This window comes from Anabaena sp. CCY 9402-a, assembly GCF_963920945.1.
In the GTDB taxonomy this organism is placed as follows: domain Bacteria; phylum Cyanobacteriota; class Cyanobacteriia; order Cyanobacteriales; family Nostocaceae; genus Trichormus; species Trichormus minutissimus.
Map to the genome: position 1 here is coordinate 1 of NZ_CAWUDL010000013.1, position 57,671 is coordinate 57,671.

Annotated in this window: 49 protein-coding genes and 1 pseudogene; 20 read left to right on the forward strand and 30 right to left on the reverse strand. The window is 41.5% G+C overall.

Translation table 11 applies throughout. The features are described 5' to 3' along the window. Positions 1-44 precede the first annotated feature (44 nt). Positions 45-416, reverse strand: a complete 372-nt coding sequence (locus ACM0OR_RS06715) for a DUF2237 family protein (RefSeq protein WP_414575554.1) — start codon at positions 414-416, stop codon at positions 45-47. A 117-nt stretch (positions 417-533) separates the two neighbouring features. Between ACM0OR_RS06715 and ACM0OR_RS06720 the strand changes: the two genes are divergently transcribed. Both ACM0OR_RS06720 and ACM0OR_RS06725 read left to right on the forward strand, forming a co-directional pair. Beyond that, positions 534-773 carry a hypothetical protein gene (locus ACM0OR_RS06720; protein WP_414575555.1) on the forward strand — a complete coding sequence of 80 codons (240 nt, stop codon included), beginning with the start codon at positions 534-536 and terminating at the stop codon, positions 771-773. A gap of 153 nt (positions 774-926) precedes the next feature. Continuing rightward, positions 927-2,123, forward strand: coding sequence for a DUF4336 domain-containing protein (locus ACM0OR_RS06725; protein ID WP_414575556.1), 1,197 nt, complete (start codon positions 927-929; stop codon positions 2,121-2,123). A gap of 163 nt (positions 2,124-2,286) precedes the next feature. Here the strand turns inward: ACM0OR_RS06725 and coaE are convergent, their stop codons facing one another. Together coaE and typA are read right to left on the reverse strand one after the other, a co-directional pair. Further along, complete coding sequence (gene coaE / locus ACM0OR_RS06730; protein WP_414575557.1) at positions 2,287-2,895, reverse strand: dephospho-CoA kinase; 609 nt, start codon at positions 2,893-2,895, stop codon at positions 2,287-2,289. An 87-nt stretch (positions 2,896-2,982) separates the two neighbouring features. Beyond that, positions 2,983-4,773, reverse strand: a complete 1,791-nt coding sequence (gene typA, locus ACM0OR_RS06735; protein WP_414575558.1) for a translational GTPase TypA — start codon at positions 4,771-4,773, stop codon at positions 2,983-2,985. Positions 4,774-5,066: 293 nt separating this feature from the next. Between typA and ACM0OR_RS06740 the strand changes: the two genes are divergently transcribed. Together ACM0OR_RS06740 and ACM0OR_RS06745 are read left to right on the forward strand one after the other, a co-directional pair. Then, complete coding sequence (locus ACM0OR_RS06740; RefSeq protein WP_414575559.1) at positions 5,067-6,362, forward strand: serine/threonine protein kinase; 1,296 nt, start codon at positions 5,067-5,069, stop codon at positions 6,360-6,362. 131 nt (positions 6,363-6,493) lie between these two features. Next, complete coding sequence (locus ACM0OR_RS06745; RefSeq protein ID WP_414575560.1) at positions 6,494-7,024, forward strand: IS5 family transposase; 531 nt, start codon at positions 6,494-6,496, stop codon at positions 7,022-7,024. Here the strand turns inward: ACM0OR_RS06745 and ACM0OR_RS06750 are convergent. Then, the gene (locus ACM0OR_RS06750; RefSeq protein WP_323267033.1) at positions 7,019-9,130 is read right to left on the reverse strand and encodes a GAF domain-containing protein; all 2,112 of its coding nucleotides are present in this window, start codon (positions 9,128-9,130) and stop codon (positions 7,019-7,021) included. The genes ACM0OR_RS06745 and ACM0OR_RS06750 overlap by 6 nt on opposite strands. A gap of 734 nt (positions 9,131-9,864) precedes the next feature. Between ACM0OR_RS06750 and ACM0OR_RS06755 the strand changes: the two are divergent. Together ACM0OR_RS06755 and ACM0OR_RS06760 are read left to right on the forward strand one after the other, a co-directional pair. Beyond that, positions 9,865-10,938 (forward strand): annotated as a pseudogene (locus ACM0OR_RS06755) (transposase); the annotation flags it as partial. A 231-nt stretch (positions 10,939-11,169) separates the two neighbouring features. Further along, the gene (locus ACM0OR_RS06760) at positions 11,170-11,337 is read left to right on the forward strand and encodes a hypothetical protein (protein ID WP_414575561.1); all 168 of its coding nucleotides are present in this window, start codon (positions 11,170-11,172) and stop codon (positions 11,335-11,337) included. A gap of 9 nt (positions 11,338-11,346) precedes the next feature. Here ACM0OR_RS06760 and ACM0OR_RS06765 read toward each other — a convergent pair whose 3' ends face one another. From ACM0OR_RS06765 to ACM0OR_RS06785, 5 genes are all read right to left on the reverse strand, one after another. Beyond that, positions 11,347-11,916, reverse strand: a complete 570-nt coding sequence (locus ACM0OR_RS06765; protein WP_414575562.1) for a Uma2 family endonuclease — start codon at positions 11,914-11,916, stop codon at positions 11,347-11,349. Between the two features lie 14 nt (positions 11,917-11,930). Next, a complete protein-coding gene (locus ACM0OR_RS06770; RefSeq protein WP_414575563.1) occupies positions 11,931-12,491 on the reverse strand; it encodes a Uma2 family endonuclease in 561 nt (186 codons plus the stop codon). A gap of 55 nt (positions 12,492-12,546) precedes the next feature. After that, positions 12,547-13,812, reverse strand: a complete 1,266-nt coding sequence (locus tag ACM0OR_RS06775) for a DUF4255 domain-containing protein (RefSeq protein WP_414575564.1) — start codon at positions 13,810-13,812, stop codon at positions 12,547-12,549. A gap of 239 nt (positions 13,813-14,051) precedes the next feature. Beyond that, on the reverse strand, positions 14,052-14,732 hold the full coding sequence (locus ACM0OR_RS06780) for a response regulator (protein WP_414575565.1): 681 nt from the start codon (positions 14,730-14,732) through the stop codon (positions 14,052-14,054). Between the two features lie 159 nt (positions 14,733-14,891). Further along, a complete protein-coding gene (locus tag ACM0OR_RS06785) occupies positions 14,892-16,034 on the reverse strand; it encodes a sensor histidine kinase (protein ID WP_414575566.1) in 1,143 nt (380 codons plus the stop codon). Positions 16,035-16,352: 318 nt separating this feature from the next. Here ACM0OR_RS06785 and ACM0OR_RS06790 point away from each other — a divergent pair, with 318 nt between their 5' ends. From ACM0OR_RS06790 to ACM0OR_RS06825, 8 genes are all read left to right on the forward strand, one after another. Further along, on the forward strand, positions 16,353-17,003 hold the full coding sequence (locus ACM0OR_RS06790) for a Pvc16 family protein (protein ID WP_414575567.1): 651 nt from the start codon (positions 16,353-16,355) through the stop codon (positions 17,001-17,003). A gap of 59 nt (positions 17,004-17,062) precedes the next feature. Next, on the forward strand, positions 17,063-18,733 hold the full coding sequence (locus ACM0OR_RS06795) for a phage tail sheath C-terminal domain-containing protein (protein WP_190699499.1): 1,671 nt from the start codon (positions 17,063-17,065) through the stop codon (positions 18,731-18,733). Between the two features lie 191 nt (positions 18,734-18,924). Then, complete coding sequence (locus ACM0OR_RS06800) at positions 18,925-19,413, forward strand: phage tail protein (protein WP_414575568.1); 489 nt, start codon at positions 18,925-18,927, stop codon at positions 19,411-19,413. 65 nt (positions 19,414-19,478) lie between these two features. Next, entirely contained in the window at positions 19,479-19,943 is a 465-nt protein-coding gene (locus ACM0OR_RS06805; protein WP_414575570.1) for a phage tail protein, read from the forward strand. A 124-nt stretch (positions 19,944-20,067) separates the two neighbouring features. Next, positions 20,068-20,559: a phage tail protein gene (locus ACM0OR_RS06810; RefSeq protein WP_414575571.1), complete on the forward strand. Its 492-nt coding sequence runs from the start codon at positions 20,068-20,070 to the stop codon at positions 20,557-20,559. Positions 20,560-20,585: 26 nt separating this feature from the next. Further along, the gene (locus tag ACM0OR_RS06815; protein ID WP_414575572.1) at positions 20,586-20,882 is read left to right on the forward strand and encodes a hypothetical protein; all 297 of its coding nucleotides are present in this window, start codon (positions 20,586-20,588) and stop codon (positions 20,880-20,882) included. 87 nt (positions 20,883-20,969) lie between these two features. After that, positions 20,970-21,347, forward strand: a complete 378-nt coding sequence (locus tag ACM0OR_RS06820) for a phage tail assembly protein (RefSeq protein ID WP_414575573.1) — start codon at positions 20,970-20,972, stop codon at positions 21,345-21,347. Positions 21,348-21,364: 17 nt separating this feature from the next. Further along, a complete protein-coding gene (locus ACM0OR_RS06825) occupies positions 21,365-21,496 on the forward strand; it encodes a DUF6760 family protein (protein WP_414575575.1) in 132 nt (43 codons plus the stop codon). Between the two features lie 90 nt (positions 21,497-21,586). Here ACM0OR_RS06825 and ACM0OR_RS06830 read toward each other — a convergent pair whose 3' ends face one another. From ACM0OR_RS06830 to ACM0OR_RS06860, 7 genes are all read right to left on the reverse strand, one after another. After that, on the reverse strand, positions 21,587-22,591 hold the full coding sequence (locus ACM0OR_RS06830) for an aspartate carbamoyltransferase catalytic subunit (protein WP_414575576.1): 1,005 nt from the start codon (positions 22,589-22,591) through the stop codon (positions 21,587-21,589). 146 nt (positions 22,592-22,737) lie between these two features. Then, on the reverse strand, positions 22,738-24,090 hold the full coding sequence (gene mgtE, locus ACM0OR_RS06835) for a magnesium transporter (protein WP_190699476.1): 1,353 nt from the start codon (positions 24,088-24,090) through the stop codon (positions 22,738-22,740). A gap of 386 nt (positions 24,091-24,476) precedes the next feature. After that, entirely contained in the window at positions 24,477-26,948 is a 2,472-nt protein-coding gene (recG, locus tag ACM0OR_RS06840; RefSeq protein ID WP_414575577.1) for an ATP-dependent DNA helicase RecG, read from the reverse strand. 179 nt (positions 26,949-27,127) lie between these two features. Then, positions 27,128-28,021: a hypothetical protein gene (locus ACM0OR_RS06845; RefSeq protein ID WP_414575578.1), complete on the reverse strand. Its 894-nt coding sequence runs from the start codon at positions 28,019-28,021 to the stop codon at positions 27,128-27,130. 282 nt (positions 28,022-28,303) lie between these two features. Next, positions 28,304-29,245 (reverse strand): translation elongation factor Ts, encoded by a 942-nt coding sequence (gene tsf, locus ACM0OR_RS06850; protein WP_414575579.1) that lies wholly within the window; start codon positions 29,243-29,245, stop codon positions 28,304-28,306. Between the two features lie 347 nt (positions 29,246-29,592). Further along, on the reverse strand, positions 29,593-30,384 hold the full coding sequence (gene rpsB / locus ACM0OR_RS06855) for a 30S ribosomal protein S2 (protein ID WP_414575580.1): 792 nt from the start codon (positions 30,382-30,384) through the stop codon (positions 29,593-29,595). Between the two features lie 205 nt (positions 30,385-30,589). Continuing rightward, positions 30,590-31,555, reverse strand: coding sequence for a glycosyltransferase family 2 protein (locus tag ACM0OR_RS06860; RefSeq protein ID WP_414575617.1), 966 nt, complete (start codon positions 31,553-31,555; stop codon positions 30,590-30,592). Between the two features lie 551 nt (positions 31,556-32,106). Here ACM0OR_RS06860 and ACM0OR_RS06865 point away from each other — a divergent pair. Then, entirely contained in the window at positions 32,107-34,275 is a 2,169-nt protein-coding gene (locus ACM0OR_RS06865; RefSeq protein ID WP_414575581.1) for a PhoX family protein, read from the forward strand. A gap of 122 nt (positions 34,276-34,397) precedes the next feature. Here ACM0OR_RS06865 and ACM0OR_RS06870 read toward each other — a convergent pair whose 3' ends face one another. Both ACM0OR_RS06870 and ACM0OR_RS06875 read right to left on the reverse strand, forming a co-directional pair. After that, positions 34,398-34,940, reverse strand: coding sequence for a PEP-CTERM sorting domain-containing protein (locus tag ACM0OR_RS06870; RefSeq protein ID WP_414575583.1), 543 nt, complete (start codon positions 34,938-34,940; stop codon positions 34,398-34,400). 145 nt (positions 34,941-35,085) lie between these two features. Then, positions 35,086-35,682 (reverse strand): MarC family protein, encoded by a 597-nt coding sequence (locus ACM0OR_RS06875; RefSeq protein WP_190699457.1) that lies wholly within the window; start codon positions 35,680-35,682, stop codon positions 35,086-35,088. Between the two features lie 142 nt (positions 35,683-35,824). Between ACM0OR_RS06875 and ACM0OR_RS06880 the strand changes: the two genes are divergently transcribed. Further along, positions 35,825-36,640 (forward strand): carbon-nitrogen hydrolase family protein, encoded by an 816-nt coding sequence (locus ACM0OR_RS06880; protein ID WP_414575584.1) that lies wholly within the window; start codon positions 35,825-35,827, stop codon positions 36,638-36,640. Between the two features lie 75 nt (positions 36,641-36,715). Here the strand turns inward: ACM0OR_RS06880 and ACM0OR_RS06885 are convergent, their stop codons facing one another. The 7 genes from ACM0OR_RS06885 to ACM0OR_RS06915 form a co-directional block, all read right to left on the reverse strand. Beyond that, entirely contained in the window at positions 36,716-37,294 is a 579-nt protein-coding gene (locus ACM0OR_RS06885; protein WP_414575585.1) for an HMA2 domain-containing protein, read from the reverse strand. A 314-nt stretch (positions 37,295-37,608) separates the two neighbouring features. After that, complete coding sequence (locus tag ACM0OR_RS06890; RefSeq protein ID WP_414575586.1) at positions 37,609-37,917, reverse strand: DUF5132 domain-containing protein; 309 nt, start codon at positions 37,915-37,917, stop codon at positions 37,609-37,611. Between the two features lie 75 nt (positions 37,918-37,992). Then, positions 37,993-40,314 (reverse strand): heavy metal translocating P-type ATPase, encoded by a 2,322-nt coding sequence (locus ACM0OR_RS06895; RefSeq protein WP_414575587.1) that lies wholly within the window; start codon positions 40,312-40,314, stop codon positions 37,993-37,995. 136 nt (positions 40,315-40,450) lie between these two features. Further along, the gene (locus ACM0OR_RS06900; RefSeq protein ID WP_414575588.1) at positions 40,451-40,705 is read right to left on the reverse strand and encodes a hypothetical protein; all 255 of its coding nucleotides are present in this window, start codon (positions 40,703-40,705) and stop codon (positions 40,451-40,453) included. Between the two features lie 35 nt (positions 40,706-40,740). Continuing rightward, positions 40,741-41,871 carry an HMA2 domain-containing protein gene (locus ACM0OR_RS06905; protein ID WP_414575589.1) on the reverse strand — a complete coding sequence of 377 codons (1,131 nt, stop codon included), beginning with the start codon at positions 41,869-41,871 and terminating at the stop codon, positions 40,741-40,743. A gap of 106 nt (positions 41,872-41,977) precedes the next feature. Beyond that, on the reverse strand, positions 41,978-42,496 hold the full coding sequence (gene def, locus ACM0OR_RS06910) for a peptide deformylase (protein WP_414575590.1): 519 nt from the start codon (positions 42,494-42,496) through the stop codon (positions 41,978-41,980). Between the two features lie 79 nt (positions 42,497-42,575). Beyond that, complete coding sequence (locus ACM0OR_RS06915) at positions 42,576-43,862, reverse strand: HhoA/HhoB/HtrA family serine endopeptidase (RefSeq protein WP_190699434.1); 1,287 nt, start codon at positions 43,860-43,862, stop codon at positions 42,576-42,578. 316 nt (positions 43,863-44,178) lie between these two features. Here ACM0OR_RS06915 and dnaA point away from each other — a divergent pair, with 316 nt between their 5' ends. Together dnaA and dnaN are read left to right on the forward strand one after the other, a co-directional pair. Continuing rightward, positions 44,179-45,558, forward strand: a complete 1,380-nt coding sequence (gene dnaA / locus ACM0OR_RS06920; protein ID WP_323267050.1) for a chromosomal replication initiator protein DnaA — start codon at positions 44,179-44,181, stop codon at positions 45,556-45,558. Positions 45,559-45,990: 432 nt separating this feature from the next. Beyond that, a complete protein-coding gene (gene dnaN / locus ACM0OR_RS06925) occupies positions 45,991-47,151 on the forward strand; it encodes a DNA polymerase III subunit beta (protein WP_190699428.1) in 1,161 nt (386 codons plus the stop codon). A gap of 80 nt (positions 47,152-47,231) precedes the next feature. Here dnaN and ACM0OR_RS06930 read toward each other — a convergent pair whose 3' ends face one another. The 5 genes from ACM0OR_RS06930 to ACM0OR_RS06950 form a co-directional block, all read right to left on the reverse strand. After that, positions 47,232-50,006, reverse strand: a complete 2,775-nt coding sequence (locus ACM0OR_RS06930; protein ID WP_323267007.1) for a GAF domain-containing protein — start codon at positions 50,004-50,006, stop codon at positions 47,232-47,234. Positions 50,007-50,358: 352 nt separating this feature from the next. Beyond that, complete coding sequence (locus ACM0OR_RS06935; protein ID WP_323267006.1) at positions 50,359-51,546, reverse strand: TRC40/GET3/ArsA family transport-energizing ATPase; 1,188 nt, start codon at positions 51,544-51,546, stop codon at positions 50,359-50,361. 108 nt (positions 51,547-51,654) lie between these two features. Beyond that, on the reverse strand, positions 51,655-51,930 hold the full coding sequence (locus tag ACM0OR_RS06940) for a hypothetical protein (RefSeq protein ID WP_190699420.1): 276 nt from the start codon (positions 51,928-51,930) through the stop codon (positions 51,655-51,657). Between the two features lie 82 nt (positions 51,931-52,012). Continuing rightward, entirely contained in the window at positions 52,013-52,399 is a 387-nt protein-coding gene (locus ACM0OR_RS06945) for a DUF2358 domain-containing protein (protein ID WP_414575591.1), read from the reverse strand. A 4-nt stretch (positions 52,400-52,403) separates the two neighbouring features. Then, positions 52,404-52,982: a hypothetical protein gene (locus ACM0OR_RS06950; protein WP_414575592.1), complete on the reverse strand. Its 579-nt coding sequence runs from the start codon at positions 52,980-52,982 to the stop codon at positions 52,404-52,406. Positions 52,983-53,267: 285 nt separating this feature from the next. Here ACM0OR_RS06950 and ACM0OR_RS06955 point away from each other — a divergent pair, with 285 nt between their 5' ends. Next, on the forward strand, positions 53,268-54,671 hold the full coding sequence (locus ACM0OR_RS06955; RefSeq protein ID WP_414575593.1) for a WD40 repeat domain-containing protein: 1,404 nt from the start codon (positions 53,268-53,270) through the stop codon (positions 54,669-54,671). 427 nt (positions 54,672-55,098) lie between these two features. Further along, on the forward strand, positions 55,099-57,588 hold the full coding sequence (ppsA, locus tag ACM0OR_RS06960; RefSeq protein WP_414575594.1) for a phosphoenolpyruvate synthase: 2,490 nt from the start codon (positions 55,099-55,101) through the stop codon (positions 57,586-57,588). Positions 57,589-57,671 lie beyond the last annotated feature (83 nt).

Here is a 57,671-nt window from a genome sequence, read left to right on the forward strand (position 1 = left end):
CACGCGCTTTCTATTATTGCAGGCACGCCACCAATAATATTTTACTAGAGTGAAGTTAAGCCGTGTTTCTTTAAATCCTCAAAATTACACACTTCCAAAGCCCTAGCATGGGTGGCTACAAGTACCACAGGAGGAGCAACACCAGCTTCTAACGCTTCTTGCCAACGTGATGCACATAAACACCAGCGATCGCCAGGCTTTAAGCCGGGAAAATTATACTCAGGAACAGGTGTGCTGAGATCGTTACCTCGTAATTTGGTAAACTCTAAAAACGCTGGTGTGACTTGAGCGCAAACAACGTGCATCCCTGTATCATAAGCACCTGTAGAACAAAATCCATCACGGTAAAACCCAGTCATGGGAGAGGTACAGCAAACCTCTAAGTCTGTATTAAGTACATTTTTAGCTTCTGCCATTTGTAATTACCTAACCTGAGTTCGGGATAAGGAAAAGGACAGGTAGTAAGCTGAAAATAGCGTTAAATCCAGCAACCTGTCCTATGTTTAGTTTAGATGTTTTGTTTTGCCACGTAGATGATTTCTGTCAAGCATTTGAAGCACAATGGTACAAACGATGATGCCCTGTTCCCAGCGTCACCCCCCAGAAACCGAGTCATAACTGAGTATATTGGGCAGAGTTTTCACCTGCATCAGATCGAGAGTTCAACCAACTTTATTGCTAGCGTTGGTTGGTGTGATTATTTACGGATTGGCTACCGTGATTCGTCACACAACGAATCGCACGTTTCCTTACTCTCGGCAGAAGAAACATAGAAATCAAAGTTAGTCAGGAGTATAAAAATTCCCACGACATCAAATATTTGCTACACTCAAATATTCGGAGTTCCAATAAAAATAGTTGGAGTTTTGGGAATGGGGGGGAGTTGCTGAGTGGGTGATGATGAACTTGCAAATATCGTAGAACAAATGAATCCGAAAGACTTTACCTGGCCTTTTTGGTTTACTTTGCCACTCTATCCATACAGTACGCGGCGAACACTCCGGCAAGAAATTATTAAAGACACAATCTGGACTTTTGACCAGATACAGGGGATTTTCTACGTTATTGTTCCCATTCGGATGACTGTTGTCAAGCTAGATGAAGGGGGACTTTTGGTATATGCACCCGTCGCCCCAACTCCCGAATGTATTCGGCTGGTAAGTGAACTAGTGGCAGAACACGGAGATGTAAAATATATCATTCTGCCGACTATTTCCGGTTTAGAACATAAAGTTTTCGTTGGCCCTTTTGCCAGATGCTTTCCTACTGCACAGGTATTTGTTGCTCCGAATCAGTGGAGTTTTCCCCTTAATTTGCCCCTCAGTTGGCTGGGTTTACCTCATAAACGCACTCATATATTACCAACAGACAGTAGCCAAGCTCCATTTACTGACCAGTTCGACTATGCGATATTAGATACAATTGATCTTGGCCCTGGTAAATTTGCAGAAGTAGCATTTTTACATAAGCGATCGCATACTTTACTAGTCACAGATTCAGTCATTTCTGTACCCGCAAATCCCCCAGCGATTATCCAGTTAGATCCATACGCCTTACTATTTCACGCCAAAGATCAATCTACAGATGTCGTTGCCGATAATCAAGCCAATCGCCGCAAGGGATGGCAGCGTATCACTCTATTTGCCTTATATTTCCGACCTAGTGCGTTAGAAGTACCCCCTTGGATGGGGGTATTAAAAGATGCCTTTAAATCCCCAGAAAAGTCATATAAAGCTTATTTTGGATTATTTCCCTTTACATGGCGGTATGATTGGCAGCGTTCTTTTGATGCTCTCCAAGGAAATGGACGTTTATTTGTCGCACCCATATTACAGACATTGATTCTTAACCGCGCACCCAGAGAGACTATTAACTGGGCTGATAAAGTCGCCAGTTGGGACTTTCAGTGGATTATTCCCTGTCATTTTGATGCCCCAATCAAAGCCGAACCGCAGCAGTTTCGCCAAGCCTTTTCATTTTTGGAAAAACAGCCTGCTGTAAGTGCAGGATTATTTAGTAGTAGCAATTATCCTTTACCAGAGGAAGACTTTAAACTGCTGAATCAAATTGATGCAGGTTTATCTAAAAGTGGCATTGTTCCTCAACCACAAGAGAAAGTGTAGAGAGTGCTGAGTAGTGAGTGCTGAGTGCTGAGTGCTGAGTTCTGAGTTCTGAGTTCTGAGTTCTGAGTGCTGTTAGCGGTAGCGCGGCGTTTAGCCGGTGCTGAGTTCTGAGTAAATCCAAAATTTCTCTACGAATTACGTAAAGCCTGCGGCATAGCTGCGCTTAGAGCGTAGCGGGGCGCAGCCCATTACGAATCACCGCCGTATCTACTTGTTTGAGTAACTTTGCTAAGGTGCTGGAATTATCTAATACAACATCAGCACGGGCAGCTTTTTCAGCTAGAGATAATTGACTATTGATGCGGGCTTTTGCCTGTTCTGGAGTTAATTGATTGCGTTCAATTAATCTTTGTAATTGCTGTGATTCTGAACAAATTACCACCCAGATTTCTGTCACCAAATTAGTCATCTGAGCTTCAAATAATAAAGGGATGACTAATACTATTGTTGATGTAGAAGATTCAGCAACTGCTTTGAGGAAGCGATCGCGCACATAAGGGTGAATGATACTATCTAGCCACTGGCGTTCTGCGGGATGAGAAAAAATAATTTCCCCTAACTGGGAACGGTTGAGGCTACCATCGGGGAGTAAAATTTTTTTACCATAACGCTGTGCGATCGCATCTAAAATAGGTGAACCTAGAGATACTGCATCCCTAGCATAAATATCTGCATCCAAAATCGGTAAACTATATACATTCGCCAAATAATTAGCGACAGTAGTTTTGCCTGTAGCAATACCCCCAGTTAAGCCAATAAGTCGGTTAGTCATTAGTTATTGGATATTGAACCCTCACTGAGTCAGGTAAAAAACAAAAAGCCCACAAATGTGGGCTTTTAAATTAATTAATTACTTTACTTACCGTTTCGCCAACTTCTTCGACATCTTCCTTAGACGAATCGATTGGGGTGTAACTTCTACCAACTCATCGGGGCCGATGTACTCCAATGCACGCTCTAGACTCATGTCTATTGGTGCTTGCAACTGCACTAATTCATCACCACCAGCAGCGCGGTGATTGGTTAACTGCTTGGTTTTGCAGATATTTAGTTCTAAGTCTTGAGGACGATTGTGTTCACCAACAATCATGCCTCTGTAAACTTTAGTACCGGGAGTAATAAAGAATGCTCCTCTATCTTCGGCGTTTTTCATGGCGTAGAAGGTAGAAACGCCTTCTTCAAAGGAGATTAACACACCTTTGTTACGAGCTTCAATATCACCACTAAGTTGACGGTAATCTAAGAAACTGTGGTTCATGATACCTTCACCGCGAGTCATCCGCATGAATTCACCACGGAAACCAATCAAACCACGGGCGGGAATGACAAACTCTAGCTGAGTGCGATCGCCACTTCCTGGTTGCATATCTTGCATTTCGCCTTTGCGTTGTCCTAGGCGTTCGATACAGCTACCAACAGCATCAGCAGGAATGTCTAATACCAAGAGTTCATAAGGTTCGCAAGGTTGACCGTTGATTTCTCGGTAAATTACTTGTGGTTGAGATACTTGAAACTCGAAACCTTCCCGGCGCATGGTTTCGATTAAGATACCCAGGTGCAGTTCTCCACGACCGGAAACTAGGAATTTATCAGGAGAGTCGGTTTCTTCTACTCGGAGGGCGACGTTGGTTTCTAGTTCGCGGAATAGGCGATCGCGTACTTGTCTGGATGTCACCAATTTACCTTCTTGACCAGCAAAGGGTGAATCATTTACCCAGAAGGTCATTTGTAAGGTAGGCTCATCCACTTTAATTAGTGGTAAGGCTTGGGGTTCGTTGGGGTCAGTAATTGTTTCGCCAATGTAAGCATCAGCAAAACCAGCCACCGCCACAATATAACCTGCGGTAGCTTCTTCCATCTCTACCCGCTTCAGCCCTTCAAATCCCATCAACTTGGTAATTTTGCCTTTGACAATGCTGCCATCTTCTGTAACTAGAGCAGCTTGCTGTCCAGCGCGGATTGTACCGTTGTGAATTCTGCCAATGACAATTCGTCCCAGATATTCAGAATAATCTAAGGTTGTGACTTGCAATTGTAGGGGCTTGTTGATGTCGCCTACTGGGGGTGGAACGTGTTGCAGAATCGCATTAAACAGGGGTTGCATATCTACCGATTCTGCTTCTAAGCTTTCCTTGGCATAACCGCCCATACCGGAAGCGAACAGATAGGTAAAATCACACTGGTCTTCGTCTGCACCTAATTCTAAGAACAGATCCAAAACTTTATCGACAGCAACGTGGGGGTCAGCTTGGCCACGGTCAATTTTGTTAACAACAACGATGGGACGCAGCCCTTTTTCCAAGGCTTTTTTCAACACAAACCGTGTTTGGGGCATGGGGCCTTCATTGGCATCAACAATTAGAAGACAGCCATCAACCATGCCGAGTACACGCTCAACTTCACCACCGAAGTCAGCGTGTCCTGGAGTATCAACAATATTGATTAGTGTTTCTTTGTAGCGAACAGCTGTATTTTTAGACAGAATAGTAATACCCCGCTCTCGCTCTAAAGCGTTGGAGTCCATAACGCAATCCGGAACGTCTTCGCCTTCGCGGAAAATGCCGGATTGTTTGAGGAGTGCATCAACCAGGGTGGTTTTGCCGTGATCTACGTGGGCGATAATGGCGACGTTGCGAATTGGGAGCGTCATAGAAACTTTTATTTAGTGAAGTCTAGAGGAAATTTTGAGATTTACATTTTGGTCTAGGCTGTTTTAACAGAATTGGGGATGATCAGCAAATTCTGTAAAGAAGCTTTAATAATTCTAGCGTAATTGTCACAATTCTACAGGTCTTTGTAAATGTGGCTGAGGTTGATAAAATCAGGCAGCCTGTGGAATTCAGTAGGTTTCTACTTTACATAAACATAGATGATCAACTTGTCTCAGGAAATTTATTTAACAAATGTGCAAAAATTAACACCAAGTTTATTAGCTGGTGAACAATGGCTTGGGCTTCAGGGCAGCATTTGCAAGGTGGTAAGTATACTATTGAACACGAATTAGGCAAAGGTGGCTTTGGTATAACTTATCGAGCCAAAGATAATTATGGACGTTTGGTTGTGATCAAAACTTTGAATGATCAAGTGCAACGCCGTCCCGACTTTGCCAAGTTTCAGCAAGATTTTTTAAATGAGGCAATCAAACTAGCGAAATGTAACCATCCCCACATTGTCGGAATTGATGAGGTAATTCAAGAGGGTGACTTGTGGTGCATGGTGATGGAATACATCGATGGAGAAAATTTAGCGAGTCGGGTAGAAAATCAAGGCGTTTTGTCAGAAGCGGAAGCATTGCGTTACATTCAGCAGATTGGTGAAGCGTTGATAGTGGTTCATAATAATGGACTACTGCATCGGGATATCAAGCCACAAAATATAATGCTGCGTTCTGGTAAAACAGAAGCTGTGTTAATTGATTTTGGTATTGCCCGTGAGTTTAGCCCGAATTTGACGCAGACTCACACACAAATGTTATCTGATGGTTTTGCGCCAATTGAGCAATATGACAAAAGAACAAAACGGGGTGCTTACACAGATGTTTATGCCTTGGCAGCAACATTATATTCTTTATTAACTGGTGAAATCCCCACAATAGCACCGCTCAGAGCTATTGGTAATGTGTTAACTCAACCGAAAAATATTAATCCAAGTATTAGCGATAAAGTGAATCAAGCAATTATAAAGGGCATGGAGATAAAACCAGAGAGTCGCCCTCAGTCAACCAAAGAATGGTTATCACTTCTGAATATTCAATACACCAATTTAAGCTCTATTGCCAATACTATAGTCGTTTCTCCCAAAATAGATAACATTATCAGTCAATTTAATGTTCATGTTGACTATGACAGTGCTAATGCAGGATTGCTTATTTATCATCGAGAAAGCGGCACAGATTTTTTACTGCATTACCACATAACTATTTCTGATACCTATGCTTTTAATTTTGGTGGTAATGGTTTTGCTGTTTTTCTTATTCCTAAAGATGCTCAGAAAGCCAAACATATAAAATTATTAGATAGAGAGGAAATTTTAGCTAGATGCTTAATTGCTTACGAACTTTTTAAAGAATGGCATTATGGTATTTTAGGATGGAATTGTGAACACTTTGCTAGGCTAGTGACAACAGGTGAGGCTATTAGTTATCAGGTAAGAGAGTCGCTTTTAGGATTTTTAAATAACAATGGTTATCATCCACTGGCAAAAGAAATGATGGATAACGCTTGTCAACGTAAAGTATGAGCTTGTAAAAAACAGTACGATCGCCGCAGCTTTAAAATTAAATTATGGAAGCACAACCGCGAGAAGTTCAGGTATATAGAACCCATTTGGGATCTAGTATACTGTTCAAATAACAGTATTTTTTATTACTCATGTATTTAAGCAGTTTAACAGATGAAGAGTGGTTAATTATTGAACCATTATTACCTAAAAAGAAGCTGACTCGTCCACCTACATGGAGTAAAAGACAAATTTTAGACGGCATCTTTTACCAGCTGAAAAATGGCTGTAATTGGGCTGATTTACCGAAGGATTTACCCCCCTATTCCACAGTATTTTGGCATTACAAGCAGTGGCGAAGTGATGGATTTATCGAGGATATCATGGAGACTTTACATCAAAGTATCCGAGAAAAAGAAGGAAGAAAGCCTGTTTGGACTACCTTGATCATGATCGATTCCCAAGCAGTCAAAAATACTTGTAACGCTAGTATTGAAACCAAGGGGTTTTGTTTTTATAAGTCCACAAACGGTATAAAAAGGCATCTAGCTGTAGATATTCTCGGCTTTCCCTTTTTTACTCACTGTACCCAGGCGAATATTTCTGATGACCAAGGGCTGATTGAAATGTTGACAATTCATATTGACTATAGATCCCAAATGGGTTCTATAGTGAAATTATGAAATCTCAATCGCAGAGTTCAAAAGGCTATTAATAACACATAATAATTGGCTGATAGTGTAAGGTTTGTGCAAAAAAACATTGACATCGACCTTAGCAGATGCGGCAACCTGGCTGCTCATTGAGATGCCGCTGATAGCAACAATCTTGACTTGTGGATTCATCTGCTGCATGATACTGATGGCGGTTAACCCATCCATACCGGGCATCATTATATCCATTAATACCATGCTGATTTGATTCTTGTGTTCGGCATATAATGAGATCGCCTCAATGCCATTACTAGCAGTCAAAATTCTATAGTTGGAGTCTTCTAAGGAAGTTTTAGTAATCTCCAGAATGGCAGCTTCATCATCTACAACTAAAATCAATTCTCCATTGCCGTCGGGTAAAGGAGAAGTTTCTGCTTGTTGGTTTATGCTTTCCTTGAAAGCGGGCAAGTACACCTGAAATTGAGTGCCTTCGCTTACAACGCTCTCCACGCTAATAAACCCACCGTATTTTTTCACAATGCCAATCACAGTAGAAAGACCTAGGCCTGTACCTTTGCCCAATTCTTTAGTTGTAAAAAAGGGTTCAAAAATGCGCTCTAAAATGTGTGGAGGAATACCAAATCCTGTATCTTTTATAGTAATGACCAGATAAAGTCCTACCCTAGCATCCAACTTCATCCTGGCAAAGTTTTCATCAGCGAAGAAGTTGTTTGCAGAAATCTCCAGCGTGCCACCTTTGGGCATGGCATCACGAGCGTTGACGCATAGGTTCATTAATACTTGATGAATTTGAGTATAATCTGCTTTGATAGTCCAGAGGTTTTGCTTGGGTAGATTCTTCCTAATTTGGATAGATTTCGGAAATGTGCTGTGGACGATTTGCTCAATTTCCAACAGTAAAGGTTCTATTTCTAAAGAAACGCCCTGTTTTTGAGAACCATGTGAAAATGTCATAATTTGCTTGACCAAATCAGCCGCACGTTTAGAGTTATCTTGTATAACTAAGAGCATTTGCTTATGCCGCGCATCGAAATGAGTCAGTTTAGGCGTTAACATTTGAGCCGAAAGCATAATTGGTGTTAAGATGTTGTTCATGTCGTGGGCAATGCCACTAGCTAGCGTGCCGAGACTTTCTAAACGCTGGGTACGGAGAAATTGGGCTTGAAGTTGTTTTTTCTCAGTAATGTCAGTGTCAACACTAAGGATAGATTTTGGTTGGGACGCTTCATCATACATTAGTGTCCAGCGGCTTTCGACAATAATGGACTGACCAAATTTTGTTACTTTATCTAACTCACCTTGCCATGAGCCACAGTTAAGGGCATCTTGACGAGCCGCTTCTAGTTGCGGTGAAGTTTCTTTGTACAAAAGCTCTTCGGCGTTGTGTCCCAAAATCTCATCAGCTTGCCAACCGTAGAGACGCTCGGCACCTTGATTCCAGAATAAAATTTTGCTTTTTAAATCTCGGACTAAAATTGCGTCAGTAGTGATATCAAGTAGAGCAGCTTGTTCTTTAATTTTTTGTTCCGCTTGCTTGCGTTCAGCAAGTTCGGATTGTACCTGCTCATGCAGTTGAGATTGTTGGATGGCAATGCCTACTTGTGTTGCCAATTGCTCAAGCAATTCAATTTCCCACCTCTGCCACTGTCGAGGTGCCGTACACTGGTTGGCAACTAATAATCCCCACAAATTTTCTCCTTGCAAGATAGGGACTGCCAAGTTTGCCCTGACCTGAAATTGAGCAAGCAAATTGCAGTGGCATTCAGTAAGACCTGCTATATAAATATCTTCTACAGCTTGAATGCGTCCTTGTCTGTACTCCTCACCTTTGGTTTCCATAAAGTAAGTGTCTTGGACTTTAGCATTCAGAACGGATTTCCAATTTTCATCAACAGATTCCACCACCACAACGCCACTGTAGTCTGGGCCAAAGCGATACATAAATACTCGGTCTGCTCGGAGAAACTGCCGTACTTCAGTTACAGTAATGTTCAAAACCTCATCCAGACTCAAACTCTGGCGGATGCGTGTTGCTATTGCCATCAACAGTCGTAGCCACTCAACCTTCTGTTGCAGTGCTGACTCTGCCTGCTGACAACCGCTGCTAAGGCACATTTCATTAGACTTATCACTGTTCATTTCTAATATGCCTGACTATTATAATTAGGCTGTTAATATCTAGCGTTTGCTGGTTATTGCTAAAGATTATTGCCCTGAGCTATTAAAAACATATACACTTCAAAGCTCTCTGTTAAGAGATTGTTTCCCTAAAACCAGAATTTTTCTAAAAAGGTTTTGAACTAAATCACAACCAAAACAATTGCAACATAAATGTTAATTAGTTACAAATCCAGAAAACTACATATATGCCAAAGACGAAGTGGAACAAGGAGATATATCTACATAAGGTACAGTTATTTACTTTATTTCGACCATTAGGGGGTTCAGCCGGGATCTATGTATTAGTCGCATTTTTCTTAACATATATTAGCCCTCCGGTGGGGATTATTTGTGCAGTATATCCTCCCTAAAGACATACTGGATTAACGTGAGTCTCCAAGGAAGGCGCACCTGCGGGAAGGGTGAAAGAAACAAAGGTAACTCATTTCTTGCACCAACCGTAGTCACACGCACAAGCCAGAGAAACCATTGTTTAAGTGTAACAGCAGGTGAATATACTCGAATAAGTAGGTTTTGTTTCAAAAAGAACTTAACCGATGTAATTAATACAGAGGATGCGAGATAGCTGAATGCAGAGGCTGTTTGACCTGAGCATAGAGATGATTGCATATTTGTCTCAAAACATGAGAGAAAGGGCGTGAAATGTATTTTGATAAAAAGCAAGAAAAATGCTTGCCCACGCCCAAAATTTAGTTTACACCCTCAAAGAATTGATGCCGACGCAGTATCAGAAAGATAATTTAGAAGCGATGCTGACTTTATTTTTAGAGGCACAAGGACACCCATTACCCGAACACAGCCAGACAAAATCTCCAAGCGCAATCAGCCGATTTTTAAACATAAACCCTTGGTCAACAAAGAAAATGATTAGGGTAATTCGTCACCACGCATTAGAAGCAGTTTTAAAGATATTATCGTCATCAACTCCAGGGCGAAAACCTTTTTTACAAGTCATTATTGACTTAACAACTTTAGAAAAGCGCGGTAAATTTTCAGCATTTGGTGACTTAATTAGAGTTTATAATGGCAAGCGTGGTCTACATATAGTTGTTGTTTATTTAGTTGTAGGTAGATGGCGTATCCCTTCTCCTTACGGAGACGCTACGCGAAGGAATTTTCGAGTTTGGAGAGGTAAGGGGACACCTTCACCGGCACAACTTGGGCTGAAATTAGTTAAACGTTTACCTCAATCTTTAACTCAACACTTCCAGACAATTATTTTAGCTGATACAGCCTTTGGGAGTATAGAATTTCTTGAAGGTGTGCGTCGTCTAAAATATCATGTTGTTACAGGTGTATCTATTAGTCGTAAATTAGCCGATGGCAGACTTCTAAGACGTTTACATCAACAGGGGCAACAAATTTATTTGTTTGGTTTAAAGTTTCCTGTTACTGTTTCTTGGTATTACTTAAAGCGCGATAACGGCAAATTAGAAAAACGTTTTGTTTTGTCTATCCGTCCAATTAAAGCTTCTACTCTCAAATGGTGGGGTAAGCGTCGATGGCAAATTGAGGGTTGGTTTAAAACCGCAAAGCATCGTTTTGGTTTGCATCGCTTTGGGCAAGGAACTTTACTGGGTATGTATCGCTGGCTGATTCTTTCTCTGTCCGCTTATCTCATCGCTCATTGGACTTATCTACATACTCACTCAACATCACCACCTGATTGGGGTCAGGCTGCACAAACTGCCCTTGAGTCTATTTTTCCTCATATAGTTGTGTATCTACTTTTACTTGACATTTAACGGCTAACTCCCCTTGCACTTAGTCATGGTTTTGACATCCAGTTTTCCAGGTGCAAGAAGTGAGGCCGGTTAAAGCCAGATGGGTCATTGAAAGAAGTAATGCTTGGATGGAACGCTGTAAAAGCTTGGTCAAAAATTTTGAAAGAACTTTGGCGAATGCGACGACTAAAATTCATCTCTGTTTTGTCAGACTTATGCTCAAACGGTTAGCTACTTCATAGATCCCAAATGGGTTCTATAAAGCCTGATAGCAAGATTCCTTTTGATGAATGCTTTGATTCACTGCGGATCGCAAAGCAAAATATAGACTTGAGATTAAAATTAACCGTTACTGTTGTTGATAAGACAGATAGTAGCGTTACTGATACTGCTAATAACTCTGAATTAACCGTATAGTCAGTTTAATTATTTCACTTTCAACCAACTAAAAATATCTGCTGCTTTTATTTGCCATTCTCCTAATATATCAAGAACAGTTAAAATATCAGTATCATATTTCACTACTGGCAACTGATTTGGTTGAAATACCAACACCGATTTATCATTTGGGTCAATAAACCAACCTAATTTTGTACCATGATTAATACAGAAAATAATTTTATTAATTACCCGATTAGGAGCTTGGTCTGGTGATAAAATTTCAATAGTCCAATCTGGGTAACTTTCAAACCTATTGGCAATCTCTCCATCTTCATCAGTTGGAAGGCGTGACCACTCAAATACGGCAATGTCTGGAACTAAGGAACGTCCAGCAAATGTACAGCGTAACTCGGTTAATGCTAAAGCTATCTTTTGAGATGTACCAAGTTGATTAATTTTAGATGATAACTCAGTTTGAATCCTGCTATGTTTTCCTTGAGGCATTGGTTTTTGATAAATGCGTCCATTGATATATTCACTAGCTGGTTTAGTTTCTGGTAATTTGAGAAACTCATCCAAGGAAAGGTGAGAGGATATTTGAGTTGATAGTGTCATCAGCAATAATTCCTTTACAATAGTTTTGCTAAAGGCAATGTAAATCCAGGTACAATATCTTCACCGCTTAAAATTGCTGTAGCTGGATACTGGGTAATCGAACCATCACGACGATAAACTAAAGCTTGCTGATTTTGACGGTCAATTAACCATCCCAATTGCACACCATTGGTGATGTATTCTGCCATTTTGGTTTTGAGTTTTGTCAAGCTGTCATTTTTTGAACGAATTTCAATTACAAAGTCGGGTGCTAGATTGATAAATCCGTCTTCTTGCTGATCCCATCTTTCTGGTAAGCGTCCTTTAGCTACGAAAGCAGCATCAGGCGATCGCACCGCAGTATTTGCTAATCTAAAACCTGTACTCGGCCCAAAAACTTCGCCTAAATCCTGACTTTCTACCCAAACCAGTAAATACGTTACTGCTTTAGCTTCTCGATTGCCAGAAATTCCGCCAGTTGGTGGCATAGTTTCTATAGTTCCATCAGCATTACGTTCAAAACTGAGTTCTGGATTTTGCGAACTCATCAGCATTAGTTCTTCATCGGTGACAGTGTACAAAGATTGGCTGTTCATGATGCTATGGCTGAGTGAACACTTTTATTTTAGGCTGAGTAGAGATATTGAATGCTCAGGAAATGACTACAACAGGGGCGATATACTGCTCAAAAGAGGGACTATTAGAATCTGTATCGACTGTTAAGAGACTTTCTGCACCATCTACTACTAAACGCGCTAGATAAGTTCCTGGCGCACAGTCGTTGACTGCAAAGGTGAGTGTGTGGGAACTATTACGCCGATTTTTGGTTTGCTCGTAGGAGTATCCTGTAAATTGTGTGAGTGAGAGTTCCGTGAGGATTAAAGTTACTTGCTGGGCTTTACCAATTGTGAAATTAACTTGTACAGTGATATCAGCCGATCGCAAATCACTTCCCCTACCTTCTAAATTAGATACTGTGATTTCTTCGATGGTTGGACGCAACAATATTGGGACTAAATTTGAGCTAACTCGTTGCTGGGGATGAATAACTTGTACACTCTGCATCCCGGCGCGTAAGGATTCTATGGGTATGGAGGAGAGATTTAGAGTAATTTGTTTGTCTGTAACTGTTTGAGGTGTTACCGTCACATCACCGATGCGGACTTGAGTAATATCTGCGCTTAATTTATTGCCTTTTATGATTAAGGTGCTGGTAGCCAGAATCAAGGGGGTTGCAGCTAGCTGTGTTTGCCAGACTTGAGATAGTTCCTCTTGGACTTTGATTTGAGCGATCGCTGGTTGGTATGGTGTAACATGACGCTGGAGATTGCGTACTGGTAGGGGTTTTTTGGGTATCTCACCCGCATCAATTAAGACAACACTTGTTTTATACGCAATTGATAAACAATATGGTGTCTGGAAAAATACCGACCAAATTTTTGATATTTCTTCAACATTCAAATCAACGGGAGTGATAGAGATTGTCTCTACTTGTTCAGCTAAATCAGAATCTGCCAAAAATGTCAAGGTTGAATCTGCTACCGTCTCCCGAATTACCTCTTGGGTAATATTAGATTTGCTATTAAAGGTGCGAATAATGCTACCCATCAGGCGTTGCGGTTCTAACTCGACATCGTTACCGTAGCAAGTTAGTAAGTAGTAGAGATCCAAACCAGTTTGCGATCGCTTGGTATACTTTTCTTCTGAATGACGTTGTCTTAAATCTGCACTCCGCCAAGCCGGATTAAGCAAAATATCATACAGGTAAATATTTACACCAGCTTCCGGCGAACCACTATTCAGGCGATCGGGTCTAACAGTTGTCACCCTAGCACCATCTACATCTATTTGTATACTGGCTTGCAAGCTTCTTTGCAGAGTTGCCGTCACAGTCGCAATGGCTAAATAATTACTCATTGGTGATTAGTTATTAGTCATTAGTCATTAGTCCATAGTCATGAGTCATTAGTCTATAGTCCATAGTCTATAGTTTTGAATTTCTCCTCATCTAATCACCTAAAAGCCTCAGAACCAATTACGTAGCTAGCTTATAGCCGAAGGCGAGTATTACGTAACCGATCACTGCATAGAGGTGTTACGAACTACGAACTACGAATTACGAATTACGAATTACGAATTACGAATTACGAATTATTTTAGGGGCAAACCAAACCCAACTTTAAAGCTTTAACAATTGCTTGAGTACGACTAGTAACACTTAATTTGTCAAATATGGCAGTTAAGTGAGCTTTGACAGTGGCAACTGTAATATAAAGATGAGAAGCAATTTGTTCGTTAGATGCTCCTTGAACTAACCAATTGAGTACCTCCCGTTCTCTTTCAGTTAGATGAACGCCAGCACTGGCAACCAAAGATTGTCCAGTATAGTAATGAAACAAGCGAAAAAAGGCGGTTGCTACTTCTGGGGGTAAATATACTTTGTTCTCAACAACCGTATTAATGGCTTCGCATAATTGGGTGGCTAATTTGTCTTTAAAAACATAACCCCAAGCACCGGCTTGCATGGCTTTAAACACCCATTCATCTTGTTGGTGTGCTGATAATATGAGAACTTTGCCGTTATAAGATATTTCTGCTAACCGGATTAAAGCAGTAATACCATCTTCTGGAGGTAATTCTAAATCTAGTAAAATTAAAGCCGGGTGTTGTTCAGTAGTTAATTTCACGGCTTGTTCTACAGAAGCCGCTTCACCTACTACATTAAAGCCTAAATAACTGCTGTTGTTATAAAAGTTTAATAAGGTACGTATTCCTTGCCGAAAATGTGGTTCATCATCGACAAGCAGAATGGAAATAGGTTCTTTTTTGGCGTTCATGGTAGCTGACCTGGGGACAAATCAATTCAAAATTCAAACTTCAAACTTCAAACTTCAAACTTCAAACTTCAAACTTCAAACTTCAAAATTCAAAATTCAAAATTAAAGAAATTTTGGGGACTAGAAAAAAGCTTGGCTGACTTTTTCTTGCCCAATGCCTTATCTCGGTAAAGTAAAGGAGAATTGTGCGCCGCCTTCGGGGAGATTTTCTGCCCATAAGTTGCCTTTGTGGTCGAGAATAATCTTTTGGGCGATCGCTAATCCTAATCCTGTACCGCCGACTCGCCGAGAATAATAGGGTTTAAATATTTGCTTCAAGTCTGTTTCCGAAATTCCCGAACCGCGATCGCAAATTTCGATTAATACTTCATTTCTATAAACCCGCCAATCACAGGTAACTGTTCCACCTGGGGGGCTAAAATGAATGGCATTGCCCAATAAGTTATCAAATACCTGTTTCATCTGCCAGCTATCAACTTTCACTTTGAGAGCTTTATCAGGATAGGATATTTTAATATTTTTTTCTTTTAAGCTAGGTTCTAAAGATTTGATACATTCAGCAATAATTGTTTGTAAATTGTGTAATTGAATATGTAGCTTTGCTTTCTGCCCGTAATATAGTAAGTCTGTTAATTTACCACTCAACTCATCGACTGTTTGGCGAATGACTAAGGCTTGTGCTTGTAAAGCATGATCTGGCAAGGCTAAACGGAGGTTTTCAGCATAAAGATTAATTAATGCTAAAGGATTCCGCAGTTGATGTTCGATTTTGCCGCACGCCTGAGATAAAGTATTAATTTGGTCAAGGTGATGCGATCGCTCTTTAGACATCGCTAAATATTGACTCAAAATCTGAGCGTTGCCTAGAAACCCTTGTTGCTGTTGAGTTGTGAGTAATTCATCTGTACAAATTAAGATGTACTCTGAGGCGATCGCCTTCTCCTCTCCTACACAGCAAACATAGACTTGATACTCGTTGACTAAATTTAGTTGAGTTACTTTAAGAAAAGATAAATCATTTAATAACCATTTTTCTTGTTGCAGATATGTAATAATTTGAGATTGGCTAGATGTCAAACTACTATTATTTATGGCAGCAGAATGTGCCACAAATTCCCGTTTGCCTGTATCTAAATTTTGATATAACGTCCATACAGCCCTAGTCGGCAGTAAAGTTGCTAACTGTTGCACAATCAGTTGGCAAATCTTGCTAACATCGACTACCGATAAATTATTGGGTAGATTTTGCATGGACGAAGGTAGAGGTGTCGGAGCAGTGAATTTTTGAGTTGCAACCTTCATCGTTTACTCTCCGGTTGAATCGCCAGAAACATCGCAGACTTAACCACATTGCAGATATTATCTGCCTGTAGTAGAAATAGTGCGTCTTACTGTATAACTACGGACAGATTTTAGCTTACTCCACAGGTATGGAATTTTTTAAATTTACAACAATTATTTAGAATCTCGACCAAAGTCTAATAACTTCAAACGGACTGGATCTCTAAGCTATAAACATTTAGTCCCAAAACTATAAATCAACCAACCAGCCTCATTTAAAGGTTTATTTTGTGCTGCAAGCACTGAAGTTCCCCTAGTGTAGATAGCAAAGTCACAACTTTGTGGTCTGCATCAGGGACTCTGGTAAGTACATCCCAACAACCACACATTCATTTTGGTGACATCAAATACACTCATCAAAGTGATTTGGGGCGTTTGGGGGCATTCTCCGAAACCCTGCTGTTGTGTCCTATGATTCCAGCTGCTACCCAGACTCTAGCAGAAATTTTAGGTGGTGGAATTTCTCTGCTTAGTACAGAGCAAATTGATTTTAGCCACCCTGGTATAAGCCAAAATCTCAACCCCAGACTGAATTTGTATTGTTACAACATTCAGGAAAACGTTTACATAGAGCAACATACCAGACAGGGAATAAAACCTCTACCGCCGCCTCGGTGGTTTGATGTGTCTTTTTTAGTGAGTGCTTGGGACTTTACCAGTTTAGGGGAACAACGCCTGCTGTCAGAGGCCTTAATACTACTGTTGCATCACGATTGTTTGCAAGAGGAGTTGCTAGCTCCGGCGTTACGCGGTCACGGTGAACTGTCGATGACCGTTTGTGCCATTAATCCCATTGATGCTGCGGCTTTGTGGAGTGCTTTAGGTGTGCCATTACGTCCAGCTTTGTATGTGACGTTGACAATTCCCTTGAATCTGCAAAGCGATCCTTTAACTCATAGTGATGAGGAAATTTTGCTCAAACATTACTGAGCAAATGGATAGAGAGGACTAAGAACCGTTATTCAGCAACTACAGGAAAATGACTAATTATGCCTAGATTAGATTACTTTGCTCCTGGGGTCTACGTCGAAGAAGTAGATCGAGGTAGTCGTCCCATTGAGGGCGTGAGTACAAATATTGCTGGATTTATTGGCTTTACCGAAGATATACGCGGTGATGCCGAATTATTTAAACCGATGTTGGTGACATCGTGGAATGAGTATCTAGAATACTACGCTAAACAAGGTTCTGACGGTTATACAGATTTTGATGCTTATTTGCCTTTTGCAGTTAATGGTTGGTTTTTAAACGGTGGCGGACGTTGTTGGATAGCCAGCATTGGGACGAAATTACCGGGTTCACAAGCACCATCGGCGGATGAAACAGCCCTAAAAATTCGTACCACAGGGAATCGTCCTTCTTTGCAGTTGGCGATCAAAGCCGCAGAAGGTGAGGATGCTAACGCAGAGGGGGGAAGATTAAATGTAGTCATTACCGAAAGTGAACCACTTCCGCCAGCGGACCCAGCCGCCGAAGCACCCCTGAACACCGGTGAATTTTTTAAAGTCACCATCAGCCGCAATGGGGAAGTTCTAGAAGAGTATGACAACCTCTCGATGAACCCCCAAGTGCAAGCAGAGGCCGGTGTTTATGCGGTTACAGCTCTAGAAGGGTCAGAATTTGTCAGTGCGATAGACCTAGAAACACCAGGACAGCCCTTATCTCGCCGTCCAGCTAACGGTTTCTATGAAGTCAGTCCCCCCCCTGTTGTCTCCACACCAGATCGCTTCCCCCGTGACGTACAGGGTGTAAGAGACGATCGCACCGGGATGCAAGGTATCTTTGAAATCGACGAAGTCACCATGATTGCTTGTCCTGACTTGATGCGCGTCTATCAAGATGGCATCTTGGATCTGGATCAGGTGCATGGGATTATGGAAACAATGGTCAGCTTGTGCGAAAACACAGCTCCCAACCGGATGGTAGTGTTAGACCCACCCCCCTGCAAAGGTGGTGGTGAGCCTGTACCCCCGACCCAAGTGAAGCCGCAACATATTGCTCAGTGGTTGAGCGCATTTAACAGGCGATCGCAATTTGCCGCTCTCTACTATCCTTGGATTAAAGTCCCCAACCCTCGCAACGGCGGTAGACCAATTCTCGTTCCCCCAGCTGGTCATATGTTGGGCGTTTGGTGTCGCACCGATGAAACACGTGGCGTTTATAAAGCACCAGCCAACGACACACCCAGAGGTGTTATCGGTTTAGCCTACGAGACTAACCTGCGCGAACAAGAATTACTCAACCCCTTGGGTATTAACTGTATCCGCACCTTCCCCAACCGAGGTATTCGGATTTGGGGTGCGCGTACTTTGGTAGAACCAGATAACGTGCAGTGGCGTTATATTAGCGTTCGCCGCTTGATGAGCTACATTGAAAAGTCCGTAGAATTGGGTACTCAGTGGGTAGTATTTGAACCCAACGACCAAGATTTATGGGCGCGTGTCAGCCGTACCGTTAGCAACTTCTTAGAAAGACTCTGGCGGGAAGGTGCTTTATTTGGTGCGACGGCTGCGGAAGCTTTTTACGTCAAATGTGACGCTAGCATCAACACCCACGAAACTATGATGTTGGGTCGTTTGTACATTGAAGTTGGTGTATGTCCTGTACGTCCGGCGGAGTTTGTTATCTTCCGCTTTAGTCAGTGGTCTCCTAATCAGTAATATCAATTCAAAATTCAAAATTGAAGAAATCTAGATTTTAAAAGGTTTCTAAGTTTGAATATGTTACTGAATTTTGAATAATTGATCAGTTGTAGGGTGTGTTATGCCCCAGGCTAATGCACCCCACCGACCAAATGCTAGTAAAAACCATACAAAAACAAATCCTGTTGTTAATTTAAGGAGTTGCAAATATGCCCAGCGAACTAAAACCAATTGCCGCCAGTAACTTTTACTTTGAAATAGATGGCATGACCGATATGGCTTTTAGCAAAATTGGTGGTGTCAAATTTGAAGCTAAAGTCAAAGGTCAAGATAAACCTTTAATGTCTACTAAAGGTGGGTTTTCTATTCGACAAATTAACTCTGCTGGTTTTGAAGGACTATTTACAATCGAGGTGACAACCCTCATGAGTGGTGATAGTGATAGCACTAGCAAGAAAATGTATGATTGGTTTAAAAAGTGTATGCCTAAAACCGAAAAGGGTGAAGGTAAATGGGCAGAAGGTAAAAAAACAGGCTCTATCGTTGCCTATGATACTGATGGAAAAGAAGTAATGCGTTGGGAGTTAAAAGAAGCTTGGCCTTCTGAATATAAAATCGGTGATTTAGACGTAAATGGTAATGACTATATTGAAGAAACTTATACATTAACTTGCGAAAACCTTAACAGAATGATATAGATTTGACTCTGAAATCTAGCTGATTCATACAAACAATTCTGAAACTATTTTGGGAGATTTAATTTATGGCAGAGTTTATTTCTAACGCCAAGTTTTACTGGGAAGCCGATGGACTTACTGAGATTTTAATTCAAAAAATTAGTGGGATGCAAATGAAAATGGTAGTTGCAGGTGGAGACGCACCTATCGGTGTTACCAAAGATGGCAAAACTCAAACACAAGCTACCATTGGTGGCGTAGAATGTTCTGAGATTACTATCGAATGTGTCGCAACTGCTGAATCTAAACAATTGCTTGATTGGTATAACAAATGTCACGCCGAAGCTCTTTCAGGAGGTAAATCTGAAGGACGTAAAAATCGTAAATTGGGAAAAATCTCTATTTATGATGGTGAACAAGAAAAAGTTCAGTACGAATTTACAGATGTCTTTCCTACTAGTTACGCAACAAGTGATTTTTCCGCCGGTGCTGGTGAGTTACTCACAGAAACAGTTACGGTAGGCTTCACCTATTTTGTACGCAAAAAGTAAAAAAAGTTTGTAGTGTACCCCTCCGGGGAAGCAAGCTACGCGGAGCGTCTCGCAGAGAGGACTTTAGTCCTCTCTTGTAAGAGGACTAAAGTCCTCACTACGAACAAATGAGAGGTAATTAATCATGGCGGATTTTCCAGAAATCCTGACTAATAGCCGTTTTTATTTAGAATTAAAACTTGCTGGTAGCCAAGAACCTATCGATGGCTACTTTATGGAATGTCAAGGATTTAAAACTACACAAGAAGTCATAGAAATATCCGAAGTTACACCTCAAACTTGGGGTAAAGCCGGAAATGCTAATGGTCGTATTGTCCGCACTAAAATTCCTGGTAATATAACTTATTCCAACATAATTTTACGCCGTGGTTTAACTATTTCTATGACTATATGGAATTGGTTAGCTGCTATCCAAGAAGGGAATTGGAGTGAACAAAGGCGGGATGGTTCTCTAGTAATTTATAACCAAGCGGCTGAAGAAAAGTTTAGATTGGAGTTTAAAAATGCCTGGCCTAGTAGTTATATAATTTCTGATGTTAAAGCTGATGGTAGTGAACATGAAATTGAGGAGATAGAAGTAGTAGTTGAAGAATTGAAACGAGTTAAAGTCAGTTAATTTTATGTTTTTGAGTTTAATATTGAATGTTACAAACTGAATTTGAATTTACTTTACCTAAAGGTTATCTTGATGAGGATGGGAATTTACACCGCAAAGGAGTAATGCGTTTATCTAGAGCCATTGATGAAATTGTACCGTTACGTGACCCCCGTGTTAAATTAAATCCGGCTTATGCTACGGTGATTATTTTATCTCGTGTGATTACTCGTTTAGGTGCTTTAGATGAAGTTACACCTGCGGTAGTTGAAACCTTTTTTGCCTGCGATTTAAGTTATTTACAGCAATTTTATCGCCAGATTAATGAATTAGAAGAGCAATAATCTTAAGAATGAGGAATAGAACTTTTCAAACTTTTTTTTGAATACTATTGTATAGAGTTTCTATTAATATTTAATGAATTAACATTTATGACTAATGACAATATTATTCACACAGAATTTGAGTTTATTCTACCCAGAGGTTTAGTAGATGCAGAGGGTAATTTACATCGTCATGGTGTGATGCGTCTGGCTATAGCTAAAGATGAAATTATAGTGCAAAAAAACCGCGCTGCTCAAGATAATTCTGGGTATGGAGTGATTGTGATGTTATCAAGAGTCATCACAAAATTGGGTAATTTAACAGAAATAACTCCTGATTTATTGGAAAATCTTTTTTCTAAAGATTTGGCGTATTTACGAGAGTTTTATAATCGCATTAATCAGCAAGGTGATGCTTACATTCCCGTGCAGTGTCCCCAATGTCAGAATCAGTTTCAAGTGGAGTTAGCTTTAGCGGGGGAATAGTTGGCTACCCCTCAGAAATGTTAGATGAGGAGGTAGCCTGTATTGCTTTTCATTTCCACTGGAGTTTATCAGATATTCTCACTTTAGAACATCGCGATCGCCGTCGTTGGGTCGGAGAAATCGGTAAAATCAAAGCGGACGAGTCCTGAGTCCTGAGTCCTGAGTCCTAAGTCCTGAGTCCTGAGTCCTGAGTCCTAAGTCCTGAGTCCTGAGTAAATAATTCTTTAATTTTGAATTGATTAGGTCTTCCCGCTACCCAACAAATACAACAACGCCATCCGCACAGCAACACCGCTTGTCACCTGCGACTGAATCAAACTAAATTCCGGGTCATCCATTAAATCAGAACTGATTTCCACACCTCGATTTACTGGCCCCGGATGCAAAACTTTGACATGAGGCTGACACAGTTGTAACTTAGCGCGGGTAATCCCAAATAACTGATGATATTCTCGTAAACTCGGCAGTAAATGGGCGGTCATACGTTCTTTTTGCAAACGCAATGTCATGACAAAATCAGCATTGTCTAAAGCCGGTTCTAACTGCCAATGAATGAATAGTTTACCTGGAGGTACTTCTATTCCTTCTGCATAGATATACTCACCAAAGAACTTAGGTAATAGAGTCGGTGGTGCAGCTAGATGTACTTCCGCACCACTGGCGATTAAACTCCAAATATTGGAACGGGCGACACGAGAATGTAAAATATCTCCTACGATCGCAATCTTTTTATCCTTTAATAGTTCCAGTCGGGGATTAGCTGGATCAATCAGACTACAAATTGTAAATAAATCTAGCAATGCTTGGGAAGGATGCTCATGTTGTCCATCGCCAGCATTGAGGACACTAACTTTCACACCTAAACGATCCATTTCATCCGCGATCGCATTTGGTACTCCGGCCTCTTTATGGCGGATCACCATAATATCAGTTCCCATCGCTAGATAGGTTTTCGCTGTGTCGAGAATTGTCTCGCCTTTAGTCATGGAAGAAGTAGCAGCCGAAAAGTTCAGTGTATCTGCACTCAGGCGTTTAGCAGCGATTTCAAAACTGCTACGAGTGCGGGTAGATGGTTCAAAAAATAAATTCGCCACCACTTGTCCCTGCAAAGTCGGTACTTTCTTCGTTCGCCGTGATAATACCTCCCGAAAACTAGCAGCCGTTTGTAAAACGATATCGTATTCAGCAGGGGTGAAGTCGGCTAAAGACAGGACGTGATGACGATTCCAAGTAGATGTAGGCATGGACTGGGGATTGGGGACAAATCAAGTCAAAAGTCAAAATTAAATAACTCTTGGGGACTGGGGACTGAGGACTGAGGACTGGGGATGGGTAGAAAAGCTAGAAACAACTTTACCCCTACACCCCTAAACCCCTACACCCCTCCTTTCTAAGTTGGTAAATTAAAAACTTTCAAAGCTACAGAAATCATACTGAGGAAAGTTAAAAACCCAATTGTATCAAGCATGGTGGTGACTAAGGGGCCGCTCATGAGGGCAGGGTCTAGCTTTAGGCGTTTTAAAGCCATTGGCAGCAGAGTCCCAAGGGTTACAGCTACCATTGTATTAGTTGCCATGACCACTCCGGCAATTAAAGCGACCCATCTCTCTTGGGGTTTAGCCCAAATTAGCGAAAGGGCAAACATCGTTATAGCTAAAACTACTGCTGTACCTAAACCTGCGAGAATTTCCTTACGGAGAATTTTCATAGTATCTTTGGGTGTGACTTCCCCCACCCCCAAACCTCGGATAGTAACTGTGAGTGATTGAATGCCCACAGTACCACCTGTATTAGAAAATATAGGCATAATTACCGCTAATACTGGCACAGCCGCAATTACCGATTGAAATGGCGCGATCGCACTTGCAGCTCCAATATACAAAGCCATAATCCCCAACAACCAAGGCAAACGCTTACGCATAGTCACTTGGGGAGAAGACAAAGTATCTTCATCACCGCTAGCACCTGCCAATCTTTGGAAGTCTTCTGTCGCTTCTTCTTCTAAAACATCGACTACATCATCAATCGTAATAATACCGACTAATCGCTCCTCCTTGTCAACCACAGGGATAGCGATTAAGTCATAGCGTTTCATGATTTGGGCGACTTCTTCTTGGGGTGTATCAGTTCTTACCTTAATGACGCGATCGCTAGCAATATCTCGAATCAAAACTTCCGGGAAGGTAAACAACAACTGTCGCAGTGACACAACCCGCCCCAGCTTACGGTTATCATCTGTGACATAAGCATAGTAGATGGTTTCTTTGTCTTCATCTTGACGGCGAATCTTACTGAGGGCTTCTCCTACAGTCAATCCTTCCCGCAACCGCACATATTCTGTAGTCATGATCCGCCCGGCCGTACCTTCGGGATAACCGAGAATAGTTGCAGTTGCTTGCCGTTGTTCTGGACTCAGCTCTCGCAATAGCCGTTTAATGACTACAGCAGGCAATTCATCAAATAATTCTGCCCGTTCATCAGGACTCATTGCTTCTACAAGTTGCACCACTTGAGTATCATGTAGAGAATTGATGAGTTCTTCCTGAACCTCTGTTGGTAAATATTCAAATACATCAATTGCTTGATCTTTGTTGAGCAAACGAAAAGCGATCGCACGCTTTTTTTCGGGCAATTGTGCAATATATTCTCCCACATCCACAGGTGGCGACTGATTTAAATCCCACTTCAGCTGGTTTAAGTCAGCAATATCGATGAGCGAATTGCGAATATCCTGTGTGAGCATGATACTACCTCCTATAGTCTCCCCCGCGTTGGGAGACTAACTCGCCAACTCAGAGGAGGATGATACTGCCATCTAGTGGACTTTTGTCCATAAAATTCCAAAAATTGAACTCGATATTGAATTAAAGCACCGCTAAACAACAATCCTAACTCGGAATTTGTTTAACCGCATAGGTTTTGATGGAAAATGTACAATATTTTGACTTTTCCATATAAGTTCACTATATCGCCATGATTTTTAATTAGCTGTAAATTCTACTATTATCAGCATCTATCTCCAGCTTATTTGAGCATAACTGACTACAGAAGTTAGCAAATTCTCGGCGTAACTTTGCGCTTACCTCCGCGCCCCTCTGCGTTTAAACTTCCACCTCAATTCACACCCAATCAAGTTAAAATAGCACCACCCATCAAACGTTCATAGCGATATTTCAACTCTGCCTTCATTAAAGTCCAACGCTCTAAACTAGCATCTATTTCTATTACTTTCTCCGCCGCTTGCCTTGCTAACAATAAAACTTCCTCATCTTCTACTAAACTAGCCAAAGTAAAATCCGCCACGCCTGATTGGCGAGTCCCTAAAACCTCTCCCGGCCCTCGAAACCGCATATCCATTTCCGAAATGAAAAAGCCATCTTGGGACTGTTCCAAAACTTTTAATCGTTGTTGAGCATCAGGACTTTTGGAACTACTCATCAATAAACAGTAGGATTTAGCTGCACCCCGGCCAACCCGTCCTCGCAATTGGTGCAGTTGTGACAAACCAAATCGCTCCGCATTTTCAATGAGCATCACTGTTGCATTAGGTACATCTACACCAACTTCCACAACAGTAGTAGAAACTAAAATCTGCGTTTGATTATCACGGAACTTAGTAATGGCTTCGTCCTTCTCAACCGAACTCATGCGCCCATGCAACAACCCCACCTGAAACTCTGGAAAAATACTTTCTTTCAGCTTTTGGTGTTCTTCCACAGCCGATCGCAAATCTAGTTTCTCAGATTCTTCCACCAAAGGTAATACTACATAAACTTGCCTACCTTGGGCAATTTCTCGCCGCATCAGGTCATAAGCAGAGGTGCGTTGCTGACTGGTCAATGCAGTCGTTTGAATTGCTTGTCGTCCTGGTGGTAACTCATCAATCTGGCTGACATCCAAATCCCCATGTACAGTTAACGCCAGTGTGCGGGGAATCGGGGTAGCAGTCATAGTTAATACATGGGGTTGTTCACCTTTTTGTTGTAACAACGCCCGTTGTTTTACTCCAAAACGATGCTGCTCATCAATTACCACTAACCCCAAGCGTTGAAAGTTTACAGTGTCTTGAATTAAGGCGTGAGTTCCCACTAGTAAGGGTAATTCACCAGTTACTAGCTGTGAATGGATTTCTCGCCGTTTCACAGTTTTAGTTGAGCCTGTCAGTAATTCCACTGGCAAATGTAACAAGTTAAACCAGCTAACTAACTTACGATAATGCTGCTCTGCCAAAACTTCTGTCGGGGCCATTAAGGCTGCTTGGTAGCCCGATTGAATGGCAGCTAAAATTGCCACTACCGCCACAACAGTTTTACCTGAACCCACATCACCCTGTACTAGCCGATTCATCGGTGTAGTTTTTTGCAGGTCGTTGAGGATATCATTCAGGACTCGTTGCTGTGCGCCGGTGAGTTGAAATGGTAGGACTTCGTAGAATTTCTCAATTAACTGTCCTTTGGGAGCGAGAATAGCACTAGTTTGGATAGCTTTGGCTTGCTGCTGACGTTGTAATAAACCTAGTTGTAGGTAGAAAAATTCATCAAAGACCAAGCGACGACGGGCAGTTTTGAGACTATCGCTATCGTCAGGGAAATGGATATTAGCGATCGCATCCTTTAATTCCATCAAACCATACTTTTCCCGCAAACCTTTGGGCAATGGGTCTTTCAGTTGCGCCGCCGCAGGTAAAACCGCAATCACCGCCTCTCGTACCATATTCGCCATCACTCCCTCAGTGAGAGCATAAATTGGTACTACCCGCCCCATAGTTAAGGATTCAATGCTATCCCCTGGATTTGCCAACACTTCCAACTCAGGGTTATCCAGCGTCAAGCCGTATTTACTACCTTTCACTAACCCACAAGCCGCCACCACACTCCCCACTGGGTAGCGTCGTTTTAGAGTTTCTTGCCAAGCACGACTGGTAAAACGCGCCCCCGCCCAAAAACGACCTACCTTAATTTGACCCGTATTATCTTTGAGAACTAATTCTAAAATCAATAATTTTTGATTTTTGGGGCTAGTAAAGCAGTTGCAACGTTTGACTGTAGCCACAATTGTCACCGTTTCACCCCCCTGCAACTCCCGGATATTCACCTGACGGGCATAGTCAATATGGTCACGGGGGTAGTAAAACAGTAAATCCCGCACGGTGTACAAACCCAAAGCCGCCAATTTATCAGCTTTACGAATGCCTATTTCTGGTAAATCACTGAGTTTTTGGTCAATTTTGGGAGCTAATCTCCTGCTAACTTCTGCTACAAGCGGCGCAGAATTAGGCACTTTAGATTTATAACTTTTCCCCTGCTCCCCTGCTCCCCTGCTCCCCTGCTCTTTTTCCAGTTGATAAAGATATCTCCGCGTTTCCGCTATTAAATGTTGACGCTCTTTCAGTTGCAGATTGGGATAATTAGCAAATTGCGCTGCCATTTCTTGCCAGCGTCGGCGTTCCATTGGCGGTAAACTCGTAGGGAATTTCCCAAATGTCAGGCTGAGAAATTCACTGAAGCGGTATTGTCTACCCACCAAGTCTGTAAAGCCGTGTTCTGCTTCTACTGCCAAGGCTTTATGTAAGCGTATCCAATCTGGCTGATCGTTAGTCATTACTCATTAGTCATTACTCATTACTCATTACTCATTAAGCATTGGGCATTAGTTACTACCCCATAGATAAATCTAGAAGTTTGGACAATGATGCTACGCATTTTTCGATTTTCCATAACTTAAATTAGGGGCTTGAAACCATAAATTACGAATTACGAATTACGAATTATGAATTATAGCTAATTCTCATACCAACTAGCTCGCCATGCAGCTTCTGCTTCTGCAATTGAGCGTTCCCTTTGCTTTCTTTGATACTCTCTTCCTAGTTTATTCAGTTGTACTAAAATGTCACGAATTTGCTTGCGACTAGCAGCAAGTGTCGCATCAGCAAATTCTATTTCTCCTAACCGCAAATTAATAGTCATAATTCGGGTTAAGCTGGATTCTTCTACATCTTGCTCATCTTCAATTTCAATAACTAAGTTTAAGATGTTAGGCGGCCCTGGCATCATTTCTGCTGAAGCTTCCGAGGCGGCGGCGGCGGCGGCTTCTAAAATGGGTTCTGGTAATTTTTGCGGCAAAACTCCAGCTTTTTGTAAGATCAAATTAGCTTCATGGGAAACTTTTCTCAGGGTGCGTTGGGTTTCAGCTTCTACGTGCTGTTGCCATTTTGCTAATTCGATTGGGTTAGAAATGTCAAAAATATGAGGTTCAGGAGCAGAATCAGGAGATTGTTCAATATCTGAGGATAATAAGCCAGATGTGACTTCTTCATCTGCCTCATTCTCCATGCTGTCAATATCTCCCTCATCTTCAACGGTGTCGGAAGTTGCAATTATTTCTACATCTTCCTCAATCATCAGATGAGTAAGTAATACCTCTGCTGCTTGTTGACCCAAATTGCGGATACTTTGTTGTAATTTTTGTCGCTGATTTAATGACAACTTCAGAAAATTTTCGGGATACCCTTGGGTACATAGGTGGTAACTTGCCAGAATTAACTGTTTTCGTAGTGCTTGACCCAAGGCTGCTAAATAATTAGTATAAGCACTTTGGAGTTCTGTGGCGATCGCTTGAATTGCTTCTTGCAACACCGCAATATCCCGTTCAATTCGCTCAATTGCTCTGGCCATATTTTTATCCACTTGAGCCTTAATAGTACAAATGTATGTAATTATTGGCAAATAATCATCTATATTCTTTAAAATTTTAAATAAAATACAGGTCAGGCTATTTGCTTGACCTGTCTGTAAAAAGTGCTGAGTGCTGAGTTGTGAGTAACGAGTGCTGAGTTACGAGTAACGAGTGATTCTATCATTTCTCAATACTTATGTACTTATACTTGATGTCTAAGCATTGTAGAAGTCTTTTAACTCATTACTCATTACTCATTACTCATTACTTATTACTCAGAACTATTTCGCACCCATTTGAGCGGCAACTTCTTCAGCAAAATTGCTTTCTTGCTTTTCAATGCCTTCGCCTAGGATATAGCGAACAAAGCGGCGTGCTGAGATATCTTCGCCGACTTTAGCCTTCACTTGCTTCATTAAGTCTTCTACAGAAATACTTTGGTCGCGAATGTAAGGTTGGTCTAGCAAAGTCATTTCTTTCAGGCGTTTTTCAATTCGTCCCTGAACGATTTTTTCTCTGATGTTTTCTGGTTTGTTAGCCAAGTCATCCTTGCCCATTTCGATGTCTTTTTCTTTGTTGACAAATGCGGCAGGAATTTGGTCTACACTGACATATTCCACATTGGGACAAGCTGCAACTTGCATTGCGGCGTTCCGAGCCAATGCTTGGAATTCTTCGTTGCTAGCAGCTGCTTCAGATTGAGAATTCAGCTCGACTAACACACCAACTCGACCACCAGTATGAATGTAGCTATCTACTACTCCTGGTGTATCCCCGATGGCGTAATTTACAAAGCGACGTACCTGAATGTTTTCACCTAAACTAGCAGTGGTTTGCTTGATGAATTCATCTACGGTGACGTTATTATCTTCAATGTAGGGTTGAGCTAGCAAAGACTCAACACTATCGGCAGTCGCGGCTTGCTGGGCTAGACTTTTAACTAGAGCTTTAAAAGCATCGTTACGGGCAACAAAATCTGTTTGGCAGTTCACTTCAATGAGTACGCCGACTTTGCCATCCGGTCGAATGTAGGTTTCTACCAGACCTTCTGCCGCAATGCGATCGCTTTTTTTACCCGCAGAGGCGATGCCTTTTTTCCGTAGCCAGTCTGTAGCTAGTTCTATATCGCCTTCATTTTCTTTCAGTGCCTTTTTGCAGTCCATCATGCCTGCACCAGTTTTTTGGCGTAGCTCTTGGACGAGTTTTGCAGATATTTCCGCCATGTTGCCTCAATTCCTAACTTGACCTTGAGTTGTAATCGCTCACCAAAACAGTGCTGAGTTAAAAGTGATGAGTGCTGAGTATCTAGGCTAGAAGTATTTGAAACTTATTTGCTTTGCTCGCGCTTTTTTAATAGAGAAACAAGCAATTTTTTGTTGTTTAGTTCTCCAAACTTGAGCTATTGGGATCATACTCAGCACTCGTAACTCAGGACTCAACACTATGCAAGAGTTTTGAGTATTTCTATCTTACTCAGGGCTGGGGAAGAAAAACGATGAAATTTCAACTCTTGAAGATGAAGTATGAAATGTGAGCTTTTTATTGTTCATGCTTCATCCTCATGTTGTGCTTATTCTCCCTCTTCTCCTTCGGGAGCAGACTCAGCGTAATCACTTTCGTCGTATTCGTAATCTTCCTCGCCGCCTTCGTAGTCTTCGTAGTCTTCTTCTGTATCTAGCTGACCGTGACGACCTTCATAAATAGCGTCCGCCAATTTACCAACGATCAATTTAATTGATCTGATAGCGTCGTCATTTGCTGGAATGGGAATATCTACTACATCTGGATCACAATTTGTATCCAGCATCGACACGATGGGGATTGAGAGTTTTTGGCATTCTTGAACGGCGTTATATTCCCGACGCTGGTCTACAATTACCACCACATCAGGGACTTTCCGCATCGTTTTGATGCCGCCCAAATATTTTTGTAGTTTTGTCATTTCGCGACGCAGCATAGATGCTTCTTTTTTCGGCAATAAATCTAATGCACCGTTTTCTTCCCGACGTTCCAAGTCTTTGAGGCGGTCTACTCTAGTTTTAATGGTTGCCCAGTTAGTGAGCATTCCACCCAACCACCGTTGATTAATATAATGAGAACCGCAACGGGCAGCTTCTTGGGCGATAATACCTGCTGCTTGCCGCTTAGTGCCAACAAAGAGAAACTTTTTACCTTGCTCCGCTTGCGATCGCATATAGTTATACGCATCATCCATCAAATGGGCTGTTTGCACCAAATCAATGATGTGTACACCATTACGAGATGTGTAGATGTAAGGAGACATCTTAGGATTCCAGCGTCGGGTCTGATGACCAAAGTGAACTCCTGACTCCATCATTTGAGCCAATGAAACTACTGGCATATATTTTCTTTCTCCTATTCGGGTTAAACCTCCACCCAGGTGTATCTCCCAAATTGGAAACACCCGAATTCCTGGATGTGCGGAATTTTAGACAACCCCCCTAGGGTAGCACATTTATGCTTGGGCATTGGGTATATAAATTCAAAATTCAAAATTGAATAACTCCCCACTCATTACTCATTACTCATTACTCATTACTCAGCACTCACTCCCCACTCAATTGAGCATAAGCCTCATAAACACCCTTGACGTTGTACCAGTTGAGGAAAATTCGGGCAATTTCTAAAGCTAGCTGTGGCTTGCCTAAATTAATCAACCATTGTAAAAACGGGGTCATTGTCCGTTCATTTAATGCGCCGTTGAGTGATAGAAGCCCCCATAGTAAACGATGAAACCAAGTCATTTGAATCATCATTTTGACTTCCCAAGTTGGGTGCTTTTGATAAAATAAAACGCCCATGCGACCGCGTTGAATTTCTTTCTCGATTAAGTTGGGAATTTGGTCTAAGTTAAATGCTGGATGCCAGTGATAACCAACGGCTGCTGGGCATTTGATGAGTTTTAAGCCTAGATTTTTCAGCCTGACACCAAGTTCTAAATCTTCCCAGCCGTAGAGTTGAAAGCCAGTGTCAAACAATCCGGCTTCTTTTAACCAGTGTTTGGGAATGGCGACGTTCCCTGTAGCGAAAAACGCGGCGGAGAAATCTGTGATTTTATAGGGTTCGGCGGTGGGATTGTCGAAATTGCAAGTATTAATGACTGCACCGTAGGTAAAAAAGCGATCGCTTGCTAATTTCTCTTGACCCTGCACTAAAGCATCTGCATGAGCTTGCAGGAAATTTTCGAGGACAACTAAATCACTATCTATAAATATAACGATGTCCCCATGTGCCTGTTCTACGCCCAAATTTCGCGCCGCCGCAGGCCCCGCATGGTCTTGCTCAAACCAGCGCACATGGGGAAACTCTTCTTTGTGTGCTGCTAACCAATCCAATGTACCGTCAGTAGAACCATCATCTACTAAGACAACTTCATAATCACCTACAACACTTGATGCACTCAGTTGCTGCATCTCCAAAGCCTGTAGGCATTTTTCTAAAATTGGCTGGCGATTATAAGTTGGTATCACAACGCTGATAAACACAGTCTCACCCACAACAGAACTACCCATCTCCAGGATAGGACAGTCCGACACTTAACACAGTTCCTAGTTCGTAGTAAGGACTTTATTCCTTGGAAGATAAGGACTGAAGTCCTTACTACGAACACTGACAACAAAGCAGTATTTTCTCTCAAAAAATACTTGTTAATAAACTTTAATTAATGAATATATAACCTGGCGTTAACAATCATTGATTAAATTTCAATAATTGTTGCCAGTATGAGCAGCTTTGACAGGTTTAGAAAATATTTGGAAAGTATGTTGTAATACAAACATTTAATTAGAACCGACACAATAACTTCCTATCGGTAGGGTTTGTGAGTCTGTTATTACTATGATTACTTCAATATGAATCTAGGAAAACAGCAAGGTTTATCTGACTTAATCAAATATTTTCTAATTTTGTAATTTATGCTGCTCATTCACTGTTGTAAAGCCAGGGAAATTGAATATTTTATGTAATTTTTTAGAGCGTTTATTGACAATTACGATTGCTCTTTCCTTTAAAGAATGAACTGAACAGTAAGTAAAGCCGTCAATCCCAAAATGGAGAACAGAGAATGAAAGGACGCTTTCACCCGAAAAATAATGTAACGCTCAATCAATCTAAGAACGAGTCAATCCGTGACGTGATTGATCGTGTGAGTCTAAGTCGTCGGCGGTTCATCATGACAGCTGTGGGTACGTCGGTACTAACTGTTCTAGGTGATGTTTCTATTGGTGGCTTTCTCCAAAGTGTTGAAGCAGCACCAATTCCCAAAGGAACAGGATTTGCTGGCATTGGCTTCAAGAGTATTCCGCCAAATTTACGCAACCCAGCGACAGGACTCTTAGAAAAGGATTTGGTTAGTGTTCCTGAAGGTTACACAGCCAAAGTGTTGATTGCTTGGGGAGACCCAATCATGCCCACCGCACCTGACTGGCTACCAGATGCCTCCCAAGATGCTGCGGCTCAAGAAATGCAGTATGGTATGCACGTTGATGGTATGCACTATTTCCCTCTACAACCAGGGAATGCTGTTGGTCGGACAGTTGGTTCACAAGCCAGATCATTAAGAGGCTTTTTAAATCAGGACATAAACACTGGCCTGTTGTGTGTAAACCACGAATATACCCAGGAAACAATTCTGCATGGTTCAGAAGGTCTGAGTCCGGTCACAATTCAGAAGGTGCGTAAGTCTCAGGCTGCTCATGGTGTGTCTGTTGTAGAAATTACCAAGAATGGTAATGACTGGACTTTCAACCGCAATTCGTCTTATGGTCGCCGCATTACTGCCAATACCCCAATGCGAATTTCCGGTCCTGCGGCTGGTAGTGATTTGTTGAAATCCAAAAAGTTTGCTATCAACCCAGATGGCTCTGTTGAGATTGGCACAAACGACGGTTTCACCGCTTATGGTACAGCAAACAACTGCGCTCATGGTTACACTCCTTGGGGTACTTACTTAACCTGTGAGGAAAACTGGAATGGTTACTTCGGTAACAATGGTGAGCCTTTAGCTTCCACTCCAGGGATTGCAGATTCAGAAGTTCTAGCAGGACAAAATCGGTACGGTCTTTCCGCTAATGGTTTCGGCTATCGTTGGCATGAAGTTGACCCACGCTTTAACAACCGCACCAACCCACTCGAACCCCACACCTTCGGCTGGGTAGTAGAAATCGATCCATACACTCCCGGAAGCACACCCGTTAAACGTACAGCCCTGGGACGCTTCAAGCATGAAAGCGCACAAGTTGTTGTTGATGACAATAATCGTGTAGCGTTCTATCAGGGTGACGACGAGCGTAACGATTACATTTACAAGTTCGTTTGCGCCCAACCCTATAATCCTGGAAATCGTGATGCTAACCGCGATTTGCTCGATACTGGTGTTCTTTATGTTGCTAAGTTCAATGACAACGGTACTGGTCAATGGATACCTCTAGTCTATGGACGAAATGGTCTGACACCACAGAACGGTTTCAATAGCCAAGCTGAAGTATTGGTTAAGACACGTCAAGCTGGTGATAGAGTCGGCGCAACCATGATGGATAGACCAGAGTGGGTAGCTGTACGTCCTCGGATTGGTGGATTTAGAGAGATCGAAGTCTACTGCACCCTGACCAACAATAACCGCCGTGGTACAGGAAACCCCCCTACTGTCAACCAACCAGACGGTTCAACGGCTGGAGGTAGTGCGCGTCCTCCCCTGGATGCTGCTAACCCACGTCCTGACAACCGCTACGGTCATATTATTCGCTGGCGCGAAGATGGACGCAGTGTTGCAGCTACTACCTTCAAATGGGATATTTTCATTGAAGCCGGCGATAAAACAAGACCTGAAGCAAATCTCAAAGGCAACATTCAAGGTGATGACCTCAGTTCACCAGATGGTTTGTGGTTCGATGATTTCGGTCGTCTGTGGATTCAGACTGACCACTCAGGTGATGGTGTTGGTGATTTGGTAAACATCGGTAGTAACACAATGTCGTGTGCTGACCCCAACACCAAACAGGTGAGACGTTTCCTAACTAGCCCTACTGATTGTGAAGTAACTGGTGTTATCACTACACCTGATGGTAAAGCGATGTTTGTCGGTATCCAGCACCCTGGTGATGGTGGGACTACCGCGAATCCCACCCAGAACAGCCACTGGCCTTACAGTCAAGGTTATGGTCTACCTGGCCGTCCTCGTTCATCAACGGTAGTTATTACCCGCAATGATGGTGGCGTTATTGGTGGTCTGTAATTTAAAATTTTCCCTCCGATAATTTTTGTAGAGATGTTGCAGTGCAGCATCTCTATTTTTTTAGACAACAGAAAAGACAGGTATAAAACCTGCCTAACTAGTAATGTTACCAACTAGTATTTCTAGCCTACTACTGCGGCTTTCTTCTTACGATTTATCCACAGACCCAGAGTAGCTGCGATCGCAGTTCCACCAACAGCAAATGGTTCTGGTACTTTCGCGTAGCTGACTGTACCTACTTGCGTTGTATTTACTGATCCGCTAATTGTGTAGAAAATGTTTCCTCCTACCTCTGGGGTATTAACATCACTGCCGATAATAAACTGATCAGCAACAAAATAGCTAAGTCCTTGAAGACTGCCATTGTTGAAAGTGACTATAGGGTACAAGTCGAAATCAAGATCATCAGCCTCTGTATAGTTATTACCTAAGTAGTTGAATGCTACTTTTAATCCATTCTCAACTCCTAAAATCTCAGAACCTAAACCAGTTAAGAATGAATCATCATATTTAAAAGAACCGAAATACTGGCCAGGATCGTCGCCAGATGTAGCGTTGACAGTGAAATTGTAATTAACTATGGCAGCTTGTGCTGCTCTAGGTGCGATCGCCGCTACAGAGATAGCAGCAAAAGTAGCAATGCCTAAGCTCTTAGCTAATTTCATTAAATAATACTCCCAGGCTAAAAAGTGACTCGTTACGCAATTACACTTAATAACCCTTCAATCAATGACTACAGGTTAAGGAATATCAAATAAGAGGTTAAGTAGTAATAGCTTGACCGTAAAATTACGGCTATGACTGCGTTTTCTACTGCAAAAACAATTCTCTAATCCCGGTGCTACCAATCTCTACCGCCAAAGCAGCCAACAGAAAACCTAATAGTTGCGTGACAATCACCGCACCTTCAACACCAATCAAACTATCAATCTTGTTTGCCAAACGCAAAATTAACCAAGTAACAAACATCGCCCCCAAAACCCCCAACACTACAGCCAGATGGGGACTCTGGGACTTAGACATGAATAACATCACGGTTGTTAGCGTACCTGGGCCTGCTAACAAAGGCAAAGCTAAAGGCGTAATTGAGATATCCCGCCCTTGTTCATGAATGGGTGTATCTAATTCTCCCCTGAGCATTTGCAAGGCGATTAACAGCAGTAATAATCCCCCAGCCACCCGCAACGACCCCATGCTAATTTCTAAATAAGTCAAAATATATTGACCAGCAAAGGCAAATATTAGCAGAACTGCGATCGCTACAACCATTGCCTTATCAATGACTTTATTTCTTTCTTCTGGTGTTATACCCTTAGTTAAGGCTAAAACCACTGGTATATTACCTATGGCATCTGCCAAGACAAAGACTGCAATAAAAGTTTGAATGAGAATAGCAGTATCAACCATCACGCCCAATTCATCAAGGTTTAATAACAACAGTCAACAAATTTTGGATTTTGAATTTTAAATTGATTTCCCCTTTGTCAGATATTGAAGTAACGGTATATTTGATTATCTATCGCACACAACTACATTGCTTGCTAAGTCTATGAAGTCTTATTTAGCCGCCGCTATTCAAATGACCAGTGTGCCAGATTTACAAAAGAATTTGGTACAAGCTGAAGAATTAATTGATCTGGCTGTGCGCCGAGGTGCAGAGTTAGTGGGGTTGCCAGAAAATTTTTCATTTATGGGAGAGGAAAAAGATAAACTGGCACAAGCAGAAGCGATCGCCCATGAAAGTGAAATTTTCATCAAAAAAATGGCGCAACGCTACCAAATTACCATCTTAGGCGGTAGCTTCCCCGTACCCGTCGGAGATACAGGTAAGGTCTATAACACGACAATTTTACTTGACCCTAGTGGTGAAGAACTCGCCCATTACAATAAGGTTCACCTGTTTGATGTGAATGTTCCTGACGGTAATACCTACCGGGAATCTAGTACAGTCGTAGCCGGTGAGCAACTACCACCAGTCTATTTCTCAGAAACTTTGGGAAATATCGGGGTGTCTATTTGCTATGATGTCCGCTTCCCTGAACTCTACCGTCATCTGTCAACTAAGGGTGTAGATGTGATTTTTATACCTGCTGCTTTTACAGCGTTTACAGGTAAAGACCACTGGCAAGTATTACTACAAGCTAGAGCCATTGAAAATACAGCCTACGTGATTGCTCCAGCCCAAACTGGTAATAATTACGGTCGTCGTCTTACTCACGGACACGCGGTAATTATTGACCCTTGGGGGACAATTTTAGCTGATGCTGGCGATAAACCGGGAGTGGCGATCGCTGAAATTAATCCCTCACGTCTAGAACAAGTCCGCCGTCAAATGCCTTCTCTACAACACCGAGTATTTAATTAGGGACTGGGGACTGGGGAATGGGGAGCAGAGGATAAGGCATAAGCTATTCAATTTTGAATTTTGAATTGTTATGCCCTATTCCCCACTAGACTTTTGTGGGGTAATTCCATGTAGTTTGATAAAACTATCAAAGGAATACCAAGCCAACACATACCAAGGAATAATTTCAAACTGCAAACCTTTGATTATTAACTGTCTCACTGCCAAAATACTCAGTCCCAAGGGAAAGAGAAAGCGGATATCTACAACACCATCTGTTGCTTGTTTGACTCGTTTATTCAAATCTACAACTGTACTAGCTACAGTTGTGGCAGCTTTGGTGTTACCATCTGTAATCTCTGCAAAAATTATGCCTAAATCTTGTAACGTTGCTAATACATCTTTGAAGCTGCCATTTGTACCATCATGCTTAATTAAAATACTGCCATGATCAATATTAGTTCGCACTTCTTGAACGTTAGGCTTGGCTTCTAGTGTATTAGCAATGTGTTGCATGGTGTCAGCCTGACGGTGAGCATGGGCAACTCTCAACCTGAGTCTACCTGGAGTATCACTAACAATTTTGGTAGATATAGGCTGGGATGATTTATTAAAATTGATGCGCTCTTTAACTGTTGGCATTGTAGTCAAATTCCCATGACTATTTGTTAACATCAACTCACCTCCCTAAATTAGTTAATTCGTAATTCACAATAAATTCGATTTATAAAAGAAATATTAATGTTTTTCCAAATATCATTTTTATTGAATATTTAAATAAATTATCAAAATTCTAGATATGGGTAAAACTAGTAGTCTATCAAGTTAGTTTTGACGGTTCGTAGTAAGGACTTTAGTCCTGATTTTTCTAAGGACTAAAGTCCTTACTACAAACTTACTTATCCCTCAATTCAAATATAATTATTTTGTTTGGAGTACATGAGTAATTGATCATCGGAAAACCCAATTACCAATTACCCATTACCAATCTAGACTCCATTCTCAGCCGAAGCATCAATTGTATTAGCAGCAGGTTCAAAAGCTGGTGTTTCTTTATCTTCTGCTAGTTCAGCTTTAGCTTCAGCAACTACATCTTCCCAAGTTTCGCCTAGTTCAGCAAAAGCACCTTTGCTTTTTTCATAAGCAACGATTCCGCCTTTGATGATTGATTTAGCTATGGGTTTACCGATACCTGCAAAAACAGGGAGAAGTACAGGAGCTAGTAATACTGCACCGATACCAGCGATCAGTCCGGGTGCGCCAGCGTCTTCAATAAAGTCGGTGATTTTAGGGGCCATAATTCATTCCTCCGATATTTAAATTGGAAAACTTGTATGAAAGCTTTTTAGCCTAGTCTTGCTAGATTTGTCATCTCATCTCCCTGATGGTAGAGCTTTTTGAGATGAATGCTTGAGAATGGGGCGTAAGCCGTTGACTCCAGCAACTATGGTTGAGCCGTTGTTAACAACAGTTGCTGCTAGGGGGTTCAAACCAAACAACACAGCCATAATTAATGCTCCCAAGTTAGGTATAGCAACAATACCGGTGTTTTGGCGAATTAAGTGCTTGGCTTGACGAGCGATCGCGATCGCTTCTAATAATCCATGCAAGTCATTTTGCATTAATACCAAGTCTGCTGTTTCACGGGCGATTTCTGAACCGTGGGCAAAGGATACAGATACGTCGGCGTAGGCTAAAGCTGGAGAATCATTGATTCCATCTCCTACAAATGCTACTGTCTTCCCTTGTTCGTGCAGTTGGCGGACTACTGTTGCTTTTTGTTCTGGAAAAGCTTCTGCGTGAGTATGGCTGGGTGCAATCCCCAATTCAGTCGCTACAGCTTGGGCTGTGCGCTTGTTATCACCAGTCAGCATATGCACCTCCACACCCTCTACATTCATCAGTTGGGAGATGACTTCCCGGCTTTCTGGGCGGAGAACATCACTATATCTTATTCTACCTTGAAGTTGCCCATTACTGGCGACATAAATTACCGAAGTGGCTTTTTGTCCGTTGCCGTTGAGTACCTCCATATTTATATCTTGCTGACACAAAAATCTTTCGCTACCCACGTACACAGTCTCGCCATCAATCTCAGCTTTTACACCTAAGCCAAGTTGATAATCCCACTTGCTACGGCTGGGAATGGTTACTTTTTGGGCTTCGGCATAGCGAATCACGGCCTCGGCTACTGGATGTGTTAAACGTTGCTCGGCGGCGGCGGCTATTGCCAAGATGCGATCGCTAGATATTTCCGAATTATAACTTTCGACCGCAATTACCGATACTTCTCCTTGGGTGAGTGTGCCTGTTTTATCAAAGACAATAGTATCAACTTCTGCTAGTTGTTCTAAGGCTCGACCACTACGGATGAGAATCCCTTGGCGAGCTGCATAGGAAAGTGCCGCTAATACGGTTGTGGGTACAGATACTCTAATCCCGGTAGCAAAATCAAGGGTCAAAACACTAGCTGCCCGTGCTGGGTTACGGGTAGCAGCAAATACAACTGCTCCTAGGAAAAGCGTCGGCACAACGGCTTTTTCCGCAAATTTGATGGCGTAATTCTCCATGCGGGTATCATGGACAGGAGCTTCTTGCATTAATTTGATGCTCTGTCCGGCGCGGGTGTCGTTACCTACTCTTTCCACTTGGATGTAAACCCGCCCTTCCCGTACCAATGTAGAAGCAAATACAGGCTGTCCTTTGGTTTTCAAAATAGGCACAGATTCGCCAGTTAACTTTTGCTCATCTAGGAGTGCCTTACCTTTAATAATGCTGCCATCTACTGGTACTTGTTCCCCAGGATAAACGATGACTGTATCTCCTGCTTGTACCTGTTGGATAGGGATTTGCACCTTCTCGCCATCTCGTTCAACCCAAACAAATTGTCCTAGGGAATTGAGTAAATCTAGGGTTTGCATTTTGGAGGAACGAGCAGTGCGATCGCGGATATTTTCGCCAATTTCAATTAAACTCAACATCAGCGATGGTGTGAGAAACTGTCCTTGGACGGTAGTAATGGCGATCGCCATAAGGTCTAAGAAGTCGATAGTAAATTTGCGTTGGGTCGTAATACCTACAAACGCTCTTTGAAATACGGGTAATGTCGCTAAGGCAATAGTTCCCGCCGTCAAAATAGGGGGGATCGACACTCCTAAAGGGCCACCCAGCACCGCTAAACCGGTGGCTAAGGCAGAAAGTTGCAATCCCGGCCAGGGTGTTTCTTCTTTGTCTTCTTGTGCAGCTAATGACTGTTTAGTATTGAGTGGGAGGATTCCCGGATCGCTAGCAGCCACAATGAGACAGCTAAGACGCGATCGCATTTTTATATCTGTAATCTTACTGTTTTTGTATATAACAACCACAGATGCCGCAGCTGGTTTGATTCTAGTCTGCGTGACTAGGGGATCAGCTTCTAACAAAGCTAACAGACGTTTTGCATAGTCTGTATCGTAGCGTAATCGAGGCACACGCCAGCGTAACCTACCTGGAACGGCATGGACGATATTGTGGCTAATTTGAGCAATCTGCTTGTGAGTTGGAACTTGAGCCGCAGTCACAAACACCTTGCTATGCTGTTTTTCTACTGTCTGATAAGAAACTATCGGCGTTACAAATTCCTCACTCTTGACTTCCACAACTTCTAAAGACTGAGGAATATGAGGCGACGCTAGTTGGATGGTTGTTTTTGCCATTGATTAATCCCTGATGCGCTGGATAAACTTGTTTTTGATAGTTGTCTCTTCGGTAAAAAAATAAAACTAGACCCCTAGGCAAAACCCTCTTTTGCCCTCGTGTTTTCAGCACTAACTCCCATCTGAAGAGATTGGACTAAATGCAGATTTGCAATTTTGTTAAATGCAGTAGGTTTTGGCAGCGATCCCCACCGATGGAATCAGATAGCCCAATTTCCTGATCTATCAAAGTGAACAGGTGTTGCAGATATATTTGATATTTACCAATTTTTGGGTCAGATAAAGTCAATTGTTCTAGCAATGCGTATGTGAGGTTATACGCTAGCTGTGCAGAATATGTGTAGTGATGTTCTCTCGGTCGCGGAACAGCATCTGATGCAGAATCGTCCATCTTGATTCCTCCCGGATTTCTAAGCTAGGAACTATTTAAAGTGGCAAGTTTGCGATAAAGTCTAAAGAATAAGATAGTGCTGAAGATTTCATATCAGCCCACCAACTGGATATATATATTGTTTGGACTTCAGCTGTTTTGATATTGTCTGGCTCAGTTAGCTGTTGAGCTACAACTGGCTCAGATGTAGGTGGTGTTGTCTGTAAGACTTCGCTGACGGGAACTTTTGGGGGGGTTGTCTCTAGGGCTAATTCCATTAGACTCACCCAATGAGATACAGCTATTTCTGCGTTTGGTTTGTAGGTAATTGCAATTGAGGCTGCATCACTATTGATTCGCACATTTTCGACTACTGGATCAGTTTTCAACAACTTCTCCAATCTCCGTCCATAGGCGCGATCGCTAGTCAATATTGGCAGGTGAAATCTAATTCTTCCAGGTATTTTATGTATAACACTATAGGTCACTTTAGCTGACCAGGTTGTTATCTCTCTATCTTGTTTCACAATCGGGGCTTTAGTTTCTTTGTTTGCAGATTTATCACCCCCATCTCCACTTTCACCGTTAAACTCACTAGCAATTAGTGGTTTTAAATAATCAATTACCCGACGCGTGGCATCTGCGGTAATCATATAGACTGGAATCGATGCTAAACCGCTAATCCCTAATCTGCCTGTAACTGCTAACCCTGTCATTAAGGGGATGAAAGATATGGTCTGCTCTTTCCAAAAGTCAACAGATTTCCATGCAGCAAAGGGGTCTGATACAGCTGCATCTGGGGATGTCTGAATATTTAGTTGTTGCAATATACCCAACATCTCGGACAGTGACAGTTGCTTTTCATCAAAGCTAACTACCAAGCTGCTGGTTTGCTTGTTGGTAGCAACTTCTTTCACACCTGGAAACTGCCCTAAGTATTGGATGATAGTCTTACAGTTGGAGCTAAAACTATCTTCAGTCGCTTTGATGCGTATGCGCCCATTGGTTGCGTGTACAACTTGCATACCAGTAGCAGAAAATCTTAATTGTGGCTCTGTAACCACTTTACTGCTATTCGTATTCATTTTCACTTCATTGTTGCGACGCTGAGTAAAGCTTAAGTCGAAAAATCTTGGCAGATGCAGATTTCGACTTAACCTTTCGCGACTAATAATAGTTTGTGACATCTATCCGATAGCTACACCCGACGTAAGGTTAACAATAGGTTAAGTATACATTAAAATAAATTGTTAGGTATCATTCTTAAGAAGATTTTTTGTTATGTATTGTTGACTACATTTTTTGGTATTCTTCTTCAGTGACCATATCTAGATTAGATTCTAGACGATCTACAAAAACAACGCCATCTAAATGGTCATACTCGTGCTGAAATATACGAGCTACAAAGTCAGTTAACTCTTGTTTTTGCAAGTTGCCATTGCGGTCGGTGTACTCAACTGCGATCGCTTGATACCGAGGAACTAAGCCTCTGATACCAGGAACGCTGAGACAACCTTCCCAATCTTTAACTACCTCATTTGAGTGAGCCACTATCTTCGGGTTGATCATGGCAGTTGGGATCATTTCCGGCGCGTTGGCATACCTGGCGTTAGGACGAGAAGCCACAATAAATAAACGAACAGATTCCGCAACTTGTGGTGCAGCAATGCCAACACCATTAGCTTTGGTAGCAGTAGTAATTAAATCATCAATTAATTGTTGAATACGTGCATCATGAACATTTTCCACCCAAGCAGCCTTGTGTCGTAATGTGCGATCGCCTAATTGGATAATGGGAAGTGATTCAGTCATGATGTAATGCTCGTTAAGAAATTTGAAGGGATTGGGGATTGGGGACTGGGAAAACTTCTACCTTCCTCGTCCCCTTCACTTATCCTTCTCTCTGCACAGGTAAAGGTGCAGGGTTGACTGCTAATTGTTGAGTTTGCCCATCACGGACTATTTCAACTTGTAAGGGAGTACCAATTTGGCTATTTTCTACTAGCTTTTGAACTTGTTCAACTGTGGTTACAGGTTGATTATTAATTTTTTGAATTATGTCTCCACTTCTGAGTCCAGCAATAGCGGCGGGAGAACGAGGGACAATTCTGACTAATAGAACACCTTGATCTGCTGTAATATTGATGCGATCGCCAAACCTTTCATTAAATCTTTCTCTAAATTTTGGCGTAAGAGTTACCATCTGAACTCCCACATAAGGATGATCCACTCTCCGCTTTTCAATTAACTCCTGGGAAATTCTCTTGACAGTGTTAACGGGAATAGCAAATCCTAAACCCTGTGCGCCTTGAATTATGGCTGTATTCATGCCAATTACCTGACCATTAGCATCAAGTAATGGGCCTCCAGAGTTCCCCGGATTAATGGCTGCATCTGTTTGCAAAAAGTCAACACGCTTATCACTCGCACCAATATCACTACTAGAACGGCCAGTAGCACTAATAATTCCAGAAGTAACAGTGTTATTCAAACCTAGAGGATTCCCAATGGCAATAACAGGTTGTCCTGGTTGTAAGTTATCTGAGTTCCCTAAAGATAATATGGGTAAGTTCTGAGCATTAATTTCAATCACAGCTACATCTGTTACTGGGTCTTGACCCCATACTTTTCCCTCAAAAGGCTCACGATTCTTGACAGTGACTGTTACTTCATCAGCACCATCTACTACATGAGCATTAGTCAGAATGTAAATCTTGCCATTGCCAGAATTTTTGATAATAAATCCTGAACCGCTACCTCTTTGTACACGCTGTCTAGGTTGTGATGGTATAGGCTCACCACGAAAAGGAAAGGGCATGAGGTCATTAAAGTCATTGGGGACACGAGTCGTCACGGTTCTGGCAGAATCAATCCTCACTACTGCATCCCCTACACTCTGCACGACTTTGACAACAAAGTTGGGATCTCCAGAGGATGCAATTATCGGTGGAGGTGCAACTTCTAGAGTGTTATCTGTCGTAGTTTGAGCTGCAACTTGCGCCTGAGATTCATTCGGTCGGTTTTGTAGTGTCTTAGTCGGTACAAGAGAGCAGCCTCCCAGAGATACCAGTGCTACCCCACTCAGGAGCATTAACTTTATACTTTTAATTCCCCTGTGCTGAAACCAACTCTCAAGATGAATATTTTTTAAGCCGCTAACGTACTCTGTTGTCTTCATGTGTCTTTATTTCTCCGTGTTGGTCAGGTGGTGCTAGGATTTCTTGAGTGCTGAGTTATGTTAGCGGTAGCGCGGCGTTTAGCCAGTGCTGAGTTGTGAGTGAGTATACTACTCAGTGCTGTTAGCGTAGAGGGGTGTACTAAGCTACGCAATAGGACTATCCCCTAGGGAACGTAGAGAAACCTGTGCTAAGTCATGATTAGTTTACCTCTACTCAGCACGCTGCTCAACGCCCCGCTCTGCTAACAGCACTCATAACTCATAACTCAGCACTCATAACTTCTATTGTGACAATTAGTGGCAAAGGTAGTAAATGATGGAAATTACTATTGACAGTTTGTGGACTCAGGTACTAGACCGCTTACAAATAGAATTATCCCGTCCCACCTTTGAGACTTGGATTAAAACTGCTAATGCAGAAAGATTAGACAATAATTGTTTATTTATCGTTACACCAAATCCCTTTGCTCGTAATTGGTTACAAAAGTATTACATTAATACTATTGCTAATGTAGTGCAGGATATTTTGGGATATCCTATAGAAATTTCTATAAAGGTGGCTCAGAGTGATGCCCTTGAAGAACTAGGGGAGTCAGCAGTAAATTGGGAATTACCAACCCCAAATAATGCCTCGGAAAGTGGGACTAAAAGAAGGCAGCCAAACACAGACTTAAATTTTAAATATGTATTTTCCCGATTTGTGGTGGGGGCAAACAGTCGCATGGCTCATGCTGCATCGTTAGCGGTTGCTGAATCTCCTGGGCGGGAATTTAATCCTTTATTTTTATGCGGTGGTGTAGGTTTAGGCAAAACTCATCTGATGCAAGCAATTGGTCACTATCGCTTAGGAATTTACTCTGATTCTAAGATATTTTATGTTTCTACAGAACAGTTTACTAACGATTTAATTACAGCTATTCGTAATGACAAAATGCAGAATTTCCGAGAACATTACCGGGCTGCTGATGTGTTGTTAGTAGATGATATTCAGTTTCTTGAAGGTAAGGAGTATACCCAAGAAGAATTTTTCCATACTTTTAATACATTACATGAAGCTGGTAAGCAAGTTGTGATTGCTTCTGACCGCCCACCTAACCAGATTCCCAGCTTACAAGAGCGTCTTTGCTCTCGCTTTTCAATGGGGTTGATTGCTGATATTCAGTCTCCAGATTTAGAAACGAGAATGGCTATTCTCCAGAAAAAAGCGGAATACGAAAATATCAGATTACCCCGTGATGTCATTGAATATATTGCTGTTAATTATACTAATAATATTCGGGAATTAGAAGGAGCTTTGACGAGAGCCTTAGCTTACATTTCTATTTGGGGGTTGCCTATGACTGTAGAAAATATTACCCCTGTTTTAGAAACTCCCACAGAGAAATTTGAGGCGACACCAGGGGTAATTTTAACGGTGATAGCTGAAAATTTTGATCTCTCAATTGAAGACCTGAAAAGCAACTCCCGCCGACGGGAAATTAGCTGGGCGCGTCAAATTGGGATGTATTTAATGCGGCAGCATACTGATTTGAGTTTACCGAGAATTGGTGAAGAGTTTGGTGGTAAAGACCATACAACTGTGATGTACAGTTGTGAAAAAATTACTCAATTGAGGGAGAGCGATCGCAGTTTATCACAAACTCTGCGTCAACTGAGCGATCGCATCAATATGACTAGTTCATCACGGCGAAAATAATCCGACAAAGTTTTCCACAACTAGTAATCATGCCACTCTCTAAAAATGATTTAAAATATTAAGTAATGTATAAAAATAGATTAAATTTAAATCTCTTTTGTGGAAAATAGTATCCTTTTTGTGGAAAAATTGATATTTTCGGAGAAAAATTCCTTAAGTATAATTACCCTGTGGAAAATCTCAAGAAGTTTTCCACAAGTTTTCCACAGATATTTATCTTCCCAACTTTGACTAACTAGGGAATTACGGAAGGTTTTCCACAGTTTCCACAATTTTTAAAGCAGGAGAATAGTCTGATAGCCGTTAAAATGTCGCAAGTTAAATAAATTTTTATACTCAAATATTTTTGAATAAAACTAAAAACTACTCTCTTCTGCTCTCTTGCCTAGATATGGGAATGCTACTATATTTACTCACCAGCTGAATCTAATCATGAAATTAGTTTGCGCTCAAAGCGATCTCAGTACAAACCTCTCACTTGTTAGTCGTGCTGTACCTTCACGACCAACTCATCCTGTACTTGCCAATGTTCTACTGCAAGCAGATGCTCAAACTAACCAAGTAAGTCTCACAGCCTTTGATCTCAGCTTAGGTATTCGCACTAGTTTTAATGCTGAGGTGTGGCAAGAAGGAGCGATCGCACTTCCTGCTAAATTACTTGTAGATATCACCTCCCGTCTACCAGAGGGAGAAATCACCCTAGATGATGAATCGACAGATAGCACCGCCACAGGAGAAGGTTTAGTCGTTACCCTCACACCCAAAACCGGAAAATACCAGCTACGCGCTATGGGTGCAGAAGAGTTTCCCGAATTACCTCTGATTGAAAATACTCAAGCGATTAATATCACCGCCACAGCCTTAATTGAAGGATTGCGAGGTTCTTTATTTGCGACAAGTGGAGATGAAACTAAGCAAGTCCTCACAGGCGTTCATCTAACGGTTAAGCAAGACACATTAGAATTTGCTGCTACTGATGGACATCGCCTAGCAGTAGTAGAGACTAGTAATGAGCGTCCATTGGAAGATAACGAACAACAACTAGAAGTTACAGTACCAGCGAGAGCCTTACGAGAGCTAGAACGGATGTTGGCTCATAAAGCTGCATCTGATGAACCCATAGCCCTATATTTAGATCAAGGTCAAGTGGTGTTTGCGTGGGGTAATCAACGTCTTAGTAGCCGCACTTTAGAAGGTCAATACCCAGCTTATCGCCAACTTATTCCTAAACAATTTGAACGACAAGTTACAGTAGAACGCCGACAATTTTTAAGTACATTAGAGCGAATTGCCGTATTAGCCGATCAAAAGAATAATATTGTTAAACTTAGCATTGATAGTAATTCCCAAGAATTAACCCTATCTTGTGAAGCCCAAGAAATGGGTAATGGTAGAGAGTCAATGCCGGCTCAAATCTCTGGAACAGATATAGACATTGCCTTTAACGTCAAGTATTTGATGGAAGGATTGAAAGCCTTACCATCTTCAGAAATTCAAATGCACCTGAATCAAGACTTAACTCCAGTTATTTTTACGCCATTGGGTGGTTTAAAGATGATTTATTTAGCTATGCCAATTCAATTAAGAAATTAAAAATAGGATTAGGGATTAAGGATAGGCTCAAGTCTAGTCATGGTTTTCACCCTATCCCTGATAAATATTTCTGTCACCTGTCACCTATCCCCTATCCCCTGTCCCCTTTGATAAATAGGGATTTCAATCCAAAACTCTGTTCCTACCCCCAACTGTGAATCGCATTTAAATACACCGCCATGTTTATCGACTACAATACCGTAACTAATTGATAATCCTAAACCAGTACCCTTACCTACTGGCTTGGTAGTAAAAAATGGATCACATATTTTCATTCTTAAAGTTTCGGGTATACCTGGGCCATTATCTGCAACGCGAATTACCACGCTTTTGATATGATTTTTGAGTTCCCCAATGCTAGTAGTGATAGTAATCTTATTTTTATAAGGTTCTGATGGTGATTGCTCATAATCTTCTAAGGCATCAATGGCATTACTTAAAACGTTCATAAATACCTGATTCATTTGTCCGGCATAGCACTCTATCAAAGGCAGATCAGTATACTCTTTAATCAGGTTAATAGCAGGACTTTCTGGTTTGGCTTTTAATCGATGCTGCAAAATCAGTAAGGTATTATCTATACCGTCGTGAATATTCACAGCTTTCATTTCGGCTTCATCAAGACGGGAGAAATTTCGTAAAGACATGACAATTTGACGAATCCGCTCAACTCCAATTTGCATAGAAGATAGAGTTTTAGGCAAATCTTCAGATAAAAACTCTAAGTCAATCTTGTCTGCCAAATCTAGAATTTCCGCAGTCGGTTGAGCAAATTCCTGCTGATAAAGCTCTAGCATACTCAGCAAATCTCTAGCATATTCGCTCACATGAGCCAAGTTGCCATAAATAAAGTTCACTGGGTTATTAATTTCGTGAGCGACACCCGCTACTAATTGTCCCAATGAAGACATTTTTTCAGTTTGAATGAGTTGCGTTTGAGTTTGTTGTAAATGATGCAGTGCTTGAGTTAACGTTTCTGCTTGTTGTTGTGTTTGGCTGAGTAGTTCAGCTTGTTGTAGTGCTACTCCTAGTTGAGCTGCAATCTGAGTCAGGAAATTCACTTCCGAAGTTTTCCATTGTCTAGGAGATGAATGTTGATATGTCGCGAGCAAACCCCAAAGTTTCTGTCCTATAAAAATAGGTGCAAGCACAAAAGCATGAATCTCGAAATTTTCTAACATCTCCACATGGCACTGATCAAATCCCATTTTGTGGATGTCATCTACCGCAAATGTTTCTTTTTGGCGATATCTTCCTCCTTCTGTTCTTTGTAAATAAGTATCATTCCAAACTGTATTGACACATATTTGTGATTTATTTGACCAGTATGAATTAACTGCTTCAAAATCACCGACAAATTCACCACCCCATTCAGCATTGAAACGATAAACAGAAACACGATCTGCTGCAATTAACTGGCAAACTTCTTTAGTAGTAATTTGAAATATAGTTTCAGTATCAAGAAATTCCCGAATCTTAGTAATAACACTAAAGACTGCCTGTTGTTGTTCTACTGTTTTTTGTAATTCAAAAGTACGTTTTGTGATTTGTTTTTCTAAATTGTGATTAAAAGCTTGTACCTGTTGATATAGATCATATTGTTGAATTGCTGAGGCAAAGTGCTTACCAATTTCTTTAGCTAATTCTATTTCTTCATTTGTCCATTGTTGAGCTTGTGACTTTTTAGATTCACACCACAGTTGAAATGATTGACGAGGGTAAATTTGTCTTTTGTCTGGGTCATGCTGACCTGCCCACAGAGTTTCTGTGTCTATTTCATTGCGAAAAATACTTAAGTATCCTAGCAACTGCTGACGATACTCCAACGGAATCATCAAAATGCTGCGAATTTTTGTTGGTTGAAAAACAGGCTGTAAACTATGCAATGCAGGAGTTTGATATATATCGGTAATTGCCCACACATCATAATGATGAGATTTATAGTGTTCTTGCCAGACACTATATTGCTCAATGAGGGGATAGATAGTTGGTTCTGGAATAACTGGTTGTTGACCGCAGGTATAAATCTGGACACAATCGCTACCAGGAATTAAACATTCGGCTAAACTCTTGTGATGACTATTGTGTAGGTCAAGAGCTTGATTTTTGAGGCAAAGCCTACCACCAACACCGTTAAAAGCGGTAACTGCTGCTTCTAACGCAGGTTGTAGGACAATTGTGGGTAATGAGTGCAGTAGGGTAGCAATGCGATTAATTACAGCTTCCCGTTCTGCTTTTGCACGGGCTTGGGTGAGGAGGTAACTTTGAGAAATTGCCACGGATAATTGATCTACAACCATTTGCATAGCTGCCAACTCATGTTCGGAAATATCACGGGCTTGTGAGTGATGAGATACCAACAATCCCCAGAGTGCATCTTGATGGAAAATTGGGGCAACAACGGAAGACTTCACACCCATTGCTGTGAGATATTGAGCATGACATGGATCTACAGGACGATAACGGATTCCTTCTGGTGTTTCTTCTCCTGTTTCTAATTTATGTAAGGTACTTTGACCAATTTGCCCAGAATCTACATTAACTGCACAACGCACCTTTGACTTGATGAAAAGTTCCCTAGCTACGGGGGGAATGTCATCGGCGGGGAAATTTAAGCCTAGTAATGAAGGTAAAAGGTGTTCGTAAATCGATTCAGCAATGACCTGGCCGCTTCCATCAGTGTGAAACTTGTAGATCATGACGCGCTCAGTTTCTAGTAGTGCGCGTACTTCCGCCGTTGTCGCCGTAATAATATCTTCCAACTCTAAGGATTGACGGATACGAGTTGTAATCCGACGTAGTACACTTTCTTGATTGAGACTAACCTGTAAATCGGATGGAGCGATCGGGGACATTGCTTTTTATTAAATTAATTTCAGGAAAAATATTAGATTTTTATAAATCTAAAAACATTCTGTATTTTTATGAATCACATTGTCTACAGTAAAAATACGGCCAAAAGTATGCTAAATAATTTATTTTGAAAAATCGTCAATAATGATTTTATAAAGTATTGGTAAACTTCATAAAAGCTTAATAATAGCTAAAATTAAGAAAAAAAAGACGCAATATTGCGTCGATTAAAATCAGAAATAAAAGTCAATATTGCCCTTTATTTTCAGATATTTGGTCTAATTTATAAAACAGGATTTCTTTGCTTTCTTGATTTGCCAATTATTCGGATTTTGACTCTCTAATTGTCAATTATTAGACTCTTGCATTATCAGTAAAGCGAATTTTGAGATAATCGTCTTCCATCTTTGCACCTGCGGGTTGTAGTGCAGCTAGGGCTTGAGGTAGCACTAAGTTACGGCGATGATTACCAATTGTAATATTTAATTCGTCCCCAGTTTTATTGAGTTGAATTTGATTTTTGGGAATCCCTGGCAAGTACAATTCTAAGCTGTATTGATTTTGTTCTTGCACTACTCTAAGGGTAGTTTCTTTGTAATATATTTGAGTTGGGTCTTCATCTTTATAGAGGGTTTCTTTTAACCGCTCTAAGGCTGCTAAACCACACATTTCCTCAGAGAATAATGGTACTTCTTTAACAGGTAGAGGATGAAAATTATCATGAATTTCTTGACGATATTCCTCTTGATTTTGTTTCCAACGTTGGAAGAATGGATCTTGAACTTCCGCCGGGATAATTCGATTAGCTACGACTAAATCTGTGGCGACATTATACAAGCTGAGATAGGCATGAGCGCGTAGCGATTCTTTAATCACCATCTTCTCTGGATTAGTGACTAAGCGGACTGAAGTTTGGGTATTATCTGTTAATACTTTTTCCAATGCTTCAATTTGCTCATAAAATTCATAAGGCGCATCCATTACTTCTTTGTTGGGCAAAGAAAATCCCGCAATGGGTCTAAAAATCGGTTCAACTAGGGGACGCAATGCTACAGAGATATTTTGAAATGGCTTGTAAAAACGCCGCATATACCAGCCACCAACTTCCGGTAAACTCAACAGTCGTAATGCTGTGCCGGTGGGTGCAGAGTCAATAATCAAGACATCATACTCGCCTTCATCGTAGTGGCGTTTCATTCTTACCAAGCCAAAAATTTCATCCATACCTGGTAGGATGGCTAATTCTTCTGCCTGTACTCCATCTAAACCTCTGGCCTGTAAAACCTGGGTAATGTAGCGTTTAACTGCACCCCAGTTTCCTTCTAGTTCTTGCAGTGCATCTAGTTCTGCACCCCACAAATTAGGACGAATTTGCCGGGCTGCATGGCCTAGTTCCATGTCAAAACTGTCTGCTAATGAGTGGGCAGGGTCTGTACTCAAAACCAGTGTACGATATCCTAATTCTGCACAACGCAGTCCAGTTGCTGCTGCAACGGAGGTTTTACCCACGCCGCCTTTACCTGTCATTAAAATTACTCGCATGGATGATTTTGCCCTGCCTGAGAATTGTTTACATTTATTTACGCTATTTCTATTATCAATGCTTTTGGGGTTTGGGGCATTGGACAAGGGGTATTGGGTATTGAAGATTTATTTATCTTGGGGATGAGACTGCAATAGTTGATCTAGTTTGGTTTCGATTTCTGAGAGTTTGTTAAGAATTGTAGGGCGATCGCCATCTACGGAAAGTAACAGGTTAAATATGCCTTCTTGTACCTGGGTTAATCTTTCTACTGCTTTTTGCAGTTGGATCATGCCTTCGCGGAGTTCTTGCCGTTCTTCTCGTGTGTCTGCCATATCGTCTAACATGGCTTGGATTGTTTTAGCGTTAGCTTCTATGAGTTGTTTGAGTTCTTTATCGGCCATAGCGATCGCTCTTTTGGTTTCAGTATATTATTGATCCTGTTTTGTATGTGAGATTGGGTAAATACTCTAACTTAAACTCGATTTACTTATGGTTAGAGATTATGTGCTGTTTCAACACGTCTAGACGAGAACAGTGCCAATAATCAATGTGAGAAACTATCAAGCCATCTGAGTTAAGTCCTAGTTCACTCCAACCAGAAATAGAGATGCGCGGTTTCCAGGGTAGAGGAGTATTCCAACTCAGTGTCCATTCGGTTTTGATGGTGTCTCCCAAGGGTTGAATATCATGTACATCCATCCGACAATTTAAAAACCAAGTTTTGATGAATTTAATCATCTGTTTATAGCGTTCAACACCACGAAAACTATTTAACGGGTCTTGAAAATAAACATTGGCGGCATAAATACTGTAGGTTTGATTGTCTGGGAAGCGTTGATAGTCTTGCTTGAGGATTTTGATGATGTCCATGTGATTATTCTGGGTGAGATTCTATTTCATGCCATAGACGTTCTAGCTGCCGTTGCCAAGCTGCTAAAACTTCTTCTCTTGTTTCTACCGTTTGGTTAATTTCTCCTAACAGTCCTTCTGCATAGAACCTTTCTAGGGTCTGCATTGTGGCTTGCAGAGATTGTCCTTGTTGTTTTGCGGCTTGCACAATCTGCCGAATGCGATTTTCGATGAGGCGATTGAAGACATCGTTTAAGCCTCCGGTATGTAAAGATATGAGTCTAGCGATCGCATTTTTCAAATCATCTCTCATCAAAGTACCGCTATGATGCTGATATACTCCCCACATCACGTTGTCATACAAGGCATAGCGGACTTCTTGGGTGTCATCAAAGTTGGCTGATAAAAACTCTGCTAAGAATGGTTGCGCTTCTTGTAATGGCACAATCGGTAATAAAACCCGCAACCAATTGCTATCTTCTGACAGCAATACCAACAGTCTAAATGTAGATGTGTCTATCTGCCAGGAGCAAGATGTGATCTCTTGTACATTTGCTGTGCTAAATAATTCGGTCAGAGTCCCTGCAATTTCTTCAGGTGTCATAGTTTTTTGAGCTTTTAGCCTCTAGGGTAATGCTATTACTTTTCTGGATACATCAGCTGATTATTGAACTTGTTCTACTACTTTCAGTTAAAAGTTTAAATTAATCCGAATAACAGCAATTTTTGTTACCAACTTATGGTTATGCTGGCGATCAAGCTTTGAATGTAAGCGACTGCTTATACCAAATCTCTGTGAGGCTTCACTGTATTAACCTGCAAGCTAGTTAAGAACATCTTCATAAAGAAATAGTATCAGCACCGATTCCCAAAATAATTGCGTTTTCTCATGAATTTTATTAATTTTGATTTTATTTTTACCTTTATTCTGCCACAACTGATATACGCAACTTTCGTTAGTGTAGTTATTGGGGCTGTAGTTGGCGGTATTATTGGGCTGATTATGGGAAAAAGCTCCCACCGCATGAAAGATACTCTATTTCCTGCAATGTTGGGTTCGTTTTTCGGTATGATGCTGCTGGCAATGATACCTATTTTTGCTAGTCCAGATACTTATATAGGAGGGCCTTTTGGTGGGCTGGCGATAATGTTGAAGTTCATTGTCGTAGCACCATTAGGTTCGATTATTGGCGGTGTGGTAGGTGGGATTTGTGGACTCAAGCTTTCTCCCCAATTTAAGTCCCGTTTTATTCTGATTGCAGTAATTTTCACATACAGTGTGATGTTGATTTCAATGTATGTGACCTTAGCACCTGCACCTTTTCAATTTGTGAAATCTAGTGGACAGGAGCAGAATTTTCTTCCTACCATCGGTAAGATTATCGGCTATGAGCAGAAATTTGCCTTATCTTCTTACAACGGCATTCGTTGTTTGGGATTTACTCGTGATGGCAATAAACTAGTCATTGCTAATTCCGGTGATCTGAGAGTTTGGCAAATAGATCCAGGTAAATTACTGAACACCTTTCCAGGCCCACCGGACGGCAATACAACTCTTAATGATCTCATAGAAGCGATCGCTATTACTCCCGATGGTAAAACTCTAGTCACAGCCGCACCAAAACAAATACAAATCCGGGAACTAGCAACAGGTAACATTCTCCACAGGCTGGAAGGTTCTGAGTTAGTCAAGCTGACTCCTGACGCTAAAACCCTCATCGGCTTCCACAAGGGAGATAAACCTACAGCAGATATAGGGGTTTGGGAACTCAGCAGTGGTAAATTATTGCGGACTATGCCGGCTAACATTGAAACTTTGGGTTCAGGCTATCCTGTGGATATCACTCCAGACGGTAAAACTGTAGTCGTTGCCAATAGTTCCTACAGCAACCAGATAGAAATCTCGGATATTAATACAGGTAAGCGGTTGCAATCTTTTGGTGATAACAAAGGCAAACGCATCAACACATTAGCCGTTACACCCGACGCTAAAACCCTCATAACTGCCCAAGAAGAGAATCTCCATATCTGGGACATAACAACAAAAAAAGTGGTGCGAATTATCCCGAATGTCGGCACAGTCAATACCTTGTTAGTTACGCCAGATAGTCAAACACTGATTAGCAATGGTAGTTCCTTAAATATTTGGCAAATTAGCACGGGTAAAAAATTGTTAACTTGGCAAAAACCAAAGGGAATCACCATTTCTCAAGTAGCACTTAGCCCAGATGGTACAACCCTTGCTGCCACGGATAACCAAGGGGTTAGGTTATGGAATTTAGCTGTTAAGTAGGGAATATACTGAGTTTTTTAGTCCAAGTGCAGGCTAGGCAAAAAAATCAAATAGGAATCTGATAGGAATTTAGCAATTTAACTTTTTATCAAAGATTGGCATTGTGACAAATTGTTAATCTATACCTCTATCTAAAGGGATAAATTATTGAAAAAAATGAATTATATTGCGCGATAAACCAAAACCTAGTTTTTTTTGTTATGGTGATCCCAAAGAAAATATTCAATACACTAACAGCATGAAAACACGATCCCTCGTGTCAATATGGCTGTCAATTTCCAGATAAAAAAAACTAAGTCAAAAAAATAATATCAATTCTCCAAAAAAAAGATTAAACATGAAACTTTGAGTCTTTAGAGTTTCATCTGTCTCTCTTAATTACGAATTACGAATTGATATTAGATCATCAATTTGGGAGGTAATATTTATGGTTACAGTATTTCATAGCACTGTGCCTCAATTTGCCAAGGAGAAATCACTTGTTCTCTGGTTTGATCAAGTTGGGATTACAGATATAGCTTTAGTTGGTGGGAAGAATGCGTCTTTGGGGGAAATGATTCAGGAACTAACATCCAAAGGCGTAAATGTACCTACAGGATTTGCCACTACAGCTTATGCTTATCGTTACTTCATCCAGTCGGCGGGGTTGGAAGCCAAGTTAAGAGAACTATTTGCTGACTTGGATGTAGAAGATGTCAAAAACTTACAAGCAAGAGGAAAACAGGCGCGATCGCTCCTGATGAACACACCATTTCCTTTAGAATTACAAAAGGCGATCGCTAGAGCCTATGAAAGTCTGTGTGAATTGTATAACCCCAACACAGATGTAGCAGTTCGTTCTAGTGCTACAGCCGAAGACCTCCCCGATGCTAGTTTTGCAGGACAACAAGAAAGCTATTTGAATATTGTTGGTGTAGAAGCATTATTAACAGCTTGTCATCAATGTTTTGCTTCCCTATTTACAGACCGTGCTATCTCTTACCGCCATACCAAAGGATTTGATCATTTTAGCATTGCCCTAGCTGTGGGTGTACAGAAAATGGTGCGTTCTGATTTAGCTACCTCTGGGGTGATGTTTTCTATTGACACCGAAACAGGGTTTAAAGATGCTGCTTTAATTACAGCTGCTTATGGTTTAGGAGAAAACGTTGTCCAGGGGACAGTTAACCCCGATGAATATTATGTTTTCAAACCAACATTAAAAGCAGGTTTTCGTCCCATTATTGATAAAAAATTGGGCAGCAAAGAATTAAAAATGGTCTATGATCGAGGTACTAAATCTACTAAAAATATACCTGTATCTAATTTAGAACAAAATCAATTTGCCCTGAGTGATGAAGAGATTTTACAACTAGGGCGTTGGGCTTGTTTAATTGAAGACCATTATTGCCAAGTCCACGGTATTTATACGCCGATGGATATTGAATGGGCAAAAGATGGTATTACCAATCAACTATTTATAGTCCAAGCCCGTCCCGAAACAGTGCAGTCGCAGAAGAACGGTAACGTATTGCGGAGTTATCGGTTGGTATTGGGGACTGGAGACTGGGGACTGGGGACTGGGGAGAAAACTAGCCAAATCTCTACTCCTCAATCTCTACACCCCTTAGTTACTGGAAGGGCGGTTGGGGAAGCGATTAGTCAAGGAAAAGCGCGGGTAATTTTAGATGTTAAACAAATACAAGAGTTCCAGGCTGGGGACGTTTTAGTTACAGAAAGAACTGACCCCGACTGGGAACCCATCATGAAACGCGCCAGTGCAATTATTACTAATTCTGGGGGACGTACCTGTCATGCAGCAATTATCGCACGAGAATTGGGTGTACCTGCGATCGTTGGTTGTGTTAACGCGACGGAAGTTTTAACAACTAGTCAAGAAGTGACGGTTTCTTGCGCGGAAGGGGAAGAAGGCAAAGTTTATGCAGGTTTATTACCTTTTGAAGTTAAGGAAGTAGCTTTAGAAAACTTACCTCATACCCGGACTCAGATTTTAATGAATGTCGGTAATCCCCAAGAAGCTTTGAGTTTATCTGCAATTCCTAATGATGGGGTGGGTTTAGCGCGGACTGAGTTTATCATTGCAAACCAAATCCAAATTCATCCTCTGGCGTTGATTCACTACGACAAATTAGAAGATGCAGAAGCAAAAGCCAAAATTGCTGCTATCACCGCCATGTATGATGATAAACCCCAGTATTTTGTCGATAAATTAGCCCAAGGGATAGGTAGAATCGCCGCCGCCTTTTATCCCAAGCCTGTAATTGTGCGAATGTCAGATTTTAAGAGTAATGAATACGCCAACTTAGAAGGTGGTAGACAATTTGAGCCAAAAGAAGAAAACCCCATGCTCGGCTGGCGGGGTGCAGCACGATATTATGATGAAGGCTACAAAGATGGCTTTGCTTTAGAGTGTCAAGCCATCAAACGAGTACGGGAAGATATGGGTTTAACCAATGTCATCCCGATGATTCCCTTCTGTCGCACTCCTGAAGAGGGACTGTTAGTTTTAGCAGAGATGGCAAAAAATGGGCTAAAACAAGGCGTGAACAACTTGCAGGTGTATGTGATGTGCGAGTTGCCTAGTAATGTAATTCTAGCCGAACAGTTTGCGGAGATATTTGACGGGTTCTCCATTGGTTCTAATGATTTAACTCAGTTGACACTAGGATTAGATAGAGACTCAGCTTTGGTGGCGCGGCTGTTTGATGAACGCAGTCCGGCTGTGAAGCAAATGGTCAAAATGGCGATAGAAGCAGCTAAAAAACACAACCGCAAAATCGGTATCTGCGGACAAGCACCCAGCGATTACCCAGAATTTGCTCAATTTTTGGTAGAACAGGGGATTGATTCTATTAGTCTCAATCCTGATTCGGTGCTAAAGACAATGTTAGAGGTGGCGAAGGTGGAACAGAGTTGAGGGACTAGTACCGCAAGGCGGAAGTCAAAAGTCAAAAGTCAAAAGTCAAAAGTTTAACATACCAAGGCTTTTGCTGTTTTGAA

What these genes read in the sequence shown, in the direction of transcription:
- ACM0OR_RS06715 (WP_414575554.1), bottom strand. Translation starts at nt 416, where the DNA reads ATGGCAGAAGCTAAAAATGTACTTAATACAGACTTAGAGGTTTGCTGT.
- ACM0OR_RS06720 (WP_414575555.1), top strand. Translation starts at nt 534, where the DNA reads ATGATTTCTGTCAAGCATTTGAAGCACAATGGTACAAACGATGATGCC.
- ACM0OR_RS06725 (WP_414575556.1), top strand. Translation starts at nt 927, where the DNA reads ATGAATCCGAAAGACTTTACCTGGCCTTTTTGGTTTACTTTGCCACTC.
- coaE (WP_414575557.1), bottom strand. Translation starts at nt 2,895, where the DNA reads ATGACTAACCGACTTATTGGCTTAACTGGGGGTATTGCTACAGGCAAA.
- typA (WP_414575558.1), bottom strand. Translation starts at nt 4,773, where the DNA reads ATGACGCTCCCAATTCGCAACGTCGCCATTATCGCCCACGTAGATCAC.
- ACM0OR_RS06740 (WP_414575559.1), top strand. Translation starts at nt 5,067, where the DNA reads ATGGCTTGGGCTTCAGGGCAGCATTTGCAAGGTGGTAAGTATACTATT.
- ACM0OR_RS06745 (WP_414575560.1), top strand. Translation starts at nt 6,494, where the DNA reads ATGTATTTAAGCAGTTTAACAGATGAAGAGTGGTTAATTATTGAACCA.
- ACM0OR_RS06750 (WP_323267033.1), bottom strand. Translation starts at nt 9,130, where the DNA reads ATGTGCCTTAGCAGCGGTTGTCAGCAGGCAGAGTCAGCACTGCAACAG.
- ACM0OR_RS06760 (WP_414575561.1), top strand. Translation starts at nt 11,170, where the DNA reads ATGGGTTCTATAAAGCCTGATAGCAAGATTCCTTTTGATGAATGCTTT.
- ACM0OR_RS06765 (WP_414575562.1), bottom strand. Translation starts at nt 11,916, where the DNA reads ATGACACTATCAACTCAAATATCCTCTCACCTTTCCTTGGATGAGTTT.
- ACM0OR_RS06770 (WP_414575563.1), bottom strand. Translation starts at nt 12,491, where the DNA reads ATGAACAGCCAATCTTTGTACACTGTCACCGATGAAGAACTAATGCTG.
- ACM0OR_RS06775 (WP_414575564.1), bottom strand. Translation starts at nt 13,812, where the DNA reads ATGAGTAATTATTTAGCCATTGCGACTGTGACGGCAACTCTGCAAAGA.
- ACM0OR_RS06780 (WP_414575565.1), bottom strand. Translation starts at nt 14,732, where the DNA reads ATGAACGCCAAAAAAGAACCTATTTCCATTCTGCTTGTCGATGATGAA.
- ACM0OR_RS06785 (WP_414575566.1), bottom strand. Translation starts at nt 16,034, where the DNA reads ATGAAGGTTGCAACTCAAAAATTCACTGCTCCGACACCTCTACCTTCG.
- ACM0OR_RS06795 (WP_190699499.1), top strand. Translation starts at nt 17,063, where the DNA reads ATGCCTAGATTAGATTACTTTGCTCCTGGGGTCTACGTCGAAGAAGTA.
- ACM0OR_RS06800 (WP_414575568.1), top strand. Translation starts at nt 18,925, where the DNA reads ATGCCCAGCGAACTAAAACCAATTGCCGCCAGTAACTTTTACTTTGAA.
- ACM0OR_RS06805 (WP_414575570.1), top strand. Translation starts at nt 19,479, where the DNA reads ATGGCAGAGTTTATTTCTAACGCCAAGTTTTACTGGGAAGCCGATGGA.
- ACM0OR_RS06810 (WP_414575571.1), top strand. Translation starts at nt 20,068, where the DNA reads ATGGCGGATTTTCCAGAAATCCTGACTAATAGCCGTTTTTATTTAGAA.
- ACM0OR_RS06815 (WP_414575572.1), top strand. Translation starts at nt 20,586, where the DNA reads ATGTTACAAACTGAATTTGAATTTACTTTACCTAAAGGTTATCTTGAT.
- ACM0OR_RS06820 (WP_414575573.1), top strand. Translation starts at nt 20,970, where the DNA reads ATGACTAATGACAATATTATTCACACAGAATTTGAGTTTATTCTACCC.
- ACM0OR_RS06825 (WP_414575575.1), top strand. Translation starts at nt 21,365, where the DNA reads ATGTTAGATGAGGAGGTAGCCTGTATTGCTTTTCATTTCCACTGGAGT.
- ACM0OR_RS06830 (WP_414575576.1), bottom strand. Translation starts at nt 22,591, where the DNA reads ATGCCTACATCTACTTGGAATCGTCATCACGTCCTGTCTTTAGCCGAC.
- mgtE (WP_190699476.1), bottom strand. Translation starts at nt 24,090, where the DNA reads ATGCTCACACAGGATATTCGCAATTCGCTCATCGATATTGCTGACTTA.
- recG (WP_414575577.1), bottom strand. Translation starts at nt 26,948, where the DNA reads ATGACTAACGATCAGCCAGATTGGATACGCTTACATAAAGCCTTGGCA.
- ACM0OR_RS06845 (WP_414575578.1), bottom strand. Translation starts at nt 28,021, where the DNA reads ATGGCCAGAGCAATTGAGCGAATTGAACGGGATATTGCGGTGTTGCAA.
- tsf (WP_414575579.1), bottom strand. Translation starts at nt 29,245, where the DNA reads ATGGCGGAAATATCTGCAAAACTCGTCCAAGAGCTACGCCAAAAAACT.
- rpsB (WP_414575580.1), bottom strand. Translation starts at nt 30,384, where the DNA reads ATGCCAGTAGTTTCATTGGCTCAAATGATGGAGTCAGGAGTTCACTTT.
- ACM0OR_RS06860 (WP_414575617.1), bottom strand. Translation starts at nt 31,555, where the DNA reads ATGGGTAGTTCTGTTGTGGGTGAGACTGTGTTTATCAGCGTTGTGATA.
- ACM0OR_RS06865 (WP_414575581.1), top strand. Translation starts at nt 32,107, where the DNA reads ATGAAAGGACGCTTTCACCCGAAAAATAATGTAACGCTCAATCAATCT.
- ACM0OR_RS06870 (WP_414575583.1), bottom strand. Translation starts at nt 34,940, where the DNA reads ATGAAATTAGCTAAGAGCTTAGGCATTGCTACTTTTGCTGCTATCTCT.
- ACM0OR_RS06875 (WP_190699457.1), bottom strand. Translation starts at nt 35,682, where the DNA reads ATGGTTGATACTGCTATTCTCATTCAAACTTTTATTGCAGTCTTTGTC.
- ACM0OR_RS06880 (WP_414575584.1), top strand. Translation starts at nt 35,825, where the DNA reads ATGAAGTCTTATTTAGCCGCCGCTATTCAAATGACCAGTGTGCCAGAT.
- ACM0OR_RS06885 (WP_414575585.1), bottom strand. Translation starts at nt 37,294, where the DNA reads ATGTTAACAAATAGTCATGGGAATTTGACTACAATGCCAACAGTTAAA.
- ACM0OR_RS06890 (WP_414575586.1), bottom strand. Translation starts at nt 37,917, where the DNA reads ATGGCCCCTAAAATCACCGACTTTATTGAAGACGCTGGCGCACCCGGA.
- ACM0OR_RS06895 (WP_414575587.1), bottom strand. Translation starts at nt 40,314, where the DNA reads ATGGCAAAAACAACCATCCAACTAGCGTCGCCTCATATTCCTCAGTCT.
- ACM0OR_RS06900 (WP_414575588.1), bottom strand. Translation starts at nt 40,705, where the DNA reads ATGGACGATTCTGCATCAGATGCTGTTCCGCGACCGAGAGAACATCAC.
- ACM0OR_RS06905 (WP_414575589.1), bottom strand. Translation starts at nt 41,871, where the DNA reads ATGTCACAAACTATTATTAGTCGCGAAAGGTTAAGTCGAAATCTGCAT.
- def (WP_414575590.1), bottom strand. Translation starts at nt 42,496, where the DNA reads ATGACTGAATCACTTCCCATTATCCAATTAGGCGATCGCACATTACGA.
- ACM0OR_RS06915 (WP_190699434.1), bottom strand. Translation starts at nt 43,862, where the DNA reads ATGAAGACAACAGAGTACGTTAGCGGCTTAAAAAATATTCATCTTGAG.
- dnaA (WP_323267050.1), top strand. Translation starts at nt 44,179, where the DNA reads ATGGAAATTACTATTGACAGTTTGTGGACTCAGGTACTAGACCGCTTA.
- dnaN (WP_190699428.1), top strand. Translation starts at nt 45,991, where the DNA reads ATGAAATTAGTTTGCGCTCAAAGCGATCTCAGTACAAACCTCTCACTT.
- ACM0OR_RS06930 (WP_323267007.1), bottom strand. Translation starts at nt 50,006, where the DNA reads ATGTCCCCGATCGCTCCATCCGATTTACAGGTTAGTCTCAATCAAGAA.
- ACM0OR_RS06935 (WP_323267006.1), bottom strand. Translation starts at nt 51,546, where the DNA reads ATGCGAGTAATTTTAATGACAGGTAAAGGCGGCGTGGGTAAAACCTCC.
- ACM0OR_RS06940 (WP_190699420.1), bottom strand. Translation starts at nt 51,930, where the DNA reads ATGGCCGATAAAGAACTCAAACAACTCATAGAAGCTAACGCTAAAACA.
- ACM0OR_RS06945 (WP_414575591.1), bottom strand. Translation starts at nt 52,399, where the DNA reads ATGGACATCATCAAAATCCTCAAGCAAGACTATCAACGCTTCCCAGAC.
- ACM0OR_RS06950 (WP_414575592.1), bottom strand. Translation starts at nt 52,982, where the DNA reads ATGACACCTGAAGAAATTGCAGGGACTCTGACCGAATTATTTAGCACA.
- ACM0OR_RS06955 (WP_414575593.1), top strand. Translation starts at nt 53,268, where the DNA reads ATGAATTTTATTAATTTTGATTTTATTTTTACCTTTATTCTGCCACAA.
- ppsA (WP_414575594.1), top strand. Translation starts at nt 55,099, where the DNA reads ATGGTTACAGTATTTCATAGCACTGTGCCTCAATTTGCCAAGGAGAAA.